Origin of the sequence: Fusobacterium sp. SYSU M8D902, assembly GCF_040199715.1 — a bacterium.
Taxonomy (GTDB): Bacteria; Fusobacteriota; Fusobacteriia; order Fusobacteriales; family Fusobacteriaceae; genus Fusobacterium_A.
In genome coordinates, this window is the sequence record NZ_JBEFNA010000015.1 from 1 (window position 1) to 52,981 (window position 52,981).

At 30.0% G+C, this 52,981-nt stretch carries 17 protein-coding genes, 1 tRNA gene and 1 riboswitch; of the genes, 2 read left to right on the forward strand and 16 right to left on the reverse strand.

The features are described 5' to 3' along the window. Positions 1 to 324: 324 nt before the first annotated feature. The 14 genes from ABNK64_RS06755 to aroC form a co-directional block, all read right to left on the reverse strand. Complete coding sequence (locus tag ABNK64_RS06755; RefSeq protein ID WP_349763891.1) at positions 325 to 30,468, reverse strand: hypothetical protein; 30,144 nt, start codon at positions 30,466 to 30,468, stop codon at positions 325 to 327. Positions 30,469 to 30,498: 30 nt separating this feature from the next. Continuing rightward, positions 30,499 to 34,422: an outer membrane protein gene (locus ABNK64_RS06760; protein WP_349763892.1), complete on the reverse strand. Its 3,924-nt coding sequence runs from the start codon at positions 34,420 to 34,422 to the stop codon at positions 30,499 to 30,501. Positions 34,423 to 34,719: 297 nt separating this feature from the next. Next, complete coding sequence (purD, locus tag ABNK64_RS06765) at positions 34,720 to 35,973, reverse strand: phosphoribosylamine--glycine ligase (protein WP_349763893.1); 1,254 nt, start codon at positions 35,971 to 35,973, stop codon at positions 34,720 to 34,722. Between the two features lie 17 nt (positions 35,974 to 35,990). Beyond that, positions 35,991 to 37,496 (reverse strand): bifunctional phosphoribosylaminoimidazolecarboxamide formyltransferase/IMP cyclohydrolase, encoded by a 1,506-nt coding sequence (gene purH / locus ABNK64_RS06770; protein ID WP_349763903.1) that lies wholly within the window; start codon positions 37,494 to 37,496, stop codon positions 35,991 to 35,993. Positions 37,497 to 37,508: 12 nt separating this feature from the next. Further along, positions 37,509 to 38,087 carry a phosphoribosylglycinamide formyltransferase gene (gene purN / locus ABNK64_RS06775; RefSeq protein ID WP_349763894.1) on the reverse strand — a complete coding sequence of 193 codons (579 nt, stop codon included), beginning with the start codon at positions 38,085 to 38,087 and terminating at the stop codon, positions 37,509 to 37,511. Continuing rightward, a complete protein-coding gene (gene purM, locus ABNK64_RS06780) occupies positions 38,075 to 39,076 on the reverse strand; it encodes a phosphoribosylformylglycinamidine cyclo-ligase (protein ID WP_291255553.1) in 1,002 nt (333 codons plus the stop codon). The genes purN and purM overlap by 13 nt, the downstream gene beginning before the upstream one ends. A gap of 20 nt (positions 39,077 to 39,096) precedes the next feature. Further along, positions 39,097 to 40,494 carry an amidophosphoribosyltransferase gene (gene purF / locus ABNK64_RS06785; protein WP_291255554.1) on the reverse strand — a complete coding sequence of 466 codons (1,398 nt, stop codon included), beginning with the start codon at positions 40,492 to 40,494 and terminating at the stop codon, positions 39,097 to 39,099. A gap of 2 nt (positions 40,495 to 40,496) precedes the next feature. Then, positions 40,497 to 41,210, reverse strand: coding sequence for a phosphoribosylaminoimidazolesuccinocarboxamide synthase (gene purC, locus ABNK64_RS06790; RefSeq protein WP_300341365.1), 714 nt, complete (start codon positions 41,208 to 41,210; stop codon positions 40,497 to 40,499). Between the two features lie 66 nt (positions 41,211 to 41,276). After that, the gene (purE, locus tag ABNK64_RS06795) at positions 41,277 to 41,756 is read right to left on the reverse strand and encodes a 5-(carboxyamino)imidazole ribonucleotide mutase (RefSeq protein WP_300341367.1); all 480 of its coding nucleotides are present in this window, start codon (positions 41,754 to 41,756) and stop codon (positions 41,277 to 41,279) included. Between the two features lie 14 nt (positions 41,757 to 41,770). Beyond that, positions 41,771 to 45,499, reverse strand: a complete 3,729-nt coding sequence (locus tag ABNK64_RS06800; RefSeq protein ID WP_349763895.1) for a phosphoribosylformylglycinamidine synthase — start codon at positions 45,497 to 45,499, stop codon at positions 41,771 to 41,773. Between the two features lie 45 nt (positions 45,500 to 45,544). After that, positions 45,545 to 47,209, reverse strand: coding sequence for a formate--tetrahydrofolate ligase (locus tag ABNK64_RS06805; RefSeq protein ID WP_349763896.1), 1,665 nt, complete (start codon positions 47,207 to 47,209; stop codon positions 45,545 to 45,547). A 220-nt stretch (positions 47,210 to 47,429) separates the two neighbouring features. Next, positions 47,430 to 47,527: riboswitch (purine riboswitch) on the reverse strand. A gap of 99 nt (positions 47,528 to 47,626) precedes the next feature. Beyond that, complete coding sequence (gene aroQ / locus ABNK64_RS06810; RefSeq protein ID WP_349763897.1) at positions 47,627 to 48,067, reverse strand: type II 3-dehydroquinate dehydratase; 441 nt, start codon at positions 48,065 to 48,067, stop codon at positions 47,627 to 47,629. Then, the gene (gene aroE / locus ABNK64_RS06815; protein WP_349763898.1) at positions 48,064 to 48,885 is read right to left on the reverse strand and encodes a shikimate dehydrogenase; all 822 of its coding nucleotides are present in this window, start codon (positions 48,883 to 48,885) and stop codon (positions 48,064 to 48,066) included. The genes aroQ and aroE overlap by 4 nt, the downstream gene beginning before the upstream one ends. Further along, on the reverse strand, positions 48,878 to 49,972 hold the full coding sequence (gene aroC, locus ABNK64_RS06820) for a chorismate synthase (RefSeq protein WP_349763899.1): 1,095 nt from the start codon (positions 49,970 to 49,972) through the stop codon (positions 48,878 to 48,880). The genes aroE and aroC overlap by 8 nt, the downstream gene beginning before the upstream one ends. Positions 49,973 to 50,099: 127 nt before the next feature. Here aroC and ABNK64_RS06825 point away from each other — a divergent pair, with 127 nt between their 5' ends. Beyond that, positions 50,100 to 50,678 (forward strand): LA_2272 family surface repeat-containing protein, encoded by a 579-nt coding sequence (locus tag ABNK64_RS06825; RefSeq protein ID WP_349763900.1) that lies wholly within the window; start codon positions 50,100 to 50,102, stop codon positions 50,676 to 50,678. A 54-nt stretch (positions 50,679 to 50,732) separates the two neighbouring features. On the opposite strand, the gene ABNK64_RS06830 is transcribed toward ABNK64_RS06825, so the two are convergent. Further along, on the reverse strand, positions 50,733 to 51,959 hold the full coding sequence (locus ABNK64_RS06830) for an FtsW/RodA/SpoVE family cell cycle protein (RefSeq protein ID WP_349763901.1): 1,227 nt from the start codon (positions 51,957 to 51,959) through the stop codon (positions 50,733 to 50,735). Positions 51,960 to 51,966: 7 nt separating this feature from the next. Then, positions 51,967 to 52,773: a Cof-type HAD-IIB family hydrolase gene (locus ABNK64_RS06835; RefSeq protein ID WP_349763902.1), complete on the reverse strand. Its 807-nt coding sequence runs from the start codon at positions 52,771 to 52,773 to the stop codon at positions 51,967 to 51,969. A gap of 131 nt (positions 52,774 to 52,904) precedes the next feature. On the opposite strand from ABNK64_RS06835, the gene ABNK64_RS06840 reads away from it, so the two are divergent. Continuing rightward, positions 52,905 to 52,981, forward strand: a tRNA-Pro gene (locus ABNK64_RS06840).

A 52,981-nucleotide genomic window follows, 5' to 3' on the forward strand; every position in this document is an offset into this window, starting at 1 on the left:
TCGCCTAATTCAAAGAGAAAAAAATAATAGAAAAGGAACAACACTTCATTCTTTAAAAACAGCATAAAAGTATAAAAATAAAGGATGATTTTTTGTGCTGCCCAAATTTAAATAAAAAGATAAAAAATTAAGAAATCAATCAAATGATTTCTATTTTTTTGCAAAAAAAGAAAAAGGCGTTGCAACTGATATTTAAAAATCATCAGTTTGCAACAGCCTCTTTTTTTATTTCCCTAACAACTTAAAAAAGAGCCGTGTAGATCAATGATTTTACTCATCAATCTATCACAGCTCCATTTTAGCTATAATGCAATTATCTTAACTCTATTCTGCTGATCTTGGTTCATCTGTAGGATACTGTACTCCAAAGTTATACTTCTCTACTACATGTCCTATTCTTTTTACTAATGGATTTGGTGTTGTAAATTTACTTCCAACTGGTAGTGTTACTGGATCTACTTTTATTATAAAATTATTTCCTCTTACACTTTCTATTGGGATATCCTCTATATGATATCTTCCAAACTTATCAGTTGTTACCACTAATCCATCTATAGTTGAAAGTTTAGCTCCTGCTATTCCTTCTTCATGTACTCCTAGATTATATAGCTCTATCTGTTCATAATAGAATCCTGATACCTTTATAATCTTTCTATTTACTTTTAATTTTTCTCCTACTTCTCCTCTTCTCAACTCTCCTTTTTCTATTTTGATCACTTTTCCATTAGGGAGCATTGTTAAGTGAAGTCCACTATCAGTAGTTATTTCCAATATTGAGATCTTATCTGGAGATTTTATTCTTCTTCTTAGGATCATTTTTGGTATCTCTTCTGTTTCCAACTCTCTACCTAAAATATCTCCTAACTCTCCATTTTTTATTCTAGTATAGTACCAATAATACTTATTAGTATTTACATACCAACCATCAATATTTTCATAATTATCTCTATGAGATTTTGTCTCGATTCTTACATCATAAGCATTAGCATCATCTTGCCAACCATCTCCATCTCTGTCATGGAATACCTTACCAATCACAGTAGACATATCAAACAATCTATCTAAAACAACATCTACAAAGGCTCTAGCTATATTTGAAATTCTCTTATCTTTCTTATTTGCTACATGAGCAATATTTTCATATACATTTGGTGTAACTCCTGTTCCAACTCTTAATATATATGTGATTTTCAAATTCTCTTTACCTTTTAATTTAGGAATAATAAACTCCATGTGTTTTCCAGAAAATTCTGGTTCAACTTTCTGTTTTACATATTTTCCTGCTTCATTTTTTCTGTAGATTCTTGCTGTTCCTTTTACATATCTAAATCCAGGTGGCAACTTATCCCATACATGGATCTCTGTCAATCCTCCACCAGAGTCTTTAGTATTTGTAATATCTAGTTCATAAGCTACTAGATCTCCAACACTAACTTGCTCTTTATTAGCTTGTTTTGAAATTTTGATTACTTCATCTTTTTCAATTGCGACTAAATGTGGTGGTTCTGGATCTTTAGCATTTATTATATTGTTCTCATCATAATTATATTTCTTACTTTGAAGAACTCTCAATGCTTTAGTTTCTGATCCTGAAATATGTCTTGATTCTATGAATTGTCCTGCATTGTGTACTGGCACTGCATCTTCCTCTATATCTACACCAGGAACTTTATTTTCAATTGCCTTTTCTATTGCATCTTCTACATCTTGAGGTAATTCATCATAGACTTTTACTCTAAATATAGCCTCTGTTACTCCAGTTCCTTTTTTATCTTTTAACATAGGTGGAAGAATAAGTTTACCTTTAATTCCCACTGATTTTGTATCAACATCACTATTTTTAAATAACTTTTGAGTTTCCACAAAAGCACTTATAGTATTTTTACTATCTTCCACTTTCTGTTCTTCGTGGTATATAATTCTAGGTTTTTCATTCTCTTGTAAGTTCATATCAGTGTAATGAGGAATATTTCCTAAAATTTCAACAACTTCATTCTTCTGTTTAGCCAAATGATTCAGTCCTTGAATTTCCACTTCTTTATTAAATGGATTTACAAAAGTAAATTTATACTCAATAGTTTGTCCTGTTTCTACAATTTTCTTAGGATTATTTTCAACTTCTTTTCCTGACATAGTTTCTAGAACTCTTGAGGATAGCTCTATTTGAATTCTATAATCAATTGGAATTTCTGCAAAAGCACTATTAGTTTTATCTGTTTTAGTATCTTTCGCTTCTACTTTATTTACTAGATAATCTCTAGCTTCCAATCCATTTGTTAATGGAACTTTTAATTTTACTCTAAATTTAACTTCTACATTTCCGTTTGCTTTTATTTTTATATCTCCAGAAATATCTTTACGATCTTTGTTATATTTTAAAGTATTTGAAATTGCTCCACTAACCTCTATTGATTTATCAATAAAATCAACAGTATCAAATAGTTCTATGTTCTTTTCTTTTTTGTCCTTATCTTTAACTTTTTCAGTTAGATAATCTTTAAAGTTTACTATTTTCTCTTTAGTAGATGGGTTGAATAACTTAATTGTATATTCTAATTCTTCATAAGGTTGTAGCACATGATTTTCTGGATTTGTCCACTTAGAATTTTCATCTTCTTCTTTTGGTCTTACATCTAGAGCTTCTTTTTCAACTCTAATTGTTACATCAAATCCAAGTCCTTCATCAATAATTTCTTCTGGAACGAATAATCCATTTTTAATAAATGCAGTGTTATAGAATTTCTTATCTTCATTTATTCCTGTATTTTCAAATGTACTATTAGCTTTGAAAGTTATATTTAATACAGCTCTTTCTTTTCCTTCCAATGCAGTTGGTAATGAATATTTTAATTCTCCATTACTATTAATTACTGATTCAGGTATAATTCCTATCTCTTTATATGAAGTTTCTGATTTTTCTTTAAAGATTTTTAAAGTCATACTTTCAACTTTTGCAAATTTTAACATATAACTTAGATCATCTTCTATTTTAATATCACTTACATTCTGAGCTGAATAGTTTTCAATCTCTATATCATACCAGAATTTTTCTGTAGGATATATGAATCTATCTCCACTTTCATCTAAAGATGTCTTTTTAGATTTTAATAGTGATTCAAGATGTGGTCCTTGAGTGTATGCTCCTTCATCATATTTTTTATCTGAATTAGGTTTTATTAATGCTGTATTTTCTAAATAATGAGGATATTCTATACCCTTAATCTCAGATTCATTTTTAACTTTTACATCAAAAGTAACTGTTACATACTCTTTAGGCTCTATTCTCTCAATAATTGCATAGATTCTATTCTTAGTATCTGGTTTTACATCTTCTGGTTTAATTTCTTCTCTTGAAATTTCATTTAATGGTTTGTAAATAGTAACATCTTTTCCTTTACTATTAACTACCTTGAAACTTCCCTCTATAAAATCAGCTACCTTATAAACTTCTTTCCATCTCTCTGTATCTTCTACAAACAATGGACTCCATGCAACACTATCTCCACTATTGTAAATTCTAATAAAGTATCTCACTCTATCTCCTGGTAAAACTACTACACTTCTATTTTCACCATTTGAATCTACCTCATTATGATCATCAAAAGCAAAGTAATCTTCTAGTGGTTTAGAGTAATCTATATTTCCATTTTCATCTGGTCTATATGCTTCATAGTCCTTACTTGCTGCTATTTTTACCTCACTTTGAACTAAAATTGGTGGTTCTGGGTCATGTATCTCTTGACTTACACCACTTTCTGTTATAGTTACACTATTTGGAAGTTCTGTATTTTGTTCTACTTTTACAGGATTATTTATTACAATATCAAATTCAATCTCTAAATATTTTTTATCAAATTTAGCTACCTCTGCTTTGATATTTGTATCTGTAACTGTAAATTTGACATTGTCATCTTTTCCACTTACATTTTCTAATCCTTCTACAACTCTTATACTTCCCTTATCAAGTTTAGCTACATTTTTTCCATTTGGAGAAAGTGTATTAGTTAAATCATCTTCAACTACAACATCACTTATTATACCTTGTGTTGCATTTGTAAATTTAAGTGTGTATGTTACTCTTTCACCAGCAATAACCTCTCTATCTCCACCTTGCTCTTTAGATACTTTTATTCCAGTTACATTTTTCATATGAACCTTGTATTCTTCAACTTCTCCACTTCTTGCATAACCAGTGGCATTCATAATCTCATCTTTATCAGCTGAATATCTAACTCTTAAATATCTAAAGTCTAGTGGTTCATCTTTTCTTAACAAGATAATACCTGATAGAGCTTTTTCTAAATCATTAGGATCGATAGTTAACTCTTGTTCTTGTTGTGTAACCTTATGTACATCACCTATTCTTACCCAATCAAAGTTATCTTTTCCTCTATTATTTCCTGTTAACCAGAAACTAATATATCCTTCTTGAGAAGTTTTAACTTTTATTTTGTTTTCTTGCCCTCTTGTTATTTGGACAATTTTTTCTTTTGCATTGTCTTCATCAACTTTTGGTTCTTCTCCATTTACAAGCATAATTCCATCAGTGTCATCATCAGGTTTTATCTCATTTTCAATAGAGATCTTATCACCAAGTTTATAAAGTTTTGAAACTATCTTAGTTTTTGGATCTATTATTCCTGCTCTAAAATGAATTACTGTATCTTCTGAATCTTTGTTAGAGTAATCTCTTTCCATTAATCCATATGATACCCTTCTTCCTTTTACTTGATTTTCATCATCAAAGTCTGGAATATATTGTCCTGCTATTAATCTATCTTTTACTTTAAATTCCTCTTTTTTATAAAGTTTATAGTCATTTCTATTAACTTTATTTTCTCTATTACTACTTTCAGTAATTTTCATTCTAAATTTAAAGCTCATAGCTCTATTTTCTTTTAAGTTTTCAAAGTATACTTTGTATCTTGTAATATCTCCATATCTTCTTTCCATTTCAATACTACTAATATTTCCAGTATCTTTTGTTAACATTTCAAAGTAATTATTTCCATACTCTTCAATTTTATCAAATAAAACTTCTCCTAATTTTGTTTCAAAATAGATGTATTTACTTTGAACAGCATTTGTTTTATTAATAATAGTTACTGTATGCTCTACTGTTTCTCCCGGAACAATATTTCTATCATGTTCTCCAACCAATTTATTTTCAGATGTCATAAATCCTAAATCAACTGGATAGTAATCTTCATCTTTTTCCATTCCAAACACAGCATCTAGTCCCTGTCTTATTACAACTTTATGCTCTTCAATCTCTCCTGTTACAGCCATTTTTTCCTCAAGCTCATTTTTATCAGCAGAAATTCTAATAATAAATGCTTTTTCAAGTTCATTCTTATTTGCTTCCACTAAATATTCTGGAAGAATAAACTCTACATCACTATCACCATTTAAAACTAATTTAGTTGGTGTTGTTATTTGAGTATCCTTATCTCTAAATTCTAGTCTATCACTGTTATCTATTGAAGTATCTTTTATTTCTGTAACCCAAGCTGAAATAAATCCATTTCCTTTAGCTTTAATTTTTATTTTATTATTTAAGCCATCATATAGGATATTATTTCCTAAATTATCCTTAGCAAATTCTACACCATCATTATCATCTGATATTTGTGGTTTATTTTCCTCATTAACTTCTTTTCCTAAGAATAATCCATTATCACCTGTTGTTAGGTAATGTCTTGTAGATTTATCATCTTTACCAACTTCAACAAGATTTCCAGCATAATCTCTATTCATTAAAGTTAAGCTTACTCTGTTGTCCTCATGATAAGGTTTAAATTCAGGAATATGATTATCATAAATTAATCTATCTTTTAAATGGAATTTATAATCAGAAGTTTCGTTTCCTTTTTTCACTCCTTCTTTTAAATTCTCCTCTGTAACCTTGAATCTTAAAGTTAATGTTCTATATGAAGAACTTGGAATGTGTGGAACAAGAATTGTATATTTATATCCATCAACAGGTAAAATTATTCTTTCACTGTGATGTCCATATACTTCTGACTTACCTTGAACCTCTCTTTTTCCTACTTTCTCCTCTACTAACTCTACAAATTCTCCAGCTATGTTACTATTGTAGACTAACCATAAATCTTTCTGAACACTATTTGTTTTATTTAAAATAGTAATCTTATGCTCTATTATCTCTTTTGGAGAGATGTTTCCATCTTTATCTCCATAAACTGCTATATTAGGCATTCCATTTTCTTCAGAATTATAGTTATAAATTATTCCTAAATCTTCTGGCTTATAATCTTTTTCAGTTTCATTTTCATTACCAAATTTTACTGTTACACCAGAAATAATTTTTACTTTGTAGTCTTCCACTTCCCCAGCAGTTGCCATTCCAGTAGGATTTTCTACCTCTTTTTCACTAATAGGGCTGTATCTTACTCTTATAATTCTATCTTCTGGTATAGCTTTATCCTCTAATTCCTCTCCTAAGTCAAATGAAATATGTACACCATTTGGATAATTTTTTATAACATCACTTTCTATTTTTAAAGTGTTTCCTTTTTCAGCAAAATTATTTATATCTTCTTTTGGAGTTAATCTAATATTTAATTTTTTAGAATTTTTCCAATCTTTTGCATCTTTATCACTTAACCAAACAGAAATATATCCAGAGTGTGTAGGTTTTACTACTATCTCATTTGTTAAGTTATTATAAAGGATATTTGTTTTATTTCCTTGTTCATCAACATTAGTACTGAACTCTACACCATCATTATCATCTGAATTAACTGGTCCATTTTCTTCTGTTATTACACTTCCTAGTATTGCTGGATGAGAACTACTTTGTTCTTTTCCTTTTGTTGTAATATAGTGTCTTGCATCTGTTGTTGCATCATAACTTCCTACAAAATTATTTCCATAATCTTGTTCCATTACTTGGTTGTTAATTCTGTTTTCTATTTTCTTTTCTATTGGATTTATCTTATCTAAAACTAAAATATCTTTTATTATTGATTTTTCTATTCCATTTATTTTTTCAAAAGATTCTCCACTTACTTTAAATCTTACTGTAATAGTTATATCTTTTTCAGCTTCTATCTCTCCAACTGTTATCTTATATAGGAATAATTTTTTATTTATCATGCTTAAAGTCATCGTACTATTATTATCTTCTATATTTACAACAGTTCCATTTTCTTCTGGAGTTATATGTGTATAATCTGCTTTTCCTTTTTCATTGAAAACTAACTCTAGTAAATTACTACTTAAATAGAATTCTCTATTATATTGTTTTACTTTAGAAAGATTTTTTATACTAATTGTATGCTCTACAACTTCATTTGGTGCAAAATATCCATCTCTATCTCCTAAAGAAAGTTTATTATCTTTATGTTCTTCACATGGAATTCCTAAATCAATCAAATTATATTTTTCAGTTTCAAAAGTTCCAAACTTAACATCTAAACCTGAAACAAGTTTTACTTTATAATCTTCTACTTCTCCTGTTTTTGCCATTCCAGTAGGTTCTTCAATATCTAACCTATCCATAGCATATCTTACTCTTATTACTTTATTTTCTGAAATTGTTGGATCTTTTAATAGATCATCTAAATTAAAGTATACATCTACCTCACCACTTTCTATCTCTACTGGTGTGTTTATTTTATTAGTTTCTAATGGCATAACAATATCTATATTTGTACGTAATTGTAATGGTATAGCATTATCCCATTTAGAAGTATTATTTTCATCAACTAACCAAGCATTGATATATCCTTTATGAGTTGCTTTTACTTTAATTTTATTAATAGAGTTATTATAAACTACATTTTCTGTTTGTCCATTTATTTCTTTCTTTTCAAAAATAACTCCATCATTATCATCTGAATTAACTGGTCCATCTTCTGATGTTATTACACTTCCTAGTATTGCTGGGTGTGTCCAAGTTGCTCTTGTTATTCCTGATGTAATATAGTGTCTTGCATCTGTTGTTGCATCATAACTTCCTACAAAATTATCTCCATAATCTTGTTTCATTAGTTCAATACTTACTCTATGATTTAAGTTTTCTTCTTTAGCAGTTTCTTTTGGAAGTTCAATATTTGGTTCTACTCCATCATATACCAATTTATCTTGAATATATGATTTACCATCTTTGAAATCTTCTCCAGTTACTCTAAATTTAACCTTAAATGTAAAGTCTGATTTAGGGTTTACAGTTTTTAATTTTATTAAATACTGATTTGCTTCAATAATTTTACTATCCATTATAGGAGTTATTGATTCAATTTCTCCAGTGCCAGTAGTAATAATCTCAAAGTCCTTACCATTATATCCACCTTTAACTAATGTATTTAGATTACTCTTGAAAATAATCTCTTTATTCTTTTGAACCTCATTTACAAAGTTTTTAACTGTTATTGTATGTTCTATTATCTCATTTGGTGCAAAGTATCCATCTCTATCTCCTAAAGATTTATCACCATGTTCTTCACAAGGTACTCCTAAATCTAAAGGTATATATTTAGCATTTTCAACCTTTCCATCACCAAACATAACGTCCATTCCAGTTTGAATTATAACTTTGTAATCTTCTACCTCACCAGTTAAAGCTGTTTGCTCTGGTTTTTCTAAATCTTTTTTATGAACTGCATATTTTACTCTTAGTACTCTTTCTTCGCCATTTGTAGCTGATAATTTTGGCACTATAAAGCTAATATGATTGTCTTTATTTACTTTTACTTCATAAATATTAGTTTCCACTGTTTCAGTTTGAGAATTTTCATCTTTTGGTTTATTAAGTGAAATATTATATTTTTTATCTGCTCCTAAACCATCACTTAACCATAATGCAATATAACCATTGTGAGTTGCCTTTACTTTAATACTATTTCTCATATCAGAGTAAATTATATTTCCTGTTTCAGCTAGATTTTTTACATCTGGTTTAACTTCACCAAAAGTAACACCATCATTATCATCTGATAGTTGTGGTCCATTTTCTTTTGTAACTGTTTTTCCTAAATAAGCTGGGTTTACAGTTCCAGAAGTAATATAATGTTTATCCTTTGTTGAATCATAATTACCTACAAAATTTTCTCCATAATCTCTTAACATAGGAATATCTTTTTGTGCTAACTGAATATTTGTTACTTTATCATAAGCTTTTTGAATGAAATGCCAAGCTTTATCTTTTGTATTTCCATCTGTAACCTCAGTCATATTTTCAGAAGTAATTTTTACAAGATAAGTTAATCTTAAAGTTTCTCTTCCTTGAATTTCTTTAATTTTTATAGTGTATTCACTATAATTATCAGAATTAGCAAGTGGCATTATACCATTATCTACTTTAATTATTTGATCTATTTGACTTGTCTTATCTTTTTCTTCTTTTATAGATTCATTTGAACTATCATTATCTGATAAATCAATGTTTCTTGTAACACTTACAAGTTTTACTTTATCATCAGTAATTACTCCATTATTTATTCTTAATTTAAGTTCTTGGTTTTCTTGAGTTAATTTAGATAGGTTTGTAAATGTTACTGTTTGCAACACATATTCACCAAGTCCAATATTTTTATCGTTAGTTCCTACCATTTTTTCTTTTATTGATTGATATTTATCTGCAGTTAAACCAAGTCTATCTGCATTCATATCTTCTGTAAGTAATTTTTCATCAACAGGAACTCCTAAATCTATTGTCTTTTCAAAATTAACTTCAAATCCTGGAATTAATTTTACCTTATAATCTTCAACCTCTCCAATCTTATTATATCCCTCTGCTCCATTATCACTTTGTAATAATGAATATCTTGCTCTTAATATAAATGTTGGATTTTGACTATATGAGTAATTTTTATTTCCAATATTATTTGTTCCAAGTTTATTATCAATTAAAACTGATAATTGATTTTCTTCTTGTAATGGAGTTTCTTTTTTATTTACTACAAATAAAGATTTTTCTCCTAAAGATGTTGCATAATCATTTGATAATTCTTTCCATGATTTTGTATTAATATCTGATAACCATAATCTTACATATCCATCTTGTGATGGTAAAACAGGAATTAGGTTTTTGAAATTATTATAAAGAACTATTGTACCTTCTGTATTTGTTAAAGGTACTATTTCTTTGTCTTTAAATTCATTATCTCCACCTATTGTAACACCACTGTATTTTGGAAGAAGTAATCCATTATCTACTGAAAACTCTTCTTTTGAACTATTTTCTGTTGATACAGTTTTTCCTAATTTTATTAAATGTTCCACCATGTTATCTTGGTTTAGTTTTTCCAACATTAATTTTTTATTAACAACTTGAACATTTGATTTATTAACTTCTGTATCAATTATTGATGCAACATAGTTTCTAGCATCATCATTAAAATAATTACTTCCAAAATCTTTCTCAAGTTTTCTTTTAATAATATGGGCATTATTTTGTTGACCATTTTCTTGTCCACCACCATCATTATTATTAACAGTTAATCGTCCTGTTACTTGAGAAGTTCCTTTAGTTATTTCTTCTTTTAATACTCTAGCTCTTACTTTTAGATAAAGTGAAGTATTTGCTGGAATATATTTTAATGTTATTTTATATTTATTATTATTTCCAGATGAACTAATATTATTTATTTCCTTTATATAAGTATTATAATCTGCCTTTTCTATAACCTTAGGATTTTTAGAATTATCTTCTATAAACAGCTGTGCTTGATGTTGTTCTACCCATTCAGCATTAGTAATTTCAGCATCAATTACCATCTCTGCCCCTTGGTTAATTTCAGTCATATTATAAATTCTAATTAACTCTATAAATTCTTCTTCTGGAATTAAATGTCCATCATGGTATCCAGCTCTATTTCCTTTACCAAAATTGCTATGTCCATCACTCAAGTTATCAGTATTAATTCCACCTCTGTCAACTACAATTCCTAAATCTTGAATAAATTTATCTTCTGTTGATTTTTCTAAAATAGCTTCCTCTATCTTGTCATCAATATCTTTAAAGTGTTCACCATTTATAGAATCAACAAATCTTACATTTATTCCTGTTTGAAGATTAACAATATATTCTTCAACTTCTCCAGTTCTTCCAACTATATTGCTATTTTTTAAATCTTCTTCATCAAGAGCATATCTTACTCTTAATAATTGTTTAGTATTTGGTTTATCAGGTGTTTGAATATAGATTTCATTAGGTTGTCCACCTGTTACTCCTATTGTTTTTATTTCTTTAGCTGTCGGTTCACTACTCTCTCTAAGAACATCTATTGCAGAACTCCAATTTTTATTTGTATTTGTTCCATCTTCATTAGTCATCTGAATTCTTATAAAGCCATCATGTGTAGGGTAAACAGTTATCTTATTTCTATAATTATTATATAGAGATTTTTCACCATTTGCATTAGCTTGTATTTCTACACCATCATCAATATCTTGACTTGGTTGATTTTCTTTTGTTACATTTTCAACTATATTTTCTTTTCTTAGTTGTACAAAATTACCATTTAATTCCCCTACTTTTGCTAAATAATGTCTTGGAGATTCTGTTGCATTACTTGGATTTCCATTGTTATTTCCATAATCTCTTTGCATTACTTTTTCAAATATTCTACTTGATCCTAAATCACTCTTACTTGGATCTTCAAAATCAACAAATATCTTATTCATAGTTTTCCAGTAAGAACCATTAGTTTTAATTATATCTTCATTTGTAATTTTTTCTACAAACTCAATTATAATTTCCTCTTTTGATTCTATCTTATCAATAGTTATTTTATATTGATTCATATTTCTATACTCATTAGACTCAACACTTGGAAGATTTTCATAAGCTACCTTATTAATAGAAATCTTTTTATCTCCTGTTGATTTTTTAGATACTACTTTAATTATAGAATTATCTGAATTTGTTGGATTTATTTCATCTTCTCCTGTAAGTTTAGCTATTTTTCCTAAACTTGAAGTAAAGATAAATGTTTTCTTTTCTTGAGGATAATCTGTATAGTTTTGAATTTTTATTCTATGTTTTACATATTCCCCATATCCAATATATTCATCATTAAATCCACCTTGAGATTTTACCTCTGTTCCTGTTAAAGTCCAATCTTCTGTTTTCCAATTTTTTTCATAGAATCCTAAATCTTTTGGTTTATAAGTTGATTCATTTTCATTGTCAAACTGAACATTAAATCCTCTTACAACCTTAAGTTTATATTCTTCTACCTCTCCAGATTTTGCTGGACCATATGGTTTTATAACATCTTCTGGATTTAAAGCATATCTAATTCTTAAATATTTAAATCCGTCATTAATATTTTCACTAGGCTTTTCAAAGTATCCTTCAAGATTTGGAATATGTAGTAATAAATCTGCTTTTCCATTTTCTTTTATAACCACTGGTTTTTTACCTGATTGATCTGTTTCCTCAGTATTATTTATATTATGAGGATCATAAACTAATCTATCAATTAGTTTAATACTATAATCTGTATCATAATCGTTTGCACCATTAGTTGTTGGATTATTAGATAGCCATACTGAAATATATCCTTTTTGAGTTACTTCTAAAGGAATTCTATTAATCATATTATTATAAATAACATTTTTCTTAGTAATTTCTTCTTTTGCAAATGTTAATCCATCATCTTCAGTAACTTCATTTTCTATTTGTTCTTCTGTATCAAGAAGTTTTCCTAATTTTATTAAAACAGATGGATCTAGTAATACATCATCTGTATTTGTTGAAACAATATAATGTCTAGCTTCTGTATGAATATTTTTATTATAATTTCTTAACATACTACTTCCATAATCTCTTAACATCTCTTTATTAGAAGTTGCATAGATTTTATATTTTTCAGCATTATCTTGTCCAACTTTATCTTTTGCTCTTATTCCATAGTAAACTTCATTAGATAAATGCCAATCTTTTTTAGCTATTAATATTGGGAATCCACTTGTCATATCAGTTGGAGAAATATTAGTTTCTTTTCCTTCTCCTAAAACTTTTTGTTTTAGTTTAATAATTAAAGTTTCATCTCCCATTAATTGCCCTAAAGTAACTTTATACTCTTTAGCTTTTTTCTTATCTACAAGATTTTCTTTTTCTCCTAAAGCTTCTATTGTTACTTTTCTAACTTGAGATTTATCATTTTTAGAAATCATATTCTTTTCGTCTTTATCCCAAATTTCAAAATAGTCTAAATAAACCTCTCCAATATCAGTAGTATAAGTAAACTCAACATTTCTTTGCTCTACATCAGTTCTATTTTTTATAATAATATTATGTAAAACATCTTCTGTTGGTGCTAAATATCCATCTTTTACTCCCACTCTTTTATTAGAGTCATTTACATTTTCTATTCCTAGATCAGTGTACTTATCTAACTCAAGCTCAACAGTTGGTACAACAACTACTTCATAATCTTCTACTTCTCCAGATCTTGCCACGCTTTCCATAGTAGCAACATCTTCTTTATTTAAAGCATATCTAATTCTAAATCTCTTTGCCTGTCCTAGATATCCTTTTGGAGTTTTAAAGTATATTATTGCTTCGTTTTTATCATTTGGTTCTACTGGCATTGGCTCTTCATAAATTGGTGTATTTTCTTTTGGTTGTAAATTATCTTTTGTTATTGCCATTTCCAACTTATCTGTTGCTTGCCAAGTATCATCATCATCTGATAACCATACTGTTATATATCCCTTATGATTTAAATGAAGAGTTACTTTATTCCATGCATCATCATAAATAAGGTTTTTACCTTGATAATTTCCTATTTCTTTTGGTGCTCCTATTTTATTAAACTCAACTCCATCATCAGCCTCATTAGAGTTTAATCCTGTTCCAACCTTATCATTATTAGGTTGTTCCTCTGTTGTTACTGTTGTATGATCTTTTGGAGTATTATTAGTTTTATCAATTACTCCTGTTCCAAGATACATATCAGAAGTATAGTAATGTCTTACTGCTTCCTTAACATCTTTATTTTTTTCTTCAGATAAACTTACACCATAATCTCTTAACATTGGTAACAATTTTGGTTCTCTATCTGGAGTATCTTCACCTACAACTTTATTATTTTGATCAAATATAATTTGACTTATAGTATTAAAAGTTCCGTTTTGTTCTCCAGTAAATTCATCTGTTATATGTTGTCTTAAAGAGATAGTTAAAGTTTCATTCCCTAAGATTTTATCAACTAAAATTTCATAGTATTTAGAACCATCATTTGGATATTTCTCTGGCTCTCTTGCTATCAATTTATTAGTTGAATCTACTACTCTTATTCTATGATTTTCTTCTACCGGACCAGCTGGATTTTTTTCATCATTAGGATTTGGTCTCCAAGAGCTTACTCTATTTAAAAAGGCTTTCTTTTCTGTGTTACCTTTTATTGTAGATTCTATCCAAATATACGGCTCTTGTGAATTATCTTTTGTTGTTTCTAACCAACCATTATTGATTTTTAAAACAATCGGATTCTTATCTGTTTCCACAAATCCATTTTGTTCTACATCTGTTTTATTAATTATTTCAACAACATTTTCAACTATTTCACCTAAAGAAACATTTTTATCATTTACTCCAACTCTTTCTTTTTGACGTTCTGACTCATCTGTTTCATCTTTAGCAATAGAGTTAGTTTTATTCTCTAATGAATCTACATATTTGTCAGAGTCTATTCCTATATCTTTAATCTCTTTCAATCTTACATTAATTCCACTAATAAGTCTTACGTTATAGTCTTCTACTTCTCCAGTATAGGCAGTACCTTTAGGATACATTATTCCTTTACCTTTAGCAGTTTTATCACCATCTTTTATTTGTAAATCCTCTTGAGCTATTGAATATCTTGCTCTTATAATTCTATCTCTACCAATTCCTTCTGTAACTTTTATAAATAGACTAGTTGGTACTTTAGAACTGTTACTTTCTGTTACTAAAGCTCCTGTTTTTTCTGGGAGATTATATTTTCCTTCTATTTTATTATAAAGGTTATAAACACTTACTTTTTCATGTTCACTAGCTTTTATCAAGTCTTTTAGACCTTCTCCCCAAGAACTCTTATCATTAAATACTGTACTGTTATTTATCCAGAACGTTATATAACCTGGGAAAGCTGCTGAAACATTTATTCTATTCTTAACATTACTATAAAGAATTGGTTTTCCATTTACTCTTGGAAGTACTAAACCTTTGTCAACTGCTTCTGTATCTTTTATGCTATCATCTTCATCAACTATACTTGCTAAATCTTGTTCCTCTTTAAAGTTTCCAAGACCAACTCCAACTGCATTATTTTGCTTATTGTCAAGTCTTACTATATAGTGTCTTGCTTCTTCTGATAAACTACTATCACCATCTATATATCCACTTCCATAGTCTCTTCTCATCTTAGTAGAATATTCATGAGTTATAATTCCATCTACATATGCTCTATCAACATATGCCCATTTTTCCTCATCTTCTCCTATTACTTCAGCATCAAAATATACATATAGAGTTTCATCTTTTCTTATGGCAGGATTTTTATCATCACCAGTAATTGTAAAAGTATATCTATTTTCATCTTTTACTAATTCATTTTTAGTGATTTTTATTTGTCTATTATATTTATCTTTTACTTCTCCTGTTTCACCTTGTGTTTTATCACCATCTATATAAATTCTAGGATTTCCTAAAATATTTTCTTTTACTATTATTTCACCAATTTTAGCTCCATACTCTATCGCTATTTTAGGTTGATCTGTATAAGTTAAGTTTCTAATCTTAATACTTCTTACAAATGGTTCACTAGGAATTAAAGATTTATCATCTGATCCTACAAGATATTTCTTTCCTTCATTTGTTATAGTTATACCTTTATCTTCTAGTTTATGTAATCTTGCTTCTAATCCTAATCTTAATTCTACTGGATAATCTTGAGTTTCACCACTTCTTGCTGTTATATCTGTATCTTCTATATCCTCTTGGTCTAAAGCATATCTTACTCTAAAATATTTTTTCTCATTATTATTAAAATTACCTTCATTATCTTTTTCTATAACATGAGAAAGATTTGGTATTCTTATTTTTACTTCATGTTTTTTATCTTCTTCTGATAAATACACAATATTTTTTCTTTTTATATCTTTTGTAGTTTCAGGAGCTTCTAATTCAGAAGAAATTACCTCTACTATTTTACTATCCTCTATTGATTTTTCCCATTCTTTATCATTTTTATTTATCCAGAAACTTATATAACCTTTGTGTGATGGAAGTATCTCTAAAGTATTTATTAGGTTATTATAAAGAACTGTACGAGCTTGATTAGTAACTTGATCTGTTGTTGTTTCTTTAAATGCAACTCCAGACTCTCTACCTTCATCAACATGAATATCTGGAAATTCAATAGGAGAATACTCTGTAGTTAAATCACTTGCTAAAGCAACTACTTTAGATTTATTTTTATCATCACTATATAATAAATAGTTTCTTGTTTCAGTTAAGTATGAAGAAGTTTTATCTTCTACTAAATAACCATTTCCATAATCTCTTTCCATAACTTCAAACACTTGATCTGTTTGAATATCTTGGTTAATCTTAAGTTTATTTACAACTCTCCACTTATCATTAAGTTTATTTCCTAAATCTTCATCTGTTATTAACATCCAAAGTTTTACTCTAATTCTCTCATTTGGTAACATTTTAGGTATTGTTATTGTATATTTATACTTACTTTCACCTGGCTTATTACTAACTTCTTTAGTTATTTTAGGAGTTTTATCTTTTACATCTTGTTCTGTAATTTCAGTTGTTCCTCTTGAACCATCTGATCTAACGATAAGTTGTTGTTTATCCACATCTCCTTCAGGAACTATTTCCCTGTATATTTCATAATAATAAGGGAAATTCTTTGCATCAGCACTTATGTTTAATTGTGTTCTCAATTCTGTGTCATATATTTGAGATATATTTGTTTCTAAAACTGCTGTTGAATTTTCATGATTAAAAGCAGATGATGTATTTTGCATAGTAAATTGTGTACTATATAATTCTTTGTATTGATATAAATTATCTTCAGCTCCTAATCTCTTTTCTGGATTATATTCACTATATACTCCTAAATCTTTAGGGAACTTAAATCCAGTAGCTAAAGGTCTTAAGTATACTGCATTATCTTGAACTTCTCCTGTTGAAGCTGGTCCAAGAGGAGTTTTTATTTCTTCAGGATCTGCTGCATATCTTATTCTTAAAATTCTTGTTCCTTCTGGATATTCTGGAACAGCTATTTCTATTTTATTCTCTCCTTTTTTCACTTTTATTGGAGTAGCTATTTCTTTTAAGCTCTTAGAATCAGGTTTTGGATCTGGAGTATCATTTGGTAATATTCTAGCCACTAACATTGTATTTTTTCCATTTCTTCCCCAATTTCCTGTACTAGCTTCTGGATAATTATATCTATTTTCTTCGTCGTTTCCATCATTTATAAAGAATGAAACATAACCTGGATGACTTACATTTAAACTAATTTGGTTTCTTACACCTGTAAATAGCTGTCTATATCCTGGAGTATTATCTTGAGAATAATGAATAGTTAGTCCATCTGGAGTTATTCTTTCATCTTCTATTACTTTTTCTCTAGAAATTTTATCTTCAAATTCTATTTTATTTCCTATTTTCATTACATGACCTTGTTCATCTCTAGCCATATAATGTCTAGCTTCTGTTTTTGTACTTACATCATCAACAAGACCTAATCCATAATTTCTAGCAGTTTGTCTTTCATCTGGATTATTTTTACTGTGATCTACCAGTTGATTATTTGCTGAACCTGTCCAAGAATCTCCTTGTCCTAAGAATCTATAATAATATTTATTAGCTGGATGATTTTCCCAATGCTCTGCTTTTACAATAGCATCTTTTTCTTTAAACATCTTTTCTTCTAAATATAAATTATATTTGCTTTCTGGCCTTTCACTTGGGTTATTGTACCACATAAGTTCACCATAACCATGCCACCAAAATTCTTGTGTTCTCCAGATATAATATCCACCATAAGTACCTGTTGCCCACTCATTTCTTAAATCATTTTCTTCAATTACCTGAGCTTTGTATATTATATCTACAACTCCATCATCAGTATTATAACTAGGAGGAACATTCCCAATACTTATTACTGTATCTTTGTTATTTTGTCCACCAGTATTATTAGCACTTTCAATTTTTAAAGTAGCTTTTGAAATATTAGCTTTGTCTTTTTCAACATCAACTATTTTTTCTTTATCAGTTTCACTATATGAAGTACTATTTGATAATTTTATAAAGTTTCTTGCTGGAGAATGATTTTTTATTTGAATTCTGTAATTAAACTTCTCTTTCCATGATAAAGATTTCTCAATATTTTGTCCTTTATTATCTTTTTCATAGATAATTGTTTCATTTTCATCTTTATATTCATTTCCTATTTCATCTATACTTACTTTTTGTAATTCAAATATATCTCCATTTTCATTTACTTTATAATCTTCTATCTCTCCTGCTCTTATAAATGCAGTTGGAGATTTATGACCTTCATCATCTCTTTCCAAACTAAATTTAATTCTTACAACTGTACGACTTTCTAGTTGTCTTGAATAAAATTCAATCTCGTTTGCTTGTCCTTTTTTAACTTTAAATATTTTTTCTTTATATCCCTGATTTATTGGAATATCTACTCCATTAGCGTTTGTAATTGTAGGGTATGCCTCTCCTAATTTTCCATTTTCTGGATTTGAGTATTCATATATTGAACGTCCTTTATCATCTAAATCCCATTTAGCATATTGTCCAATGTATCCATAATAACTTGACCAAGGACCATGATCTCTTGTCCAAATCCAAATACTTACATAACCATCTTCTGTTGATCTTATTACAAGTTTATTATTTGCTCTATTGTATAATTTTGGATTTTCAACAGTTATAATCTTGTCTGTTTCTGGATTTATAGCAACTCCATCATCATCTGTATCCCTCATATCATTATCCCAAGTATTTGTTTGATGTTTTGGTTTTTCTTGAGCTTTTATTGTTTCTCCAAGACTTGAATACTCCTTATTATTTCCAATTCTTTTAACCATATAAGCTCTTGCTCCAGTATTATCATCTCTATACCAATCTTGATATTCTGATGAAGTATAATGATAATCATGATATGTATAGTCATTTTCATAATCTCTTGCCATTATATTATAAACTGGTTGGACATCAGTAGAATGTTCTTTATAGTTATGTTGTCTGTCTATTCCTTTTAAATCTACTTTTTTCTTGTCAAATCCTATTGTTTCATTCCAATAAGAGTTACTATTTGCAAAATATCCTGCTAAAATATTTTGTCCTGTATTACCTATTTCAAGGGTATCATAAACTCTCCATCTTCTATCATCACTATATGCATAAAATTCTTTTTCTTTACTATCATCAACTTGTCTTTTTATTTTAACAACTGCTTCTTTATTTCCTTCTAGAACTAAATTTGTTGTTAAAGTTAAGTCATTAGTTAATACTGAATTTTGAATTTTATTTTCTCCTGATATATTTCCCTCTTCAAATTGAACATCAATTCCTTGTTTATAAAAATCAGTTGATAGAATAGCAACATTACTTCCTACAACAATTTTTTGTGGTTTAGTTGTTTTATTATGTAAATTTTTAAATTGAATTCTTTCATCAAACAACTCCCTCATACTTAAAATATTGTCAAGAGCACTTACACTCTCTCCAGCATGTTCTTCTGCAGATGAATTTAATTTTATTCCATAGTCTAAAGGTGATAAGAATCTAGCCTCTATTGGTGGCATTACTCTTACTTGATATTCTTCAACCTCTCCAACTCTTGAAAGTTTTTTCAAATCAGTAATCTCATCTTTTACAAGAGAATATCTAACTGTTAAAGTTCCACTTGCTTCATTGTTGTTTATATTTCTATAAACTCCATCAGGGATCAATACCTCTATTTGTTCATCTGTTCCTACTAATAATGGCTGTAAATTATCACCATTATCTGTATTAGTTTTTCTTGCTGGTAGTTGAATAGGAGTTTTAACCTCTTGATAAGGTGGAGTTGTACTCTTCCATTCATTATCTAGCCAGAAAGTTACATATCCTTTTTCACTAGGTTTTACTATTACATCATTCCATTCACCTGTAAACAATGTAGGTTTTCCTTTTGTATCTCCTGCCTTTGTATCTATATATGTAACTATATTTTTTATTACTACTCCATCATTTGTTGTAGCTGATAGAAGTTCACCACTAAAGCCATTTTTATAAGTGATAATTGAACCTAATCTTACTTCTTCTTTTTCAGTTTTAAAATGTCTTACAAAACCTGTATTATCCATATCTTTATTCATTAAAGGATAATTATTTTTTTCTAGTTCTTGTTTATCTCTAGCTTTATTAGTTGAAGCTTTATGATAATCTTCTTGCTTACCATTTACATCATTATAACAATTTATATAATGTAATTCATTTATAACCTGATCATCATTATCTTGTTTTACAAAATAATTAAATTTTAATTTTAATTTTCCTTTAGCTGGAATATCTTTTATTACCTTAAAGAAATATTCTTTTTCATTTGATGGATTTTTTTCAACAATTATATAATTTTCAGAAGTAACATTCTTTTCGTTTAAAAAAACTTCTAAATTTAATCTACTGCTATCTATATTTCCATCTTGACTTAATTCAAATATTCCATTATTTGATATAAATTTTACCCTTTTATTATCTAGTACAGCTGATGTTAAAGATTGGTGCCCTCTATTTTCAATGATAATACTTTGTCTTACTCTTTCACCATAGTTGACATTTTTATCATTTACTCCATAAATTTTTACACCTTTTTTATCTATATCCTCTACTTCAACTCCTAGTTCTTCATAGCCAGCAAAATAAGTATCTATTGAATCAATTAAATTAATATAATGATCTTCTGCCTCTCCTGTACTTCCTATATTTACAACATATTCTGATGTTCCTATTGCTGGTTGCTCTTCAAAGAAACTATTTACTTGTTTTTCTATCTGTCCATATCTTATCTTTAATATTTTTTGATTTTTTGGATTTGGAGTCTGTCCATTTGAAGCATTATCATCATGGAATTTATAGCCTTTATACTCATTTGGTAATATAAAATCTATTGTTTTTTCTTCATTTGCATTAATTGAAACAGCTTTAGCCTCTACTTCACTTCCATTTTTATTTTCAATAAATAATGGATAATGTATATAGTCTATTGTATTATCTGGGTTTCTTATTTCTAGCCAAGCTTGTATAAATCCATTGTGAGTAGCTTTAAACGTTAAACTATTGCTTACTTCTGTTGCTAATGATAATTCAGTTGCATTTGAAGTTAAAGGTTGTCCATTAATTTTTAAAATACCATCATTATCACCTTTTCCGATTTCTTCTCCATTTCTACGACTATTCATTCCGTCAAAAGTGATTTTTTCTCCCAAATGAGGTATCTCTTTTACTTTATAATGCCAACCAGCAAGTCCACCATCCATATCATGTCCTATTTTTTTCTTGTGATGACCTATCTCTATAAATTGTGGAGTTACTTCTTCATCTTCAAAACCAATCTTATCTTGTAAACGTTCTAATATATATACTTCATTTTCTATAAATCCTGTTTTACTTTCTCTTTTTGCAATAAAATCAAAATCTATTTTTAAATTTTCTAATCCATCAAGTTTGTTAAATTGGAAATAGTATACTCCATCACTTCCATTTACTGTAACTCTATCTTTTGAATCTTTTAATGGAGTTTCTGAATTATTTACAAATAATTTTACATTCCATTTAGATAAATCAACATCTCCTACATTTGAAACAAATTTTATTTTACTTCTATTTAATACATCTGCTGATGTTTCTTCTAAATTTGTTTTTGTTATATTTGATATTGTTATAACTTGATTAATTACTTCACCAGGAACCCATAAACAATCATCAGCACCAAAGATTTTATTTTTATCTTTGCTATTTGGGTTTTCAATATCAGTTTCCACCCCTTTATCTCTCCAACTTTCAAATACGACTTCATTTGGAGGCATAATATAATAAAGATAATCTTCTACTTCTCCCATTGCTGAATATTTGTTATATGTTTTTATATCCTCTTGTCTTGGTGAATATCTAACTCTAAGAATTTTATTATTTAAAAATTCTTCTTTATTTTCCTCTTTTATTTCTTCTAATTTTTCAAACTGATAGCTTTTAAAATAGAAACTTATTTCATTTTTTCCAGCTTTAACTGGATACATAATAGGTGTTTGAGTTTCATCTTTTTTATCTTTTGAAAGACTTACCCATTTATTATTTTTACCCACATTTGTCCATAGGGTAATGTATCCCTTTCTTTTTACATTTATATTTAAAGTATTTATAGAGTCTAAATTAAGAACATTTTTATTTATTAAATCTCCTTCTAGATTTAATCTATATTTTTTGAAATCTAAAATTCCTTCATCTTCTTTTTTATCCCCTGTTTCTATCTCTGTATCTGTTTCAGAATCCCAAGATACTTTAGGTTTCTGTCCTAAATACATATAGTCATCATTTTCTTTAAATTCAAAATGTTTTACACTGTCTTCTTCTTCTGTTTCACTTGCTATCTTATGAATACCACCCATATCATACTTTAATGTGTATATATCATTAAAAGCTATTGTTCTCTTATCAAAAAGTACATATTGCATTATATTAGCTTCTTTTTGATTAAAATTATTAGTAATCTTATTATCAACAGTGGCTTCAACTGTTAAAATACCTTTTTGTCCTGCTTTTAATTCTGGTAAATCTATTTCATACTCTACAAAAGTATTTCCTTTATATTGATCTCTTACTGGACTAAAATCATAATTCCACCAACTAGAAACACCACACTCTCCACTAAGACTTTTATAATCACTTGAATCATATTCTCTTGTTTTTCTAAATGTAAGGTCATTTCCATCTAATTTAACTTTTTGAACTGTACTCATAGAAGTTCCTAAAGTTATTTTTAATCTATCTTGACTTGTAGATGTTTTATTTTCTATATCTATTTTTGTTTTAAATTTTTCTCCAATAGTTAGTATTTTGTCATTTTTACCTATTACTTTACCATCTACTTTTAGCCCTTCATCTTCATGGAACTTTTCTTTAAAATCTGCTACTACTGGCATTAAGAAATGATTTATTTTATATTCTTCTGTTTCTCCAGAGTATGCTCTTCCTGTTGGACTGTTAACTTCTTCTTGAGTTAAAGCATATCTTATTCTTAAAACTCCTGTTTCTGATGATATAAAACGTTCATATTTACCCTTTTTTGTAATATCTTCTTTAATCCAATAATCTTTATTTGTTAAATCAAGAGTTATCTCATTATCACCAACATGAACTTCTTGAGGTGGAAGGAAAATAATATCTTTATTATTCCATTCTTTTGAAGATATATTCCAATCATGACTTATACTTTGACAACCACTTCTTCTTGCTTCTAAAGGCATTAAAGCTACTGAAACATAACCTTTATGACTAGCATATACTTTTATTGTATTTTTTGATTTTTGGAAAAGAGTATATTCTCCAGTAGCAAAAGGATTAGAACCTACTGTTCCTTTTGGTGCTATTGCTGGTTCTAATTTTAAATATTTATCTTCTATTTTTCCATTTGCTTTTCTTAAATCACTATTTTCTAAGTTATAGTCATCTTTTAATGTTTCATTTAAGTCTGTACTTGGTGAGTAATAACGTTTTGGTCTAATATATGAAAAATATTCTTTTGTTAGATCTGTATTTATTTTATTATTATTTAGAACCATCTCTAAAACAATCATATTATGTCTTGTTTTAGAATCTGGATTAGAATAACTAACTGATCCTAATATACTATCTTCATAATCTGTTTCCCCTATTTCTAATAGAGCAGAATCTTTTATTATACCTACAATAGAAAGTTCTTCTTTACCTTTTCTATAATGATGTGAAGTTGTATTATCTGAATTAGAATTTTCATATCTTTTTATAAGAGTATCTCTTATTTTCATCTTCATTCTTAATTCAATAGCTTCATTTCCTTCTAGTCTAGTTACATTTAAAGTATACTTATAATAATCTTTATAATCTGAATAATATGATTCAGAAATTCTTTCCTTTTTTATATTTACTTTATTATTATAAATTTTACTTTCAGGTATAAACTCATTTTTTGATCCTTCAACCATTTTTCCAGACCAAATTTCATATTCATTATTCCAGTCAGCCATTTCAGTTATAAATATTATCTCTTTATTTTCTAAAGGTTCAATACTTGTATTTCTAATAATTATTTTATAACTTATATCTTCACCAAAATAATATTGTCCTTCTTTACCTTTATGATTTTGAGTTCCATCTGGAGTATTATTAAAAGTTATCCCTAATTTTTCATGATCTTTTTTTCCATAATGGTTAAAACTTGTTTCTAAAGCAGCTACTCCATAAACTGTATAATCTTCTGTCTCTCCTGTTACTGCCCCTTCTCCATTTTTACTATCTGTTGCTTTTACTACATCTAATTTTCTTGGAGAATATCTTACTCTTATATAGGCATCTTTTCCAACTATTCCATTTATTTTTATTTGAACTTTTTGGTCTTTTCCACTTTTTACTTTTGCTACTTTCTCACCTGATTCTCCAACAGTAACATTTTCCCAAGTTACATTATTTGGAGAATATATATACTGATCCCCGTTATAATATTTTGATACCCATACTGTTACATATCCATCATGTGAAACATTATTTAATTTTAATTCTGTTGTTGCATCTGAAACAACTATATTTTTTGTTGCTCCATTTACAACACCTTTATCAAAGTAAACTCCATCACCTAATTTTAAAGTAGGAACCCAATAATCACTATAATTTGATCTATAATGATATTCTGATATTTTATTATCAAAAGAACCAATAGAATTTCCTAACTTAGCATTACCTTTTCCATCTTGCATATCTAATTGATAATGTCTAGCTGCTTTTTTATAATTTTCCCATCTGTAACTTTCATAAATAGAATCTTTATAATCAGGTGCTGCTGTTCCATAATATCTATTTAATACAGTATTTTTCATACCTCTATTAATTCTTTCGTCTTTATCTAAGATATTATAATAAACTACACCATCTTGTAATATTTGATCTCTATTTCTCCATTCATTAGGATCATTATTATAATCTTGATAAAAATCCTCTCTATTTTCTAACACTTCAAAACTATAAGTTAATGGTTCTGTATTAGATACTTCTATATCTTTAGGAATATATATATTTATTCCATTATACTTTTGTTCTAATGACATTCCTCTTGTTACACTAGGTTGTTCATTTAAAACTTTTAAACTATTTTCAATGTAAGTTCCCATATTAGTTTCAAGTCTTACATCTTCTAATAGTACAGCTGAGTTAGATTTATTTTCTACTGTTATTGTATATCTTACTCTTTCATGATACTTTACTATTTTATCATTAGCTTCTTTTACATCATTTGTTGTTATAAAATCCCCGTCTAAATCTACTCCTAAATCCTCAACCTCTAAATTAGTTACTTTTATTGGAGATACTAATTTAATATTTAGATAATCTTCTACTTCTCCTAAAGCTGAAACTTGGTCATAACTTTCAACATCATCTTCTAAAGGAGAATATCTCACTCTTATATTTTGGCTACTATTAACAGAATATTCATTAGTAGGTACTTGAACCCAAACTTGATTAGCTTCCCCTTTTTTTACAGGAACTGACTTTCCTTCACTTATTTTTCTTTTATTATTTTCAATCCATACTGTTACATATCCATCATATGTAGGAGTTATTGTTAATGGAGTTTTTACATTATTTCCATTTTTATCTTTTCCCCAATATAAAACATCTTCTTCTTTTCCATTAGTTTTAAGTTGTTTTTTAGGGAATGCAACTCCATCATTTATTATCTTTTCATTTTCATAGAATATCTCTTTTCCTAATCTTACTGGGCCTTTTATTCCTTCTAAATTAGGATTTACTTCATAGTGGAATCCAGCACTCTCTAATCTTTTATATTCATAGTTATTATACTTACTAAGTGGATCTAATAAACCATAGTTTGATCTTAGATAATCTGGATTTTCAAACTTTTTATTTCTTTCAAATTTATCTTTAAAACTTTCAAGAACTTTTTTATTTCTCTCATCTTTAATAAACTTAACTCTAAAAGTTACATCTTTTTCTTTAGTAGGCTCAACATTTCCAACTTTTAATTCATAATTTTTATTAGTTTCATTCCATACTATTGTTGCTTTTTTAGAAGTTTCATTTTCTATTAAATTTGTTTCTGTTATAGAATCTTTTATATATTCACCTTTTGAACTTATATAAAATAAATCAGCTGGAGATGTTGGAGTTTGAGATCTATTTTTAAAAGTTACTTTATACTCCACCACTTCTTTATGACTTAATTTATCGTCATTAGCCCCAAAAGATATTTTTTCATTGATAGGAATTCCTAATCCTGTTTGACTAACCTTCCAAACAATAGGGTGACTTCCATATACTAAGTAGTCTTCTACTTCTCCCATTAAAGAATAACCATCTATTTTCTTTACTTCTTCTTTATCTAAAGAATATCTTACCCTAACTATATAAGGAACTCCATGCTTAATATCTTTTCCAGTAGTATCAACTAAAATTTCTCTTTTACCATCTTTTAAATTAAATTCTCTTACACTTTTTGACTCTTCAAATAAATTTTTCCAAGTTAAATCTTTAGCATTTTTATTATTTATATTATTTCCTTCTGGTTTTAAAGGTGTTGCATCTGCTATCCAAATATTAATATAACCTTTGTCATTATAAGAAAAACTTCCTTTTAAAATATTCTTAGCTTCTAAGAATATTACATTCTTTTCTAAATTATCCTCATCTTTTGGAAATTCTATTCCATCTTCACTTTTTTGAACACTAGAAAAAGAAGCAGGAGCATATTTTATATCTGTTCCTAATTTAACTACTTTTTTTCCAACTTCTAATTCATAATGTCTAGCATCATCAAGTAAAATATTTTTTGATAATTCTTGTGAACCATAATTTCTTTTTAATGTTTTATACTCTACTACTTTTATTTTCTTCTTTCCTTGAGAGTTCATAACATAAAATTCATCTATTGGTTTCCATCTGTCTATTTCTTGTTCTGGTTTTAAACTTTCTCTATATTCTCTATCTATTTTTACATTAAATTTTATATTTAGATGATGTCCACCTTTTATATTTCCTATACTTATTCTGTAATCTCTATAACCACTTGGAGTATCTTTATCACTATATGGTGTTATAGTTATATCACTATAAGGTTCTTTTTCTGTTTGATTTTTATTTTTTACCTGTTCAGCTTCTATATTTCCTTTTTCTCTAGAAACTAATGTTCCCATTTTTGTTCTAAGTATTATACTTTTTGGCTCTGATTGGTGATTTGTTATATTTTCTATTTTTACTCTATACTCTAACTCACCACCAAAATTTACTTTTCTATATTCTGGTGCATTTTCTTCATCTACTTTTTCATTTGTTGCATTTTCATTTTTACCTTCATTTATTCTAGATAAATCTACACCCAAATAACTCATTGTAATTTCTGGAACAAAGGCTGGAAATACATAAACTTCATAGTCCTCTACTTCTCCCATACTAGCAGTGATTGTAGGGGTTCTTGTTTCTTTTTCTTCTCCAGATATTCTTGCTCTAAATGTTCTTCTTACAACCTCATCTGTTTCCGGTCCTGTTACATCTATCCAGAATTTATCTTTTCCTTTTATTTTTCCCAGTATATCAGCTGGAATATCTTTATTTCCCCAACTTCCATTAGGTGTTGGATTTCTTTTTAAATCTACAGTATAAACTGAATCTGTTGTATCTTTATGCCAAACTTCTTTCATATTTATAAAAAAACTTAGCCATGCTGTTGGTATTTCTCCACTATCCTCTTTACCAACATATACTTTATTTTTTTCTCCAGAGATTATTATGTTTTTACCTTCATATTTTTGTAATGTTCCCTCATACTTAGGTAAAATTAGACCATCATTTGTTGCATCCGGATCTTTTTCTATTATATTACTAGCATTAAATTTTTCTCCTAAAAACATTAAACCTATTTTTGTGTTGTTTTTAGAATTTACATTTCCTAATTGGTAATGTCTTACTTCATTGTGAATATTATATTTATTTTGTAAGTTATTTCCAAAATCTCTATTTCCTATATTTCCTTTAAAAGTACTTCCTAGTTGAGTTGCTCCCTCAAAAAGTTCAGCTTTTAATTTCCAATCATTTCCATTATCTTCTTTAAATTCCTCTAAAAGAAGTAACCCATTAATTTTTACATTAATTTTTTTCCCTTTTGGAAGACTTGCAACATATAATTCATAAGCACCTGGTAACCCTGCTTTTGGACTTATTCTTGTCAAGTTATTATCAGTTTTTTGTCCATCTAACATTACTTCAAATTCTGTTGTCTTAAGCTCAATCATATTACTGATAAAAGTTATTTCCTTACCAATTATATCTGCATTCTGCTTATTTTCTAGCTCTAACTCTACTATAACTTTTTCACCATATGAATAAATCTTATCATTTTCACCAAAGATAACATCTTTATTCTGATCATTTATTGCTAACTTTACACCTTTATCTTCTATTTTAAGTATATTTCCTGAAAATATTTGTTTTGGTTTAATAATGTAGTTTTCTATCTCTCCACTATTACTATTAGCAGTAAATATTCCTGAGTCACTTTGTTTTAAAGAGTATTTTAAAATAAAACCTCTTATTGTATCTGCTTTATCAGGAATTTTAAATGATATTTTATTTTCTCCACTTTTAACTTTTTCTATAAATACTCTTTCCCATTGATATTTTACATTATTTCCTGTTCCTACACCTAATTCAGCAAAACCACCAACATACCCTTCATGACTAGCTTGTATTATAATTTCATTAGAACCTAAAAATAATTCTCTCTCATTAGGATTTAATTGTTTTCCTATTTTTAATATTCTTCCAAAATATTTAGCAAAAAAACCTTCTTGGTTTTTTACTCCTTCATTTTTTACTATCCAACCATTGTCATTTTCTGTTCCGCTATTTTTATGTTTTTCTTCATTTGAAATTTCTATTCCTAATTTTACTGGTACCTTTTGTATTTGACCATTATTCATAATATCAATCTCAATAATATTATGCTCACCAATTATTTCATTTTTTTGTTTAGGAATATTATTTTCTGAATCTAATTCACTTAAATCTACTTCTTCTATAAAAGATTTCTCTAATATATTTTTTTCACTAAATTCACCATCAGTCCCAGCAACTCTACATATTCCATTTATAACTGGATGATATTTTACTTTTGCTGTTCCATTATATTTTACATTAAAAGTAATTTCATAAATTTTTCCACTTTTTAATTCTCCTGTGGAAGTTATTACTGCCTTACCTTCTGCTTCATTCATTTCTACATCTATTTTTTCTTTGTCTACTAAAGGTCTTTTTTCACTTTCTGATCCTTCATAGTACCACTCAACTCTTACTCCCTCTGGTGTTTTTACTCCATAGTCTTTAAAGTTTACTGTTACTATTTCTTTACCTTTCCATATTCCATCAAATTTATTTCTTAATTTTACTTTTATTTTTGCAGTTTCATCTTTTACTACTTTCCCATCTGCCATTCCATATGTCTGTCTATAATTTGTTCCTGGGTATCTCATACCATTATCTATAACTTCAATCGCTTTTTCTATGACATTCATATGAGCTTGATCTATTGCAAAAATACTTTCTTCTCTTGGTTCTGGAAGACCTTCTGGAAAATAAGGAACAAATAATATATAACCTCTTTCCAAATTATATTCTGAAATAAATTCTAAATTTAAAAATTTCCAATTTAATCCTGTATTTCCTTTTATTTCTCCTATTTCTTGAGAATTATTATAAAACTCATCAGTTATTTTTCTGCCCTCAGGAATTGATTTTGTTAAATAAATTCTAACATTAACATTTCCTGAATTTGCATACCACATTTTTATATTGTATTTTTTATCTTTTTCTAATCTTCCACTTAATTGAGATAAAATTTTTCCTTTTTTATCTTTTCCAGTTTCAAGATAATAATAATTATTTTCATCTTTAGGCTTTAATGATAAATTTTTATTTCCTTGATAAACCTTATCATCAAAAGCATACCACTCTTTTTTATCGTCTCCACCAGGTACTATGGCTACACCTTTATCCCCTATACTGCTCCCGGGATAATTCAAAAACCAAATACTCTTAGCTTGAGTATCTGTGTTTTTATTTGTTTTAGCATTAGCTATACTTGTAGAACCAAGCATAGCTAATACTATAATAAACATTATAAATAAAAATTTATTTTTTAATATTTTAAAATATTTACTCATATTTCTCCCCTTTGAATTTTTTACCTTCCTCTAGAATCTACCGACTATATTAACATACACTCCTCTTGCTCTATAGTCATCATATCTTAGATCATCACTAAAGTCTGTAAAGTTATATCCTACTCCTATTCTTAAATTTTTATGAATATCGTAGTCAATTCCAGCCATAATTCCCTCTTTTTTATCATTGTTAAGGTCTGATACTAACCAATGGTATTCTCCAGATACTCTCCAATTTTTATAAAAGTTATAGCTTAAACTCACTGCATATAGAGATGTTTCAGCACTAAACCATTCACTCTCATCATTAGCAGCTTTCATCTCTGCCTTCTTATATGCCCATTTTCCACCTATATCCAATTTCTTAGTAAATGAATATATAGCATCTATTGAGAAGATATTTGATCTTTCATCTAAATCTCCAAATGAGTAATCACTATCCTCATCTACTCCATTTAGATCATAGATATAGCTATATTTCCAAAGCATATTCAATCTATCATTCCAAATAGGACGATAAGCTCCTCCTATTCCCAACTCCATAAACTTGGAATCATAACCACCATTTATTTTATCTTCAGTTATTGAAAAATCTAGCTTTCCAACTGCTGTCCACTCTTCATTGTACTTATATCTCACATCATTTACTGTCAACCACTCTATAGTATAATCCTCTGTTCCTTTATCCTTTATCATCTCTAAACGGTTATTATACTTCCACTTTTTCCTATCATCATAGTATAGATTAGTACTTACAGAGTTTCTCTTACTCTTTCCATCCTCTTCATCCAAATCACCCTGCTCATATCCAATTCCTACTCTCAATTCTTTGGTAAGGTTGATATTCAGTCCATATACTTGAGTTATCTCTTTCCCAGCATCTCTATCTTTATTCAGTTGATTCTCTTGGAAAATTTCATATTTATCCCCTATCAATACCTTTTGTCCAAATGCTACCTCATTACTTGTACCGTCATACATTCTCTCCTGCTCTAAATTTAAATATGTTTCATATGATTCAGATACAGCATAAGCTAATTGAAGTACTCCAGCACTCTCCTCATTTCCTGCCGAATAATCTCCTGTTATTGATAGTTTATCTGATATTTTTGTAGTTCCTCCTATATTTCCCATAACATCATTAGTATCTATTTTATCTGTACTAAGTGCTTTTTGAACTCCAACATATCCGCTTGTATTTTCAGTAAATTGATAATTCACTGTTACTCCTACATCTACACTTTTTCCAATACCATCAGATTCATAACCTTTTTCTGTAAAGTGTCCACCTGAATTGTGATCATTTGAATTTGATGAAGTATCATCTCCCTCTTCACTATTGTTACTACTTCTAACAGCTACAGCAACTGACATCTTATCATTTACTGCATAAGTTCCTTGAACACTAACCTCTTGCTCTACATCTTTCTCTCCATCATCTTTCGATTCTGTCCTAGTAAATTCAGCACTTAAAACTAGTCTCTCATTGACAATATAGTCACTTTTTAATCCATATTCAGTATCCGTACTTCCATCATCAAGGGAATCTACTGAAAAGCCACCATCTTTTTTATTGTACCAAAACTCTGCCATAGAACCTTGTGTAAATTTACTACTTAACTCATTTAAAGAGAGTACTCCTTTTATTTGATAAGCATCTCCACTATTATCAAAATTCTCATCTTTGTTCTCTTCATCTTTATCTATGTAGTTTATATCTTTAAAATTAAGTCCACCAGTTGATGAGTAAGCTCCCTTACCTATTTTTCTACCTTTGCTTTGAGCATATTCCCATTCAATATATGTATTTTCACTCTTTCTCAATACTCCACTCAAACCTTTTAATTCATAACTCTCATCTAACTCTGTACTTTTTACATAAGCTCCACCTATTTGTACATTATCATTTATCCAGTATTTTCCGCTTCCACCAGTAGTATAATCTGAACTATACAGTCCATTTCTATCATAATACTCATACTGAACTTTCAAGTATGTTTTATAGTCACTAATAGGATTATCCTTTATAACATCTCCCAGCTCTTTATATCCATATTGGAACAGAGGCTGATTAAGAATAATTCTACCTTGGATATTATTTATTGCATAGTCATCACCTTCAGACAGTCCAATCTCCTTTACCTTCTGTCCTGTTCTTTGGTTAATAATCTCTATTGTTACCTCTTCACTACCCTCTACTAAATCTCTATTTCTTAAATAGTAAAGACTTCCACCAGTAGCTAAGAAAATATTATATTCAGACAGTGTTTCTGGATTAGAAAAGAAAACTGTTCCAGAATATTTATCCTCATTATAGCTAGTCACATCTTGACTAGCTCCAATAAATTGTGCTCCATATAGAGATTTAGAGTAATTCACATACTCCCCATTATCAATTGTAGAACTATAGTTCCCCCACATAGCTTTGTTTTTATCCCACTCAACTCTCAAATAGAATTGTCCTTGACTCTCCACATCCATCATTGAATATGAATCATCACCAAATGTATACCCCTTATCCTCTCTCTTCATATCTTTGAATATCTCTCTATTATCTCTTTTTCCTAACCCATCAAAAATATGTTTTAACTCTTGATTTTCAGTATCCATCTGTGCAACTATATTGTATTTCCCAACTCTATTTCTTGTATAGAATGCTAATCTTCCCTCATTGAACATTCCTTCATCATACTCTGAATTTTGTAATAATAGTTCACTCTCTTTCTCTACCTTATTTCTTCCTATTTTTACATCTGCTATACCTACTATGAAGTGGTAATTTTCATCTATCTTCATTGGAACTTTATATGAGTAGAGATAGATCTCCTCTATTTTTTTATCTCCATCTATTTTTATTGTCACACCATCTTTTTCTCTTATTACTACTTTATCTTGCTTTTTAGAATCTATTTCAACCTCAGAATCCTTAGCTAAATGTTCTCCACTTTGTATCTCCTCTGCTGTTCTAACAACTTTTCCTATATCATACTCATTAACTTCATAAACCTTGAATTCAAAGTCATATTCACCAGGAAAATAGTATGTCTCATACACAAAATTCCCCGTCTCATCAATACTTATCTCTTGATCATCAAGTACTATTTTATTATTCTCTTCAAATCCCTTTCCATAAAATCTTATCTTATAGAAATCTATGGGTATATGATGAACTCTCAAACTAGAAGTATCATATATACTCTCTATCAACTGTTCATCTGTTTCATTCTCATCTATTTTCTTTACTTTTAATTCCTTGATTTCAGTTTCATCTTTTTTTCCATTTTTATCTTTGACACTTAGTTTGTAATAGATGTCCTCTAATTTGCTATATTTTTTATTTAAGCTAATCTCGTATCTATCATTTAACTTTACCTCATTTAAAACTATACTTCCTAATTTTTCTCTTCCTTGCTTATCTCCAAATATCTCTATCTCTCCATCTTTTATATATTTCAGATAGTTAGAATATATGTAAAAATATATTTTTTCCGTTCCAATCTCTCTATTTCCAACAATATTCAATTTTGGTTTTACAGTAATAGGATCCAAACTAGCTAGAATCTTTCCTCTCTTCTCTCCAGTCTCACTCTCTACCTCTTCTCCCTGTTGAAATAGAATATCCATCTCTTCCACTATTACAGGCTCTTGAAATTTTTTCTCTTCAATAAAAATTTCCTCTTCAGATTCTAATACTATCTCCTCTTCAACATCTTCAGATTCATTATTTTCTGTTTCAGGAGTTTTATCTTTTTTTACTATTAAGATTTTTTTCTCTCTTTTACTCTTTTTACCCTCTACTGATTTTTTACTTTTTTCCTCTAAAATTGCTACTTTTTTGTTTTTTTCTTCCTCAATTTCAACATCTTTTTTTCCAGGTACACATTTTTTCAAAGTTAATACAATTAATACAACAAACATAAGAATTTTTAGCATTTTTCTTTGCCAATCTCTCATTTATTTCCTCCAACAATTATTTTTTAAAAAAACCTATACTTTTTTATTTGACAAAATATTATTTTTTTGATTTTTTTGTCACATTTTTTACACAAATTAAAATATACACTTTTAGAAAAAGTGTACTTGTAATAACTATTTTTATTGTAGATTATACCATAAATAAGACGTTTTTGTCTATATTAATCATATAGCTAATCATATAATTTTGCTGGTTTTGTCACATTAATTTTTAAATAAAAAAGGTGTCAATGTAACTAATACATCAACACCTTTTTCTAGACTTTTATAACAGTTCTATCTATACAAAACACCAATATCTTTTCTAAGATATTTTCCTTCAAATTTAACTTTCTCTGCATCAGAGTATGCTTTTGCTCTAGCTTGTTCAAGAGTATCTCCAATAGCTACAACATTTATTACTCTTCCACCATTAGTTAAAAGTTTTCCATTTTCTAACTTTGCTCCAGCAATGAACAACATATTCTCTACACTATCCACACCTGAGATCTCATATCCCTTATTGTATTTCTCTGGATATCCACCAGAAGCTAAAACAACACAACAAGCTGATTTATCACTCCATTTTACATTTGTAGTTGATAATTTTTTATCAATACCGCTCTCTAATAATTCAATAAAATCTGATTCCAATAGTGGTAATACAACTTGTGTCTCAGGATCTCCCAATCTCATATTATATTCAAGAAGATAAACACCTTTAGAAGTTATCATAAGTCCAAAGAAAATAAATCCAGCAAAATCCATTCCCTCTGCTTTTATCCCTTGAAGTGTAGGGTTCATTATCTCCTCTACAAACTTATCATAAACCTCTTTTGTAACATATGGATTTGGGGCAATAGTTCCCATTCCACCAGTATTTAATCCTGTTTCTTTCTCTCCAATTTTTTTATGATCTTTAGCAGATATAAATGGTAAAATTATATTTGAATCTGTTACTGACAGTATAGATGCCTCTACTCCATCCAAAAACTCCTCAACTACAATTTGCTCTCCAGCACTACTAAATACTTTATCTACCATTATCTCTTCTACAGCTTTAATAGCTTCTTCTAAGTTTTGGCATATAAGCACACCCTTCCCTGCAGCTAGACCACTAGCTTTTACAACTAGAGGAAACTCACAAGTTTTAATATACTCTTTAGCTTTCTCAGCATCATCAAAAACCTCATATGCAGCAGTTTTTACACCATATTTTTTCATAAAATCCTTTGAAAAAGCTTTTGATCCCTCCAATAGTGCTGCCTTTTTATCAGGTCCAAATATTCTTAATCCCTCTGCTTGAAATTTGTCTACTATTCCATCAACTAAAAGCTCTTCACTTCCAACTATTGTCAAATCTATTCTATTCTCTTTAGCGAAATTCAAGATCTCATCTGTTCCTTTTAAGTTTACATTCTCTCCCTTTTCAAGAAGTTCTGTTCCCCCATTTCCTGGAGCACAGTATATCTTCTCTACTCTCTCATTTTGACTCACTTTCCAACAGATAGTATGCTCTCTTCCACCGCTTCCAACTACTAATATTTTCATTATCTCTTCTCCTTTAATTAGTGTTTGAAATGTCTCATTCCACTAAATATCATAGCTATTCCATGCTCATTACAAGCTTCTATAGATTCTTTATCTCTGATAGATCCTCCTGGTTGGATAATAGCTTTTATTCCATGTTTTGCACAAGTATCAACAACATCTCTAAATGGGAAAAATGCATCAGATGCAAGTACAGCTCCCTCTATTCTCTCACCAGCTCTCTCTATAGCCTGTTCTGTTGGCCATATTCTATTTGTCTCTCCATTTCCAATTCCAATAGCCATTTTATCTTTCACAACTACAATAGCATTAGATTTTACATGTTTCACTATCTTCATTCCAAAATCAAGATCACTCATCTCTTCTGAAGTTGGTGCTTTTTCTGTAACTGTTTCATAATTAGTTGAGAAGCTTAAATCCTCATCTTGAACTAATATTCCACCATCTACTTTTACTAGATTAACTTTGTCCATTGGTTTATGGTGACATCTTATCACTCTCAAATTTTTCTTAGTTTTTAACACTTCAATAGCTTCTTCAGAGTAATCTGGAGCTATAACTATCTCTAAGAATATTTTCACTAACTCTTCAGCAGTTGCCTTATCTATTTTTTTATTAATTGCTACTATTCCTCCAAAAATAGATACAGGATCACATTCATAAGCCTTTGTATAAGCCTCATAAACATTATTTCCAATAGCTGCTCCACAAGGTGTAGAGTGTTTTACACCACAACAAGCAGGTTCCTCAAATTCACTAACTACTTTCCAAGCTACATCCATATCCCTTATATTGTTAAATGATAACTCTTTTCCATTCAATTGATCAAAATCCTTCATAGCTCCACTATCAGTAGTTGATACATAGTAAGCTGCTTTTTGATGTGGATTCTCACCATATCTTAAATCCATCACTTTTTCATAAGAGGCATTTAAGTAGTGTGGCATCTCATCTCCTAATAGGAAAGATGAGATTGCAGCATCATAAGCTGATGTTAAATTAAATACTTTTCCAGCTAATCTCTTTCTAGTTTCAAAAGAAACCTCTCCAGCTTCCATTTCATTCATAACTGTTTCATAATCAGCAGTATCACTAATAACTACAACATCTTTAAAAGATTTTGCTGCTGATCTTAGCATTGTTGGTCCACCAATATCTATAAATTCAACTTTTTCTTCAAAAGTTAAATCTTCATTTACTTTTTTGAAGAAAGGATATAGATTTACAACTACCATATCTATAGTCTCTATTCCTCTAGCTTTTATTGTCTCCATATGCTCTTTATTATCTCTTATGGCTAATATTCCACCATGAATTACTGGGTGAAGTGTCTTTACTCTTCCATCTAACATCTCTGGTGCTTTTGTTATCTCTGCTACCTCTATTACAGGAATATTGTTCTCTTTTAAATATCTATATGTTCCACCTGTTGAGATAATTTCAACATTTTTCTTTATTAAAAATTGTGCAAACTCTAATATTCCACCTTTATCAAAAACTGATATCAATGCTCTTTTCATTATTAATAGACTCCTTTACTCTCTTTCAGATATAATTTTTGCAATAGATTCTGGTAAAAGTTTGTGTTCCTCTACTAAAACTCTCTTTTGCAACTCCTCAGCTGTATCCCCTTCTAAGACTTTTACTCTCTTTTGAGCTATGATCTCTCCGCTATCTACTCCTGTATCAACAAAATGTACTGTGCAACCACTTTCACTCTCTCCAGCTTTTAGAACTGCTTCATGTACTTTTATTCCATACATTCCAGGTCCACCAAACTTAGGGAGAAGTGAAGGGTGGATATTAATTATCCTTCCCTTCCATTTGTTTACAAATTCCTCATCAATTATAGAGAGAAATCCTGCTAATACAATTAGATCAATTCCTTTTTCTGAAACTATTTTATCAATCTCTTTACATAGATCTTTCTTCAATACTTTTCTATCTAAAGTATATCCCTCTATTCCTGCTAGAGTAGCTCTCTCCACTCCATAACATTTTCTATCTCCTATGACAACTTCAACTTTACAATTAAGCTCTCCATTTTGAGATTTATCTATTATAGATTGAAGATTACTTCCACCACCAGAAACTAATACTCCTATTTTAAACATAGTCCCTTTTCTCCCTTTTGAACATATCCTATTTCAAAAGCTTCTTCTCCATGTTTTGCAAGCTCTTCTATTACTCCATCTTTATCTTTAGGGTCTACTACTAGTACAAATCCCACTCCCATATTAAATGTTCCAAACATCTCTTCTTCTGAGATTTCACCCTCTTTTTGAATATATTTAAATATATCTAAAACTCTTAATTTCTCTTTTAAAACAACTGCTTGATGACCCTCGCTTATTGTTCTAGGTAAATTTTCAGGTAATCCACCACCAGTTATGTGAGCCATTCCCTTTACATTATATTTCTCTAATACAGAAAGTACTGGCTTTACATATATTTTTGTAGGAGTAAGTAGTGTTTCACTAATTGGTTTTCCATTATACTCCTTTGTATAGTCAGTGATAACCTTTCTCACTAGAGAAAATCCGTTACTATGTATTCCAGAAGACGGTATAGCAATTAAAATATCTCCTTCAGATGTTGTACTTCCATTTACAATTTTAGTTTTTTCAACAGCACCTACACAGAAACCAGCTATATCATAATCTCCAACTTTATAGAATCCTGGCATCTCTGCTGTCTCTCCACCTATAAGGGCTGCTCCTGCTTGATAACAACCTTCTGCTACCCCTGAAACCAATTCAGCTGCTACTTCAGCATCCAATTTTCCACAAGCTAGATAATCTAAAAAGAATATTGGTTGTGCTCCATGACAAAGTACATCATTTACACACATTGCAACAGCATCTATCCCTACTGTGTCATATTTTTTTGTTGTAAGAGCCACTTCCAATTTTGTTCCTACTCCATCTGTTCCAGAAACTAATACTGGATTCTCATACTTTCCTAATTCATACATAGCCCCAAAACTTCCAAGTCCATTTAGAACATTGCTATTCATAGTTTTTGCTACTGCTTTTTTCATAAGTTCTACTGCTCTGTATCCCTCTTCTTTATCTACTCCAGCCTCTTTATATGAAATTGCCATTTTTTCCTCCCAAAATATATTTATTCCTCTGTTGGTGTATCTACTGGATACTCTCCATTAAAACAACCTACACAGTAGTCACAACCTTTTAATGATTTTAACATATTCTCCATTGATAAATAATCTAATGTATCAGCATTTATCTCTTTTCTTATCTCTTCTACTGACATTCTAGCAGCTATTAATTCCTCTCTATGTGCTGTATCTATTCCAAAATAACAAGAGTGTTTAACAGCTGGAGAAGCTGAACGGAAGTGAACCTCCTTAGCTCCTGCTCTTCTTACTATCTCTATCAATATCTTACTTGTAGTTCCTCTCACTAAAGAGTCATCAATTATTACTACTCTCTTTCCTTCAAGATTTACTTTTAATGGATTTAATTTTACCATTACAGCTTGTTCTCTCAAAGCTTGAGTAGGTTTTATAAATGTTCTACCTATGTATTTATTTTTAATTAAACCAATTGCATAAGGTATTCCACTCTCTTCAGCATATCCAATAGCAGCAGGAATCCCTGAATCAGGAACTCCTATTACTACATCTGCATCTACCTTCATCTGTCTAGCTAGTAATCTTCCAGCTTCTACTCTTGATTCATATACATTTAATCCATCAATAACACTATCAGGTCTAGCAAAGTATATGTGTTCAAATGAACATGGAGCTTTTTTATTATTTTCAGAATATCTAAGAGATTCAACACCGTTTTCATCTATTATTACCATCTCACCAGGTTGAATATCTCTTACAAACTCTCCTCCTACTGCATCAATAGCACAAGACTCTGAAGATAGGATATAATCTCCATTCTTATTTGTTCCTAAGCAAAGTGGTCTTATTCCATATGGATCTCTTATTCCAATCAATTTATTTCCTGTTAAAATTACTAAGGCATAAGCTCCTTTTATCGCTCCTAATGTACTTCTAATTGCCTCTTCTACATTTCCACTAGCTTTTCTAGCTATTAATTTTATAATAACTTCAGAATCTATAGAGGTATTGAATGTTGCTCCCCCCTCTTCTAGTAGTTCTCTTATTACTTTAGCATTAGTTAAATTTCCATTGTGAGCTACTGCTATTTGTCCCAATTTATATTTACTCTCAAGAGGTTGAGCATTTTCTATTCTACTCTCACCTGTTGTCGAATATCTAACATGACCGATTGCTGCATTCCCAACAAGTCTATTTAATATTTCAGGTGTAAAGACATCAGCAGTAAGACCCATTTCCTTATAAGTAACTATTTTTCCAAAATTAGAAACAGATATTCCCGCACTTTCTTGACCTCTATGTTGAAGAGCATACAAACCATAATAAGTTATTTGTGAAACCTCTGTTATATTTTTCGAGTATATTCCGAATACTCCACACTCTTCTTCCATTTTATCTTTAGCCATTAGAATTTCTGTGCAGTTCATTATTAAGCCCCCAATCTCTTTAATACTTCTATATAAGCCTCTTCTATTCCTCCAAGGTCTCTTCTAAATCTATCTTTATCTAATTTTTTACCAGTCTCTTTATCCCATAATCTACAAGTATCTGGAGTGATCTCATCTGCTAATAGTATCTCTCCAGCAGCATTTTTTCCAAACTCTATTTTAAAGTCTACTAAAGTTATTCCTGTCTTATCAAAAGCGTCTTTTAATAGGTTGTTGATCTCTCCTGTAATTCTGTATATCTCAGCTAACTCCTCATAAGTACATAGTCCTAATGCTACTGCATGGTGATCATTGATTAATGGATCTCCATAAGCATCATTTTTATAACAGATTTCAAATATAGTATTTGTTGGTTTTGTTCCCTCTGGAACTCCTACTCTAGCTGCCATTGATCCTGCTATTACGTTTCTTACTATTACTTCTAATGGGAATATTTTTACTTTTTGACAAAGTTGATCTCTATCATTTAATACATCTACTAAGTGTGTTTTTATTCCGTTTTTCTCTAACATTCTGAATAGTGTTGCTGTTATTCTATTGTTCATTACACCTTTATTCTCAATAGTTCCTTTTTTAGCCCCATTTCCTGCTGTTGCATCATCTTTATAGTGAATTATTACTAAGTTCTCATCTGTTGTTGAATATACTTGTTTAGCTTTTCCTTCATAAATAAAATCTTTTTTTTCTACTGACATTTTAATTCCTCCTGAGATACTTTTGATTTTTTATAATAAATATTTTTTATAAACTTTTGCTATTTTTTATAGATCTACACCTGTTTCATTATCTGCTATAAACTTCTCTTTCATACTCTTTCTAAACTCTCTCAATTTGCTTTTTAATTCTGGAGATTTTAATGAAAGCATTTGTACTGCTAACATTCCAGCATTATATGAGTTATTTAATCCAACTGTTGCAACTGGTATTGATTTCGGCATCTGTACTATTGATAACAGTGCATCCATTCCATTAAATGCAGCTTCAATTGGTACTCCTATCACTGGTATTGTAGTTTTTGAAGCTATCACTCCTGGTAGATGTGCAGCAAGACCAGCTCCTGCTATTATGACTTCATACCCTTCCACTTCCAATTTTTCAAGAGTTTCTTCTAACTTTTCTGGAACCCTGTGAGCTGATAAAACATGAGCTGAGTACTCTATTCCAAACTCTTTTAAGCAGTTAGCTGCTCCCCTCATCTTATCAGTATCTGATTTACTTCCGAAAATAATTGCTACCTTCATCTTTCCTCCCAATATTATTTAAAATATTTAACTCCATTTTCAAATATTTTCTGCTCTTTATTTCCTATAATATTCTTGAATACGTTATTTCCAAATCTCTCTGTATGTCCCATTTTTCCAAATACTCTTCCATCTGGAGATGTTATTCCCTCAATTGCAAATGTAGATCCATTAGGATTGAATCTAAACTCATTTGTTGGTTGACCATCTAAATTTACATATTGAGTTGCTACCTGTCCATTTTCAAATAGCTTTTTAACTACTTCATCACTTGCAAAGAATCTTCCTTCACCGTGTGATACTGCTATTTCAAATTCTGAACCTGTCTCTATTCCAGCTAACCAAGGTGATTTGTTAGAAGTAACCTTAGTTGTTACCATTTGAGAAATATGTCTACCTATCTTATTGAATGTCAATGTTGGTGAGTTTTCAGTTATCTTTCCTATCTCTCCATATGGTAGTAATCCTGATTTTATAAGAGCTTGGAATCCATTACAAATTCCTAAAATAAGTCCATCTCTCTCTAAGAATTTATGTATAGCTTCTGCTATCTTAGGGTTAGTTAATACAGTGGCTATAAATTTACCTGAACCATCTGGCTCATCTCCAGCACTGAATCCACCTGGGAACATCAAGATTTGTGAGTTATTTATCTCTTTTACCATCTTCTCTATGGAATCATTTATATACTCTTGATTCAAGTTTCTAAATACCAATATATTTGCCTCTGCTCCCGCTTTTTCAAATACTTTTGCTGAGTCATACTCACAGTTTGTTCCTGGGAAAGCTGGAACTAATACTCTTGGTTTAGCTATCTTGTTCTTACATACTATTATCTCTTTTTTCTCATATGGTGTCCAAATATAGTTTTCAACCTTTTCAACTGTCTTATGTGGAAATACTGGGAATAACTTATCTAACCAAACTTTTTCTCCTTCACTCATATCAAGTGAAACATCTCCTACAACCACTTTATATTCTGATATTGTTTCTCCCAATAACTGAACATTCTCTCCAGTTAATTCAACAGTTGATTCAACTACAAATGTTCCATATCCCAATTTAAATAACTCATCACCTAAATCAGATATCTTTGCTCCTATTCTATTTCCAAATGTCATCTTACTTATTGCTTCTGCTATACCACCATTTTTCAATGTAAGAGCTGAGATGATATTTCCTTCTATTATATTTTTATGTACAAACTCAAAATTCTCTTTTAACTCCTCTATATTAGGCATATAGTTTTCTAACATATGGTGTTTTATTAAATATATCTTATTTCCAGCTTTTTTAAACTCTGGTGATATTACAACACTTGCTTTAACAGGAGTTACTGCAAAGGAAATTAGTGTAGGTGGTACATGTATCTCATTGAATGTTCCACTCATTGAATCTTTTCCACCAATAGCTGGTATTCCAAATCCTCTTTGTGCCTCTATTGTTCCTAATAAAGCTGAAAATGGTTTTCCCCAGTTTTTAGAACTCTGTCCCAATTTTTGGAAATACTCTTGGAATGATAATCTTACAGTTTTATAATCTCCTCCTACAGCTACTAATTTAGCTAAAGATTCAACTACTGCATAAGCTCCTCCATGGAATTGTGACCAAGAAGAAAGTACAGGATTATATCCCCAAGTAATTGCAGAAGCTGTATCTGTCTCCCCTTTTAATAGAGGTATCTTCTGTACACTTACATCTGTTGGAGTCATCTGATATCTTCCACCAAATGGCATTAAAACTGTTGTAGCTCCTATTGTTGAGTCAAATATCTCCATCAATCCTTTTTGTGATGCTACATTTAAAGAGGAAAGCATATTATACCATCTCTCTTTTAAATCCTTACCTTCATAAGAAGATTTTATAAGTGGATTCTCCTCTAATTTTACATTCTCTACTTCCACTTCAGTCTCTTGAGTTACTCCATTAGTATCTAGAAACTCTCTAGATATATCCACTATTTTCTTACCTTTCCAATTCAATACAAGTCTATTTGTATCAGTTACTTCAGCTACTACTGTTGCCAATAGGTTTTCTTTATTTGCCAACTCTATAAACTTTTCTCTATCTTTAGCTTCAATTACTACTGCCATTCTCTCTTGTGACTCTGATATTGCTAACTCTGTACCACTAAGTCCCAAATATTTAGTAGGGACTACATCTAGATTTATATCAAGTCCTGGAGCTAACTCTCCTATTGCTACTGATACTCCTCCTGCACCAAAGTCATTACATTTCTTTACAAGTCTTGTAACCTCTGGATTTCTAAATAATCTCTGAATTTTTCTCTCTTCTGGTGCATTTCCTTTTTGTACCTCTGCTCCACAAAGTCTCAACGAATCATCTGTATGCTCTTTAGAAGATCCTGTTGCTCCACCACAACCATCTCTTCCTGTTTTTCCTCCTAATAATACTACTATATCTCCTTTTGAAGCATTTTCTCTTCTTACCCAGTCAGCTGGAACAGCTCCAACTACAGCTCCAACTTCCATTCTCTTTGCCTTGTATCCATCGTGATAGATCTCAGCAACATGTCCAGTTGTCAATCCTATCTGATTTCCATAAGCTGAATATCCAGCTGCAGCTCCTGTAGTTATTTTCTTTTGAGGTAATTTTCCTTGTAATGTATCCTCTAATTTCTCCAATGGATTTCCAGAACCAGTAACTCTTATTGCTTGGTATACATATGATCTTCCAGATAGTGGATCTCTTATAGCTCCTCCTAAACAAGTAGAAGCCCCTCCAAATGGCTCAATCTCAGTAGGGTGGTTATGAGTCTCGTTTTTAAACATTAGTAACCATTTCTCTAATTTTCCATCTACATCTACATCTATATATACTGAACATGCATTTATCTCATCAGAAACCTCTAAGTCATCTAGTTTTCCTGTCTTTCTCATCTCTTTTCCACAGATAGTTGCCATATCCATAAGTGACATATATTTCTTTTCGATTCTATCTTGATGTACAAATTTTCTAACTTCTACATACTTATCAAAAGCTCTTTGTAAAGTCTCTCCAAATTCACTCTTAGGGAATACAACATTTTTTATTCTTGTTTCAAATGTTGTATGTCTACAGTGATCTGACCAGTAAGTATCCAACACTTTTATCTCAGTCTCTGTTGGATCTCTTCTTTCAGTATTTTTGAAGTACTCTTGAACAAAAGCTATATCTGCTAATGTCATTGCAAGACCAAGCTCTTTTCTAAATTTCTCTAACTCATCTCTATCATACTCAATAAATTTATTAAATACAGGAACCTCTTGTGCTTTCTCTCCCTCTTCTATCTCCAATTTTTCAAGAGATTTTTCTCTCATCTCCACAGGGTTAATATAGTATTTTTTTACTCTCTCTAACTCAGAATCTGAAAGATCTCCCTCTAATACTATCACCTTACCACTTGTTACTGTTACATTCTCGTTCTTATTTGAGATAAGATTTAAACATTGCATTGCTGAGTCAGCTCTTTGATCGAACTGTCCAGGTAAAAACTCCACTGCAAAATATTTCCCTTCATTTAACTCTAACTCCTCAGTTACTCTATCTGTAACTACTTCTGAAAAGATCAATTTTTTCGCAGCCTCTAACTCTGATCTCTCTATTCCAAATACATCATAGCAATTGATCAATCTTATTTTTTTCAATCCTGTTAGCTGTAAACTCTCTTTTAACTCATTTTCAAGTCTCTTTGCCTCTAAATCAAAGCCCTGTTTTTTCTCAACAAAAATACGATAATTCATTTTTCCTCCTGAAAATTTTAATATAGATTCCTTTTAGTCAATTATTTAAAATAGCCCTTCTATTTTCCCGTTCTCATCTATGTCTATCAACTCTGCTGCTGGTTTTTTAGGTAGTCCAGGCATATCTATTATATCTCCAGCCATAGCGACAATAAATCCTGCTCCTGCTGAGATTCTTAACTCATTTATAGTCACTGTAAATCCTGTTGGTCTTCCTATTAGTGAAGCATTATCTGATAAAGATTTTTGAGTCTTTGACATACAAACTGGTAATTTTCCATATCCTAACTCATCTATTGTCTTTAGCATCTTTTTAGCTCCACTGCTAAACTCTACACCCTCAGCTCCATATATCTCTTTAGCTATCAGTTCTATCTTCTCTTTTATACTCAAATCCAATGAATACAATGGTTTATACTCATCTTTTCCCTTTTCAATCTGTTCTAGTACTTGGTTGGCAAGGTCAATTCCTCCCTCTCCACCTTTTGCCCAAACGTCACATAAGGCAACTGGAACTTCCTGCTTTTTACAGTGCTCCTCTATATATTTTAACTCTCTATCTGTATCACTAACAAATCTATTGATAGCTACAACTACTGGTAAACCATATTTTTTCATATTCTCAATATGCTTATCTAAGTTTGTAATTCCTTTTTCTAAAGCTTCTAAACTCTCCTCTGAAAGCTCCTTCAATCCACCGTGATGTTTTAAAGCTCTAACTGTTGCAACTATAACAACACAATTAGGTTTTAGATTTCCTTTTCTACACTTTATATCTAAAAACTTCTCTGCTCCTAAATCTGCAGCAAATCCAGCTTCTGTTATTGCATAATCTGAAAGTTTCAATGCTAACTTAGTTGCAAGTATCGAGTTACATCCATGAGCTATATTAGCAAATGGTCCACCGTGAATAAATACTGGTGTGTTTTCTAATGTCTGTACTAAATTTGGTTTTAAAGCTTCTTTCAATAGTGCTGTTACAGCTCCCTCTATTTTTAATTCTCCCACTGTCAGAGCTTTTCCATCTCTAGAATAACCAAATACCATATTTTTTATCTTATCTTTTAAATCTATAAGTGAATTAGCTAAGCATAAAGCTGCCATTATCTCTGAAGCAACTGTGATTTGGAATGATGATTCTCTTGGAATTCCATTAGCTTTTCCACCTAAACCTATCACTACATCTCTCAATGCTCTATCATTCATATCAACTACTCTCTTCCAAGTAATTTTTGTTAAATCAATATTTAAAGCATTTCCTGAGTTAATGTGATTATCTATACAAGCTGCAATCAAGTTATGTGCAACACCTATTGCATGAAGATCTCCTGTAAAATGAAGATTTATATCCTCCATAGGAATAACTTGAGAATAACCTCCACCAGTAGCTCCCCCCTTCATTCCAAAGACAGGTCCCAATGATGGTTCTCTAAGTGCAGCTATAGATGATTTTCCAAGTCTATTTAAAGCTTGTGTCAATCCAACTGTCACTGTTGATTTTCCCTCTCCAGCAGGTGTAGGAGTAATTGCTGTTACCAATATTAATTTTCCATCTTTTTTAGCTTCTAACTCTTTTAGTACCTCTAGATTTACTTTAGCCTTGTATTTTCCATACTGTTCAATACTATCTTCACTAAGTCCTATCTTCTTAGCTATCTCCATAATATTTTGAATTTTTGCTTCCTGTGCTATTTGAATATCAGTCTTCAATTTCTCCTCCTCAAATCCTTTCTAATTAAAAAGGTCTAAGTACACACTAATGCTTTGCATCAGTACACACTTAGACCATTAAATTTACCTATTCTTATATTCACAATTATGCCTTTGTTAGATTTCAGATTATATATTATATTTCTCTTCTTCTTTTTAACAAATAGCATTTCTCTCCTCCATAGCATTTTTCATATATACCAAAAGGAATGACAAAAAAGCATCTTGTCAAACAACTCATAGCGGTTAATTTAGGGTCAACCGTAGAAACTCCTGACCATATTACAGGTATATATGAGATATATTTTTTTCTATACATTTAGAATAACATAAAAGTTAATTTTTGTCAAAATAAAAACTTTTTTTAATGCTTTTTATTTTTTTTAATGTTCTTTGTGTATTTTTTGTTCTTATTTCTTACTTTTTACTAAACATACGATAAAAATACTCTAACCCCATAACATAACTGTCAACACCTAACCCAGATATCTGACCTACACAAGCTACAGCTGTATAAGATATTTTTCTAAAATCCTCTCTTTTATGGATATTTGAAAGGTGTACCTCCAATGTTGGAATCTCTATACTTTTTATAGCATCAAATAAGGCTATGGAAGTGTGAGTATACGCTCCTGGATTTATAATTATCCCATCATATTTTTCAAAGTATGCTCTTTGTAAAATATTGATCATCTCACCTTCAATATTACTTTGAAAAATATCCAAACTTATCCCTTTACTCTCTGCTATATCTTTCAGATAATTACACATATCTGCATAATTTTGATGCCCATACACCTCCTTCTCTCTTATCCCTAAAAAATTTATATTTGGACCATTTAATATCATTATCTTCATAATTTTTCTCCTCTTAGTTCCTTCTCTACCAACTCTTCTAACTCCTCTACCAAAGCTCTATCTACCTTGATTCCTTTCCATATTTCATCACTTTTTATAGCTTGGTTTACCAGCATTGAAACCCCGTTTACACACTTTAATCCATTTTTTTTTGCCAATTTTAGAAATTCTGTATCTGCTGGATTGTATATTAAGTCTATAGCCACATCAAAACGTTTTAATATATCCTCAGTTACGGGTGAATTAAGAGTATTTGGATACATTCCTACTGGAGTCGTATTTATCAAAATCTCTCCTCCTATTATATCTTCATAAGAGACTACTATTATATTTTTAAACTTTCTCTTTAATTCAGCTTTTTTGCTCTCTATATCTCTAGTTACAACAACTATCTCCTTAGCCCCTAGATCATTTAAAGCTACAATTACTGATTTGGCAGCTCCTCCACTTCCCAACACATAGCAACTCTTCTTACTTATCTCTACACTGTGCTCCTCTAACATCTTTATAAATCCAAAATAATCACTGTTGTAACCATAAGTTTTCCCATCTTCTATCCTTACCAAATTGATAGCTCCTATCTTTTTAGCCTCTTCTGATATATAATCTAGTTCCTCTAATAATACCTCTTTGTACGGAATTGTAATATTAAATCCTACTACATCTTCAGCTCTCAATTTTTTTAAAATATCTTTTTCATTCTCTATCTCATATAAAGAGTACTCTCCTGACAAGTTTAATTTTTGAAATACATAGTTGTGAATCAATGGTGATAGTGAATGACCCAATTTTTTTCCAACAAGACCATATTTACTCATATTTTCCTCCACTTTCAAATATTTTATCCAATAAGGCTATAGCCATAATAGCCTCTATCACTACAACAGCTCTAGGTACTATGCACGGATCATGCCTTCCCTCTATTAAAAGCTTACAATTCTCTTCACTCCTTATATTTACAGTATTTTGCTCCTTTGATATAGATGGAGTAGGTTTTATAGCTACTTTAAAAGATATTGGCATCCCATTTGAAATTCCACCAAGTATGCCTCCATTATTGTTAGTTAAAGTTTCTACCTTTCCATTGTTATAATGGTACTGATCATTCACTTCAGAGCCATAATATCTCGTCATATCAAAACCACTTCCAAACTCAATCCCCTTAACTGCAGGAATTGAAAAAGCTAAATGTGCGATTGTACTTTCCAATGAATCAAAAAAAGGTTCTCCTACTCCACTTGGAACTCCAACAGCATAACAATTTATTGTTCCTCCTACCGAATCTCCTGCAACTCTCGCTTTTTCAATCTCAGCTTTTATCTCTTGAATTTTCTTCTCGTTGATAATTGCCATCTCTTTGTTAGCTAATTTTTCAAATACCTCTTTATTTAACTCTTCTTTGGTCAATCTGTCTATCTCAATTCCTTTTATACTAGTTATTTGAGCTCCAACATATATATTTTTTTGAGCCAGTATTATCTTTGCAACAGCTCCAGCAAAAACAATTGGTGCTGTAATTCGCCCTGAAAAGTGACCCCCGCCCCTTACATCATTATATCCACGATACTTTATATATGCTGAATAATCACTGTGGCTAGGTCTCATCATAATTTTTAAATCCGAATAATCTTTAGATTTTTTATCCTCATTTCTTATTATGACACACATAGGTGCTCCAGTAGTCCTTCCTTCATAGACCCCACTCAAAATTTCATATCCATCACTCTCTTTTCTCTGTGTTGAAAATCTATTTTTTCCTGGTGCTCTCCTCTGCATCTCTCTTCCTATATACTCATCTATTATCTCTATTCCAGCTGGTAATCCATCAATATTTATCCCAATAGCCTTTCCATGTGATTCTCCAAAAATTGACAATCTAATAGTTTGTCCCCAGTTAGCTCCCATCTCTCTCTCCTTTACTTCTATTGTTAGTATAATTATACCATATTTTAGATTATGAACTAAAATTTTATTGTGTATTTTTTTTTATGTGTTACAATATATCTATATTCTATTTAGGAGGGAAATTTTTATGAAATTAAAATCTTTAATTGCAGGTATGGCTCTTATATCATCACTATCTGTTAGTGCTAGTCAAGGAGCTCAGTTTTCAGTTTTACCTGGAGTACAATTTGGAGCTACTAAAGCAGACTCTATTGATGGATTCAGTTTTAACTTATTAGGAGCAGAGAACCAAAATGTATCTGGTTTTGATCTATCATTAATAGGTTATAGAAAAGTTAATGGTAATTTCAGTGGACTTCATCTTTCTCTTTTCTTAGAAGCTTTTAGAGTAGATGGAAATATGAGAGGTATCTCTCTATCACTTTGGAATGATGTTAAAGGTAGTGTTAGTGGTGGAACATTAGGTCTTGTAAATACTGTTGGTGGAGATGCAACTTTCCAATTTGGAGGAGTTAATATTGTAAATCGTGAAGCTCTTGTTCAAATTGGATTTGTTAACTATGCTCAACAAGTTGGAGGACTTCAATTTGGACTTGTCAATGCAACTAAAAGATTAGAAGGATTACAAGTTGGACTAGTTAACTATGCTGAAAATGGAGTGTTACCAGTTTTACCTATCGTTAACTTTAGAAAAACTCTATTTTAATATAAAAACTGCACCTATCTTAATTACTTAAGATTTTAGGTGCAGTTTTTTATCTTACCTCTGTTTGTTTATACTTAAAATTATCCCCATGGCAGCAAATATCGTTACAATTGAGGTTCCACCAGCACTGAATATTGGCATTGGTATTCCAAAAACAGGAAGCATTCCTAAGGCTACATATATATTGATAAGAACCTGTGTTATTAAGTATCCACCAATCCCTATAGCCAAATACTTTCCAAAATAATCTGTAGTTTCCATAGCTGTCCTCTTTATGTTATTAAAGAGCAATACAAATAGGAAAAGTAAAAGTAGCATACCTACAAATCCAAACTCTTCTCCAAAGGTTGCAAGTATGAAATCAGTATTAGCTTCTGGAAGATAGTTGTACTTCTGTACCCCATTGGCATATCCCTCACCTAAGATTCCACCTCTTCCAAAAGCCATAAGTGATTGTGCCACTTGATAACCAATATCTAAATCATACTCATTTTTTAATACCCCATTCAAGTAACTAACTACTCTACGCAATCTATAACCATAGGTTAGCTTATCTCCTATAAAGGCTACGTAATAGAAAAATCCTCCAGCTACTCCTATAAACAGTGAACTCAATCCTACTATCAATTTCATACTCACTCTGCTCATAAAAAGCATTGTAACAGCGATAGCAATATAGTGTATTGTAGTCCCTAAGTCTTTTTCTAACATAACCAAAATGAGATAGATAAGAACTATTCCAGCTACATTTGCTATTATTCCCAAGCTTTTATACTTCTCTTCCTCTCCCTTTTCTAAGAGTTTAGCTAAAATTATTATAAATGGAAGTTTCATCATCTCAGCAGGTTGAATACTGAAACCAGCTACCCTAATCCAACCAATAGCCCCATTTATTGTTGGTACATATTTTTTTAGAGCTGGAATTTTAGCTCCTATTACAACAGCTAAAAGAGATAAAATTGAAATTAACAGTAAAAAGCCTATCATCTTTTTGCTCTTCCATTTTTTATAATCCCTTGTTGAAACAAACATAAAAACTACTATACCAGCACTTATATATGTACAATGATTTCTTATTGTTTTAAAAATCCCCTTTAAATATACACCTTCTAGCTTTACACTTACCATATTCAAGAGACTCATTATTATAAGAAGAATAAGAATTACTACAATTCCACCATTTCTAATTCTTTTTCTCCTTTTCATAGCTTCTTCTTTATCCTGTCTATTTAATTGATTTCTCTTATTGTATAAATTTTCATTCTCCACTATCATACTCATACTATTATCACTCTATCTCTAAAAATTTTCTCTCTAAATACTCAGCTACACCATCTTCTGTATTTTTTCCAATTATCTCATTGTTTGGTAGTCTATCTTTTAATCTAACTGAAGCATTTTCCATGATTAAACCCTTTCCTACCTCTTTTAACATCTCATAGTCATTTAATCCATCTCCAAAAGCAATTACACTCTCTAAAGGAATCTCCAATCTTTCCATTACACTCTTTATAGCTTCCCCCTTACATACAGAGTGTGCCATAATTTCTAAACACTCCTCTCCAGATAGTGTCAATGAAATTCTATCTCCAAACTCATTTTCAATCTCTTTTTCTAAAGCTTCTAACTCTTTAAAATTTTTACTTATAAAAAATATTTTTATAACTTTAGAGTAGTCAACTTTATCAAAATCTTCCACTGTGTAAGAAAAGCCACTCTCTTGATGAAAACTTTTAAACTCCTCTAACTCCTCCTCTATATACCAATTATTATCTGTATATATGTGTCTTGAGACATCTTTACTACATTTTTTTTCTAATATTTTTTTTACTACATCCTCTTCCATATCTCTCTCATATACAATCTCATTATTTTCATTATGGATTATTGCACCATTTGAACTTATCAAATATGAATCTAATCCCAACTGTTTTTTTAATTCTAAGGCATCTAAATGGTGTCTCCCTGTAGCTATAAATATCTTTTTAACTCTATCTTTTACCTCTTTTATAACTTTTTTTGTTTTATCTGAAAATCTATGTTCTCCATTTAAAAGAGTTCCATCTAAATCACTAACTATTGCTTGATATTTCATTCTGTATTCTCCTTTATTTATATCTCTTATTCTACGTAATATAATACCATTAAAAAAAAAATTTGAAAAGTTTTTATTTTTTTATTGACAGTTTTTTAAATTTATGATATTATTATTTCTGTTGATGGGAGCGGAATATAGCGCAGTCCGGTAGCGCATCTGCCTTGGGAGCAGGGGGCCGCAAGTTCGAATCTTGCTATTCCGACCA

What these genes read in the sequence shown, in the direction of transcription:
- ABNK64_RS06755 (WP_349763891.1), bottom strand. Translation starts at nt 30,468, where the DNA reads ATGAGTAAATATTTTAAAATATTAAAAAATAAATTTTTATTTATAATG.
- ABNK64_RS06760 (WP_349763892.1), bottom strand. Translation starts at nt 34,422, where the DNA reads ATGAGAGATTGGCAAAGAAAAATGCTAAAAATTCTTATGTTTGTTGTA.
- purD (WP_349763893.1), bottom strand. Translation starts at nt 35,973, where the DNA reads ATGAAAATATTAGTAGTTGGAAGCGGTGGAAGAGAGCATACTATCTGT.
- purN (WP_349763894.1), bottom strand. Translation starts at nt 38,087, where the DNA reads ATGTTTAAAATAGGAGTATTAGTTTCTGGTGGTGGAAGTAATCTTCAA.
- purM (WP_291255553.1), bottom strand. Translation starts at nt 39,076, where the DNA reads ATGGCAATTTCATATAAAGAGGCTGGAGTAGATAAAGAAGAGGGATAC.
- purF (WP_291255554.1), bottom strand. Translation starts at nt 40,494, where the DNA reads ATGAACTGCACAGAAATTCTAATGGCTAAAGATAAAATGGAAGAAGAG.
- purC (WP_300341365.1), bottom strand. Translation starts at nt 41,210, where the DNA reads ATGTCAGTAGAAAAAAAAGATTTTATTTATGAAGGAAAAGCTAAACAA.
- purE (WP_300341367.1), bottom strand. Translation starts at nt 41,756, where the DNA reads ATGAAGGTAGCAATTATTTTCGGAAGTAAATCAGATACTGATAAGATG.
- ABNK64_RS06800 (WP_349763895.1), bottom strand. Translation starts at nt 45,499, where the DNA reads ATGAATTATCGTATTTTTGTTGAGAAAAAACAGGGCTTTGATTTAGAG.
- aroQ (WP_349763897.1), bottom strand. Translation starts at nt 48,067, where the DNA reads ATGAAGATAATGATATTAAATGGTCCAAATATAAATTTTTTAGGGATA.
- aroE (WP_349763898.1), bottom strand. Translation starts at nt 48,885, where the DNA reads ATGAGTAAATATGGTCTTGTTGGAAAAAAATTGGGTCATTCACTATCA.
- aroC (WP_349763899.1), bottom strand. Translation starts at nt 49,972, where the DNA reads ATGGGAGCTAACTGGGGACAAACTATTAGATTGTCAATTTTTGGAGAA.
- ABNK64_RS06825 (WP_349763900.1), top strand. Translation starts at nt 50,100, where the DNA reads ATGAAATTAAAATCTTTAATTGCAGGTATGGCTCTTATATCATCACTA.
- ABNK64_RS06830 (WP_349763901.1), bottom strand. Translation starts at nt 51,959, where the DNA reads ATGAGTATGATAGTGGAGAATGAAAATTTATACAATAAGAGAAATCAA.
- ABNK64_RS06835 (WP_349763902.1), bottom strand. Translation starts at nt 52,773, where the DNA reads ATGAAATATCAAGCAATAGTTAGTGATTTAGATGGAACTCTTTTAAAT.